The sequence below is a fragment of the Corynebacterium sp. c25Ua_89 genome, from assembly GCF_047459735.1.
In the GTDB taxonomy this organism is placed as follows: Bacteria; Actinomycetota; Actinomycetes; order Mycobacteriales; family Mycobacteriaceae; genus Corynebacterium; species Corynebacterium simulans.
The window spans coordinates 171491-229161 of sequence record NZ_JASBOD010000001.1 but is presented as its reverse complement, the minus strand read 5'-3'; the positions used below and the strand labels follow the sequence as shown (position 1 = coordinate 229161).

54 protein-coding genes and 1 tRNA gene (2 of these 55 running past the window's edge) are annotated in these 57671 nt (G+C 59.4%); 26 read left to right on the top strand and 29 right to left on the bottom strand.

From position 1 onward, the window contains the following. The 8 genes from QKB66_RS01085 to typA all read right to left on the bottom strand — a co-directional run. A protein-coding gene (locus tag QKB66_RS01085) for a GtrA family protein (RefSeq protein ID WP_248091284.1) crosses the window boundary here: on the bottom strand, positions 1-219 show its 5' end (the start). The gene continues 309 nt to the left of window position 1, outside the view; 219 of the gene's 528 nt are visible here — the first part of the coding sequence; the start codon lies at positions 217-219; its stop codon lies off the left edge, out of view. 66 nt (positions 220-285) lie between these two features. Beyond that, positions 286-1113 carry a pseudouridine synthase gene (locus QKB66_RS01080; RefSeq protein WP_061921748.1) on the bottom strand — a complete coding sequence of 276 codons (828 nt, stop codon included), beginning with the start codon at positions 1111-1113 and terminating at the stop codon, positions 286-288. 3 nt (positions 1114-1116) lie between these two features. Beyond that, positions 1117-2220 (bottom strand): succinyldiaminopimelate transaminase, encoded by a 1104-nt coding sequence (dapC, locus tag QKB66_RS01075; protein WP_061921745.1) that lies wholly within the window; start codon positions 2218-2220, stop codon positions 1117-1119. An 86-nt stretch (positions 2221-2306) separates the two neighbouring features. Next, positions 2307-2630 carry a ferredoxin gene (gene fdxA / locus QKB66_RS01070; protein WP_061921740.1) on the bottom strand — a complete coding sequence of 108 codons (324 nt, stop codon included), beginning with the start codon at positions 2628-2630 and terminating at the stop codon, positions 2307-2309. A gap of 50 nt (positions 2631-2680) precedes the next feature. Beyond that, positions 2681-3061, bottom strand: a complete 381-nt coding sequence (locus QKB66_RS01065; protein WP_062041289.1) for a hypothetical protein — start codon at positions 3059-3061, stop codon at positions 2681-2683. Next, the gene (locus QKB66_RS01060; RefSeq protein ID WP_414252497.1) at positions 3058-3927 is read right to left on the bottom strand and encodes a PIG-L family deacetylase; all 870 of its coding nucleotides are present in this window, start codon (positions 3925-3927) and stop codon (positions 3058-3060) included. The genes QKB66_RS01065 and QKB66_RS01060 overlap by 4 nt, the downstream gene beginning before the upstream one ends. Further along, complete coding sequence (locus tag QKB66_RS01055) at positions 3917-5443, bottom strand: ABC transporter family substrate-binding protein (RefSeq protein WP_414252496.1); 1527 nt, start codon at positions 5441-5443, stop codon at positions 3917-3919. Before QKB66_RS01055 ends, QKB66_RS01060 begins: the two co-directional genes overlap by 11 nt. A 222-nt stretch (positions 5444-5665) precedes the next feature. Then, positions 5666-7576, bottom strand: a complete 1911-nt coding sequence (gene typA / locus QKB66_RS01050; protein ID WP_414252495.1) for a translational GTPase TypA — start codon at positions 7574-7576, stop codon at positions 5666-5668. A 411-nt stretch (positions 7577-7987) separates the two neighbouring features. On the opposite strand from typA, the gene QKB66_RS01045 reads away from it, so the two are divergent. From QKB66_RS01045 to QKB66_RS01035, 3 genes are read left to right on the top strand one after another with little or no spacing between them, the layout of a single operon-like run. Next, positions 7988-8668, top strand: coding sequence for a hypothetical protein (locus tag QKB66_RS01045; RefSeq protein ID WP_414252637.1), 681 nt, complete (start codon positions 7988-7990; stop codon positions 8666-8668). Next, a complete protein-coding gene (locus QKB66_RS01040; protein ID WP_248090796.1) occupies positions 8668-9204 on the top strand; it encodes a DUF402 domain-containing protein in 537 nt (178 codons plus the stop codon). The genes QKB66_RS01045 and QKB66_RS01040 overlap by 1 nt, the downstream gene beginning before the upstream one ends. A 55-nt stretch (positions 9205-9259) precedes the next feature. After that, positions 9260-10180: a DUF808 domain-containing protein gene (locus tag QKB66_RS01035; RefSeq protein WP_414252494.1), complete on the top strand. Its 921-nt coding sequence runs from the start codon at positions 9260-9262 to the stop codon at positions 10178-10180. A 34-nt stretch (positions 10181-10214) separates the two neighbouring features. Here the strand turns inward: QKB66_RS01035 and zupT are convergent, their stop codons facing one another. Continuing rightward, positions 10215-11015, bottom strand: coding sequence for a zinc transporter ZupT (zupT, locus tag QKB66_RS01030; protein WP_070732856.1), 801 nt, complete (start codon positions 11013-11015; stop codon positions 10215-10217). Positions 11016-11136: 121 nt separating this feature from the next. Between zupT and QKB66_RS01025 the strand changes: the two genes are divergently transcribed. Together QKB66_RS01025 and QKB66_RS01020 are read left to right on the top strand one after the other, a co-directional pair. Then, positions 11137-12216: a hypothetical protein gene (locus QKB66_RS01025; RefSeq protein WP_248091287.1), complete on the top strand. Its 1080-nt coding sequence runs from the start codon at positions 11137-11139 to the stop codon at positions 12214-12216. Between the two features lie 32 nt (positions 12217-12248). Next, on the top strand, positions 12249-13667 hold the full coding sequence (locus QKB66_RS01020) for a hypothetical protein (RefSeq protein WP_414252493.1): 1419 nt from the start codon (positions 12249-12251) through the stop codon (positions 13665-13667). On the opposite strand, the gene selB is transcribed toward QKB66_RS01020, so the two are convergent. The 3 genes from selB to QKB66_RS01005 form a co-directional block, all read right to left on the bottom strand. Continuing rightward, positions 13664-15448 (bottom strand): selenocysteine-specific translation elongation factor, encoded by a 1785-nt coding sequence (gene selB, locus QKB66_RS01015; protein ID WP_311518113.1) that lies wholly within the window; start codon positions 15446-15448, stop codon positions 13664-13666. The genes QKB66_RS01020 and selB overlap by 4 nt on opposite strands. 3 nt (positions 15449-15451) lie before the next feature. Beyond that, positions 15452-16813: an L-seryl-tRNA(Sec) selenium transferase gene (gene selA, locus QKB66_RS01010; protein WP_070518683.1), complete on the bottom strand. Its 1362-nt coding sequence runs from the start codon at positions 16811-16813 to the stop codon at positions 15452-15454. 46 nt (positions 16814-16859) lie between these two features. Beyond that, a tRNA-Sec gene (locus QKB66_RS01005) sits at positions 16860-16954 on the bottom strand. A gap of 118 nt (positions 16955-17072) precedes the next feature. Between QKB66_RS01005 and selD the strand changes: the two genes are divergently transcribed. Further along, positions 17073-18071, top strand: coding sequence for a selenide, water dikinase SelD (gene selD, locus QKB66_RS01000; RefSeq protein WP_414252492.1), 999 nt, complete (start codon positions 17073-17075; stop codon positions 18069-18071). A gap of 33 nt (positions 18072-18104) precedes the next feature. Here selD and yedF read toward each other — a convergent pair whose 3' ends face one another. From yedF to fdnG, 5 genes are all read right to left on the bottom strand, one after another. Next, a complete protein-coding gene (gene yedF / locus QKB66_RS00995) occupies positions 18105-18410 on the bottom strand; it encodes a sulfurtransferase-like selenium metabolism protein YedF (protein WP_096336685.1) in 306 nt (101 codons plus the stop codon). Positions 18411-18459: 49 nt separating this feature from the next. After that, complete coding sequence (yedE, locus tag QKB66_RS00990; RefSeq protein WP_311518112.1) at positions 18460-19716, bottom strand: selenium metabolism membrane protein YedE/FdhT; 1257 nt, start codon at positions 19714-19716, stop codon at positions 18460-18462. Between the two features lie 183 nt (positions 19717-19899). After that, entirely contained in the window at positions 19900-21018 is a 1119-nt protein-coding gene (nrfD, locus tag QKB66_RS00985; protein ID WP_414252491.1) for an NrfD/PsrC family molybdoenzyme membrane anchor subunit, read from the bottom strand. Next, the gene (locus QKB66_RS00980; RefSeq protein ID WP_062041334.1) at positions 21015-22073 is read right to left on the bottom strand and encodes a 4Fe-4S dicluster domain-containing protein; all 1059 of its coding nucleotides are present in this window, start codon (positions 22071-22073) and stop codon (positions 21015-21017) included. The genes nrfD and QKB66_RS00980 overlap by 4 nt, the downstream gene beginning before the upstream one ends. 13 nt (positions 22074-22086) lie before the next feature. Next, positions 22087-25374, bottom strand: a complete 3288-nt coding sequence (gene fdnG / locus QKB66_RS00975) for a formate dehydrogenase-N subunit alpha (RefSeq protein ID WP_414252490.1) — start codon at positions 25372-25374, stop codon at positions 22087-22089. Between the two features lie 104 nt (positions 25375-25478). Here fdnG and QKB66_RS00970 point away from each other — a divergent pair, with 104 nt between their 5' ends. Further along, the gene (locus QKB66_RS00970) at positions 25479-26552 is read left to right on the top strand and encodes a biotin/lipoate A/B protein ligase family protein (RefSeq protein WP_248090826.1); all 1074 of its coding nucleotides are present in this window, start codon (positions 25479-25481) and stop codon (positions 26550-26552) included. Positions 26553-26693: 141 nt separating this feature from the next. Then, positions 26694-28109, top strand: coding sequence for a dicarboxylate/amino acid:cation symporter (locus QKB66_RS00965; RefSeq protein ID WP_414252489.1), 1416 nt, complete (start codon positions 26694-26696; stop codon positions 28107-28109). A gap of 119 nt (positions 28110-28228) precedes the next feature. Here QKB66_RS00965 and QKB66_RS00960 read toward each other — a convergent pair whose 3' ends face one another. The 6 genes from QKB66_RS00960 to QKB66_RS00935 all read right to left on the bottom strand — a co-directional run bounded on the left by QKB66_RS00960 (position 28229) and on the right by QKB66_RS00935 (position 33022). Further along, a complete protein-coding gene (locus QKB66_RS00960; protein ID WP_414252488.1) occupies positions 28229-28870 on the bottom strand; it encodes a pentapeptide repeat-containing protein in 642 nt (213 codons plus the stop codon). 174 nt (positions 28871-29044) lie between these two features. Next, complete coding sequence (locus QKB66_RS00955; protein ID WP_061921672.1) at positions 29045-29512, bottom strand: hypothetical protein; 468 nt, start codon at positions 29510-29512, stop codon at positions 29045-29047. Further along, positions 29512-30186, bottom strand: a complete 675-nt coding sequence (locus QKB66_RS00950; protein ID WP_414252487.1) for a hypothetical protein — start codon at positions 30184-30186, stop codon at positions 29512-29514. Before QKB66_RS00950 ends, QKB66_RS00955 begins: the two co-directional genes overlap by 1 nt. A 158-nt stretch (positions 30187-30344) precedes the next feature. Then, positions 30345-31541, bottom strand: coding sequence for an MFS transporter (locus tag QKB66_RS00945; protein ID WP_005531827.1), 1197 nt, complete (start codon positions 31539-31541; stop codon positions 30345-30347). Positions 31542-31608: 67 nt separating this feature from the next. Continuing rightward, a complete protein-coding gene (locus QKB66_RS00940) occupies positions 31609-32682 on the bottom strand; it encodes a GTP-binding protein (RefSeq protein ID WP_414252486.1) in 1074 nt (357 codons plus the stop codon). After that, a complete protein-coding gene (locus QKB66_RS00935; RefSeq protein ID WP_414252636.1) occupies positions 32600-33022 on the bottom strand; it encodes a D-arabinono-1,4-lactone oxidase in 423 nt (140 codons plus the stop codon). The genes QKB66_RS00940 and QKB66_RS00935 overlap by 83 nt, the downstream gene beginning before the upstream one ends. Before the next feature lie 366 nt (positions 33023-33388). On the opposite strand from QKB66_RS00935, the gene QKB66_RS00930 reads away from it, so the two are divergent. Both QKB66_RS00930 and QKB66_RS00925 read left to right on the top strand, forming a co-directional pair. Then, entirely contained in the window at positions 33389-34936 is a 1548-nt protein-coding gene (locus QKB66_RS00930; RefSeq protein ID WP_414252485.1) for a succinic semialdehyde dehydrogenase, read from the top strand. A 10-nt stretch (positions 34937-34946) separates the two neighbouring features. Continuing rightward, complete coding sequence (locus tag QKB66_RS00925; RefSeq protein WP_414252484.1) at positions 34947-35903, top strand: DNA glycosylase AlkZ-like family protein; 957 nt, start codon at positions 34947-34949, stop codon at positions 35901-35903. Positions 35904-35912: 9 nt separating this feature from the next. Here the strand turns inward: QKB66_RS00925 and QKB66_RS00920 are convergent, their stop codons facing one another. Further along, positions 35913-36821 (bottom strand): cation diffusion facilitator family transporter, encoded by a 909-nt coding sequence (locus QKB66_RS00920; protein WP_414252483.1) that lies wholly within the window; start codon positions 36819-36821, stop codon positions 35913-35915. A 129-nt stretch (positions 36822-36950) separates the two neighbouring features. On the opposite strand from QKB66_RS00920, the gene QKB66_RS00915 reads away from it, so the two are divergent. The 6 genes from QKB66_RS00915 to QKB66_RS00890 are packed head-to-tail and all read left to right on the top strand — an operon-like array spanning position 36951 to position 41938. Continuing rightward, positions 36951-37607, top strand: a complete 657-nt coding sequence (locus QKB66_RS00915; protein ID WP_414252482.1) for an HAD family hydrolase — start codon at positions 36951-36953, stop codon at positions 37605-37607. A 26-nt stretch (positions 37608-37633) separates the two neighbouring features. Then, positions 37634-38626 (top strand): phosphate/phosphite/phosphonate ABC transporter substrate-binding protein, encoded by a 993-nt coding sequence (locus QKB66_RS00910; protein WP_414252481.1) that lies wholly within the window; start codon positions 37634-37636, stop codon positions 38624-38626. 45 nt (positions 38627-38671) lie between these two features. After that, entirely contained in the window at positions 38672-39472 is an 801-nt protein-coding gene (phnC, locus tag QKB66_RS00905; protein ID WP_070433432.1) for a phosphonate ABC transporter ATP-binding protein, read from the top strand. Further along, a complete protein-coding gene (gene phnE / locus QKB66_RS00900; protein WP_070433431.1) occupies positions 39469-40263 on the top strand; it encodes a phosphonate ABC transporter, permease protein PhnE in 795 nt (264 codons plus the stop codon). Before phnC ends, phnE (QKB66_RS00900) begins: the two co-directional genes overlap by 4 nt. Continuing rightward, a complete protein-coding gene (gene phnE, locus QKB66_RS00895; protein WP_414252480.1) occupies positions 40260-41078 on the top strand; it encodes a phosphonate ABC transporter, permease protein PhnE in 819 nt (272 codons plus the stop codon). Before phnE (QKB66_RS00900) ends, phnE (QKB66_RS00895) begins: the two co-directional genes overlap by 4 nt. A gap of 17 nt (positions 41079-41095) precedes the next feature. Further along, on the top strand, positions 41096-41938 hold the full coding sequence (locus QKB66_RS00890; protein ID WP_070433429.1) for a MurR/RpiR family transcriptional regulator: 843 nt from the start codon (positions 41096-41098) through the stop codon (positions 41936-41938). Here QKB66_RS00890 and ychF read toward each other — a convergent pair whose 3' ends face one another. Then, positions 41939-43024 carry a redox-regulated ATPase YchF gene (gene ychF / locus QKB66_RS00885; RefSeq protein ID WP_414252479.1) on the bottom strand — a complete coding sequence of 362 codons (1086 nt, stop codon included), beginning with the start codon at positions 43022-43024 and terminating at the stop codon, positions 41939-41941. A 47-nt stretch (positions 43025-43071) separates the two neighbouring features. Here ychF and QKB66_RS00880 point away from each other — a divergent pair, with 47 nt between their 5' ends. The 3 genes from QKB66_RS00880 to QKB66_RS00870 all read left to right on the top strand — a co-directional run bounded on the left by QKB66_RS00880 (position 43072) and on the right by QKB66_RS00870 (position 46727). Beyond that, complete coding sequence (locus QKB66_RS00880) at positions 43072-44601, top strand: AI-2E family transporter (protein ID WP_248090878.1); 1530 nt, start codon at positions 43072-43074, stop codon at positions 44599-44601. A 46-nt stretch (positions 44602-44647) separates the two neighbouring features. Beyond that, positions 44648-45721 (top strand): DNA recombination protein RmuC, encoded by a 1074-nt coding sequence (locus QKB66_RS00875; RefSeq protein WP_414252478.1) that lies wholly within the window; start codon positions 44648-44650, stop codon positions 45719-45721. 91 nt (positions 45722-45812) lie between these two features. Beyond that, complete coding sequence (locus tag QKB66_RS00870; RefSeq protein WP_414252477.1) at positions 45813-46727, top strand: DUF6542 domain-containing protein; 915 nt, start codon at positions 45813-45815, stop codon at positions 46725-46727. 102 nt (positions 46728-46829) lie between these two features. Here the strand turns inward: QKB66_RS00870 and QKB66_RS00865 are convergent, their stop codons facing one another. Beyond that, positions 46830-47801 (bottom strand): 4-hydroxy-3-methylbut-2-enyl diphosphate reductase, encoded by a 972-nt coding sequence (locus QKB66_RS00865; RefSeq protein WP_062035508.1) that lies wholly within the window; start codon positions 47799-47801, stop codon positions 46830-46832. Between the two features lie 222 nt (positions 47802-48023). Here QKB66_RS00865 and xseA point away from each other — a divergent pair, with 222 nt between their 5' ends. The 3 genes from xseA (at position 48024) to QKB66_RS00850 (ending at position 50002) form a co-directional block, all read left to right on the top strand. Then, on the top strand, positions 48024-49265 hold the full coding sequence (xseA, locus tag QKB66_RS00860; RefSeq protein ID WP_414252476.1) for an exodeoxyribonuclease VII large subunit: 1242 nt from the start codon (positions 48024-48026) through the stop codon (positions 49263-49265). Between the two features lie 78 nt (positions 49266-49343). Further along, entirely contained in the window at positions 49344-49640 is a 297-nt protein-coding gene (locus tag QKB66_RS00855; RefSeq protein ID WP_248090890.1) for an exodeoxyribonuclease VII small subunit, read from the top strand. Further along, positions 49640-50002, top strand: coding sequence for a hypothetical protein (locus QKB66_RS00850; protein WP_414252475.1), 363 nt, complete (start codon positions 49640-49642; stop codon positions 50000-50002). The genes QKB66_RS00855 and QKB66_RS00850 overlap by 1 nt, the downstream gene beginning before the upstream one ends. Here the strand turns inward: QKB66_RS00850 and QKB66_RS00845 are convergent. Continuing rightward, on the bottom strand, positions 49999-50634 hold the full coding sequence (locus QKB66_RS00845; protein ID WP_414252474.1) for a DUF4245 domain-containing protein: 636 nt from the start codon (positions 50632-50634) through the stop codon (positions 49999-50001). The genes QKB66_RS00850 and QKB66_RS00845 overlap by 4 nt on opposite strands. 222 nt (positions 50635-50856) lie before the next feature. On the opposite strand from QKB66_RS00845, the gene glpX reads away from it, so the two are divergent. The 4 genes from glpX (at position 50857) to QKB66_RS00825 (ending at position 55945) form a co-directional block, all read left to right on the top strand. Then, a complete protein-coding gene (gene glpX, locus QKB66_RS00840) occupies positions 50857-51870 on the top strand; it encodes a class II fructose-bisphosphatase (protein WP_248090899.1) in 1014 nt (337 codons plus the stop codon). Positions 51871-52118: 248 nt separating this feature from the next. Beyond that, positions 52119-53519: a class II fumarate hydratase gene (locus tag QKB66_RS00835; RefSeq protein WP_248090901.1), complete on the top strand. Its 1401-nt coding sequence runs from the start codon at positions 52119-52121 to the stop codon at positions 53517-53519. Between the two features lie 207 nt (positions 53520-53726). Continuing rightward, the gene (locus QKB66_RS00830; RefSeq protein ID WP_414252473.1) at positions 53727-54350 is read left to right on the top strand and encodes a TetR family transcriptional regulator; all 624 of its coding nucleotides are present in this window, start codon (positions 53727-53729) and stop codon (positions 54348-54350) included. Next, a complete protein-coding gene (locus tag QKB66_RS00825; protein WP_282439966.1) occupies positions 54344-55945 on the top strand; it encodes an MDR family MFS transporter in 1602 nt (533 codons plus the stop codon). The genes QKB66_RS00830 and QKB66_RS00825 overlap by 7 nt, the downstream gene beginning before the upstream one ends. A gap of 296 nt (positions 55946-56241) precedes the next feature. Here the strand turns inward: QKB66_RS00825 and QKB66_RS00820 are convergent, their stop codons facing one another. Beyond that, a complete protein-coding gene (locus QKB66_RS00820; protein ID WP_311518097.1) occupies positions 56242-57402 on the bottom strand; it encodes a hypothetical protein in 1161 nt (386 codons plus the stop codon). A gap of 125 nt (positions 57403-57527) precedes the next feature. Continuing rightward, positions 57528-57671, bottom strand: partial view of an N-acetyltransferase family protein gene (locus QKB66_RS00815; protein ID WP_311518096.1) — the final stretch only. Its footprint extends 417 nt past the window's final position; only the last 144 of its 561 coding nucleotides appear in the window; its start codon lies off the right edge, out of view — the gene reads right to left on this strand; its stop codon occupies positions 57528-57530.

Genomic DNA, 57671 nt, shown 5'->3' with positions numbered 1-57671 from the left:
ATTGAGCTGGTAGTTCCAGGTATTCGCTACGAGGAAAGCGATGGTCTGAAACACGTGGTACCAACGAACATGGAACGCGGAACCGAAAAGATTCACAAAGGGGTCATCGGGCGTAATGCCACCGGTGGCTAGTGCAATTTTGACTGCGATGTATGACACCGCCAGGTTGACCACCGTGCCCGATCCGCCGACCATGCCAAACTTGATAAACTGGCCCATATTGGACGCAAAACGCCCAGCGGCAACTGATGAGCTCACGCGTTCCTCTTTCCGGTTAATCGATAACTAATTCAGGTTACCGCCCAATTGCCGCAAAGTGGAAAACTCGCGGCGTGTGCCGGATAACGGATCTGCAAACTCTAGGCGGTGCGCCACGAGTTGGAGAGGCGAGGAAAAGTCGTAGAGGTCGAGCCCGCGGTCTATCGGGTAGGTGTCGTCGCCTTGGATGGGAGCGCCTAAGTAGTTACAGACCACCCGCAGCTGGTGGGTATGTCCCGTGTGCGGGATGAGCGAGGCCGCGTAGCCGTGTGCCTCCACATGGGTCAACGTGGGCGTACCGCCGAGCGAGACTTGACGGCTACCTTTGACCTTGTGCATGGAAAGCTCAACCGTTCCGGAGTATTCCAGGCAGGCAGAAAGGCGCGCATAGTAGGTCTTGGTTACTTTGCGCTCAGCAAAAAGCCTCTGATACGTCCCACGCGTGCGAAGGTTGCGTGAGCACACCACTACCCCGGCAGTCAGGCGATCGAGGCGGTGCAGCGGCACAATGTCATCTTCACCGAAATCCATGCGCAGGCGTGTCTGTAGGGTCTCGCGCACCAATCGCCCATTGCTGGTCGTGGGTAAAAAGTGTGGCTTGTCCACGACGATGAGGTCGTGGTCTTCATAAAGCATCGTGTAATCGAAGGGAATCGGCCTCTCTTCGGGCACATCAGGGTGATACCAGGCAGGAACCGGACGTGAAAGCGCCATTCCCGCAGGCAGAAGCTGCCCCGGTGAAAACGGCGAATCGCCCGCCGCGGCCGCGAAGTACTCGGTGTCAGCGGGCACAACTGCCTGCAGGACTACTTTGCGCGGAGAAATCCCCTCGCGGGCTGGCGGGCGATAGGTCACGGGCTAGTTGTCAGCAGCAAGGCGGGCCACAGCCGCGTCGATACGCTCATCAGTGCCGTTCAAACCAATGCGCACAAACTTATCACCCGATGGGCCGTAAAAGTCACCCGGGGCAACCAAGATTCCGCGCTCGGCCAGCCAATCCACGGTAATGCGGCACTGCTCATCGCGGGTCGCCCACAGGTACATGCTGGCCTCAGAGTGTTCGATGCGGAAGCCGGCGCGAGTTAGTGCGCGCAGGAGCTTAGCGCGGCGGGCGGCATAGCGGCGCACCTGCAGCGTCTCAGAATCGTCGTCGTTTAGCGCTTCAACCATCGCAGCCTGAATCGGCCCTGGAACGATAAGGCCTGCGTGCTTGCGCAGCTCGAGAAGCTCCGCGATAAGCGCCTCATCGCCCGCGAAAAAGCCCGTGCGATAAGAGGCCAGGTTATGAGACTTCGACAACGAGTGCATCGCGATAAGACCCGTGTTATCGCCGTCAGTCACGCGCGGATCCAAGATGGAAACCGGCTTCTTCTCGTCGTCCCATGCCAACGCCAAGTAGCACTCGTCAGAGGCCACAATGGCGTTGTTCTCACGTGCCCATGCCACCACAGCACGCATCTCTTCCACGGTCTTTACTCGGCCGGTCGGGTTCGACGGCGAGTTGATAAAGGCCAGTTCTGCATCGCCAAAGTCGCGAGGATCGTCCGCGCGCTCTGGGTGTGCGCCAGCAATCAGCGCGCCCACCTCGTAAGTCGGATAAGCCACGGAAGGGATGATGACGCGCTGGCCGCGCATGCCCAGCAGCGTCGGCAGCCAAGCGATAGACTCCTTCAAACCGATTACCGGTAGTACGCCGAAGGAGGAAGGTTGAGCGCCCGTACGGCGCGCAACATTACCGCGGATGGCTTCCTGTAGCTGCGCAGTGCCCGCCGTGGTGGGATAGCCGGAAGCCTCCGCGTTCGAAGCCATCGCCAGCTGCACGCCCGGAGCTACCGGATCGACCGGGTTGCCCACGGAAAGATCCACGATGCCATCTGGGTGCGACTGAGCCTTCTTCTTCGCCTCAGCAAGCGAGTTCCATGGAAAGTCCGGCAGGCTATTTCCAAGCGGTTGGCGAGCCATTCTTAGTTCAAGCTCCTTATTTACAAGGTAGGCAGTGGGAAAAGTTAAAGCCCGGACCCAAATGCGTGAGGTCCGGGCAGCAGGAATTAATCCTGGTTCTGCGGAGGAAGGGCCGCAATCAGCGGAGCGTCGAAGTCCTGTGGACCAAGCGCTGCAGCTCCACCTGGGGAGCCAAGATCATCAAAGAACGCAGCGTTAGCGTCGTTGTAATCAATCCACTCATCCGGAACGTCATCCTCATAGAAGATTGCCTCAACCGGGCAAGCAGGCTCACAAGCGCCGCAGTCTACGCACTCGTCAGGATGGATGTACAGGGAGCGCTTGCCTTCGTAGATGCAATCGACGGGGCACTCTTCAACGCAAGCGCGGTCCATCACATCGACGCAAGGCTGCGCGATAGTGTAAGTCATGAGGTGCTAAAACTCCTGTTTTCACGGGTTTTGGGATGTCTAACAGTATGTCACTTTTGGGCAAAAAATGGGAAAATTCCGCCCCCGATTCCGGCGATTAACAGCAGGAGCGAAAGAATATTATTGGCCAGCCACATATCGCCAGTCACGACCGCACCCAGCACGAATGCGAAGTATCCCAGCAGCCAAGCCGCCAAAGGAACAAGCCCGATGTAGGCATTATCACTCCAGAGCCTTGCTGTGCGCGTGAGCACTGTATTAAACCACCAGGCTAGAACGATCGTGATAGGAAAAGCCACGCTTGTCCCACCCGGCAGCGGCAACCTGGCGGTGAGGTAGACAACTTCTAGGACCAGGGAGGTCAGCGCACCTAGGCACAGCCAGGCCAGGCCGGTTATCTGCTCGCCGCGTGAGTATTCATTCAAAATCACAGGCCCTCCAGAAGCGCTTCTGCAGGCTCGCCCTGCCCCAGCTGGTAGTGCTCGGCACGCAGCAACGGCATAACAAGGAGATTGGACAGGCCATATGCGCTTGGCGACGCCGCTGGGTCCCCAATGGCCGCCGCAGCCGCTACCGGGTTCGTCTGAGTCACTGTGGAGTCAGCCACCCAAATTTGCGTGGCATAGGCGACCATGGCGTGACGCTTGGCGGCTAGCGCGGCATCGTCAAGCCGGTATTCCACGTCAGCGCCCTCGTTGGTGAAATTGTCGAGGTAACCCCGGTCCGGCTTTCGCCAGCCCTCCGGTGCGCCGATGGTCTCAAGCGCGCTGTAGTGCGCGCCGCGTTCGAAGATTGCCCACCAGATGCGCTGGTCTGGTGCTGCGGCCGCGTGGACTGCCTGGTGCACGGCGATGTGGTCTGGGTGGCCATAGCCGCCGTCCGGCCCGTATGTCAGCACGATATGCGGGCGAAGCTGCGCAAAGTGCTCGCGCAACAAATCTGCTGCCTCGTCAATGCGGCGCACCAAGGCACGCGGATTCTCGTGAGCCGGTGAGCCCTCCATGCCGGAATCGCGGAAGAAGCCAAAGCCGCCGAGTTGAATACCGTGGACGCCCAAGATATCGAGGGCGTCGGAAAGCTCACGTGCCCTAAAACCGCCTAGCTGGTCTGCATTGCACAAGCCTTGATAAGGCGTGCCAATGACCTCGCCTTCCTCGCCGAGCGTGGCCGTGATGACCGTGACCTCAGCGCCTCTTGCAGCCATGTCAGCTAGTGTTCCGCCGGTAAAAAGCACCTCGTCATCTGGGTGAGCATGTACGGCCACCACGCGGTAGCCGCGCAAATCATTACTTTTCATCTTTCCTCCACATCGGTGCCGTAATAAGCCCTGCATCCCAATCTTCGATGCGTTGACCGGGCCCAAGGATACCCCTGCCCAAAGCATGGATACGCACCTCGTCCATCAAAGGTACGTAGAGCACCTCATCGGAATTGAGTTTGCGGACCTTTTCCAAGGCCGCATCCGGAGTGATGCGTCCAGACAAGATGTCGCCGCGCATGTCCTCTGCCTCCGCAGGGCAAAAGCCGGAGATATCGCTGGCGCGTACGTCGTCGTTTTCACACATATAGAGGCTGGCCAGACTCTCCGGAGACACGTTTGCATTCTCCCAGGCCACCACGGCGTCCACCTCTGCCTCCGGCAGCATCTCGCCGGCAATGGTTTGAGTGCGCTCAGAGACTACCTCTGCACTAATTGCTTGTGCTTCGAGGACGTCGACGATGGTGCTGGCAGCCGCCATAGCTTCCGGATGCGTAGGATCAGCTGCAATGCGCAGCGGCTTGCGGCCCGCGCGCTCGCGAAGTGGCGTCAGGTCTACTTCTTCGTTGACCGGGTTTTGGCCCGGACGCAACTCCGAGGCACGGCCCGCCGCCAGGCGAGCGACCTGGTCGGTCTCAATGAGCGAGGCCAAAGCGCGACGCTGGCGTTGCTCTGGCAACGCGCCTTCGCGGGCGGAAAAGTGCAGGCGCAGCTGGCGATTACGGGTCACGGTCCCGGCGTTGACGTTGCTCAGCAAACTGAGGCTCTCCAGCGAGGTTTGTTCCGGAGTAAAGTCCACAAATCCCACCTGGCCCGAGCGCAACATGTTGACCGCCTGACTGGTATCACGGACGGCACGCAGCTGGACGACGTCGACAAGCGCGGGCCCCGCCCCCCAGAAGCGGTCGTTGCGATTCAGCGTAATAACTCCCCTGCCGCGATCGACGGCCTCGACGGCATAGCGCCCAGCGGATGCAGGGATGCCGTCGGCAAGAGCTGTCGTGAACTCGGTGTCCTGCAGCAGGTGCGAAGGAAGAAGGTGCGCGAAAAGGCGGTGCCAATCGGATACGCGCTGCTTGAAATCCACCACCACAACGCGCCCTGCCGAGGACGTGCTGATGTCCTCGATGGCGAAGTAGCCCGCTGGGTCCACCACTCCGGGGTTAGAGGTCATTTGGGTCCACAGGTAGTGAAAGTCACTGCCGCTAATCGGAGTGCCATCGGACCATTGCGCCGGCGAGGCAATCTTGTACACCACGCGCTGGGCAACACCTTTCGGCGGCTCTACCTCCTCCGCGCTGGCCAGCACATCGGAATCCATGTGTTCGCCGTGGAAAGCAGAAGGAAGGACGAGCTCTGCAATCTGGCTGACCAGCTCGCTGTTGTTGGCTACCAGATGCGGATTGAGTCCGCCGCGGAGCGGATCGACGCCGATGGCGACGGTCTCGCGCTCGACGCCGTCCTCTTTTTCCTTCTTCTCGGGCGTCGACGTTTCGGTCTGGGTGCTCTCAGCAGCCGGCTTGTCCTCGATGGGCGGCGGTCCTGGATTGGCCATGCACGAGGTGAGCAGGCAAAGTGATGAGGCAACCACTACCGCGCCAAGCTTTCGCACTTTGATACCGCCCTTCTACCTAGATCTGGAACCACTTTAGTCGGAGGGCAGGCATTGCTTGGAATTTGACGCTGTGTTTACGGCGCTCTTCGATGGTTCGAATGCAGGTTTTCTGGCAAAAGAAAAGCGCGACCCCAAAACGGCCGCGCTTTAATCTCCTAAGCGTTACTTGTTGAGCTGCTTCGCACGGGAAGCTGCACGCTTACGGTCAGTAGCGGAAAGCTCGACCTTGCGCACTCGCATGACGTTCGGAGCAACCTCAACGCACTCGTCGTTGCCACAGAACTCAAGCGCCTCATCTAGGGAAAGGGTACGCGCCTTTGCCAGGGTGACGGTTGCGTCTGCGGTGGCAGAACGCATGTTGGTCAGCTTCTTTTCCTTGGTGATGTTGATGTCCATATCCTCATCACGGTTGTTAGCGCCAACGACCATGCCCTCGTAAGCCTCCATGCCTGGCTCGACGAAGAACTCGCCACGGTCAGCCAGCTGCTGCAGTGCGTATGCGGTGATCTGGCCGGAGCGGTCAGCAACCAGGGAGCCGGTCGGACGGGACTTGATCTCGCCTGCCCAGCTATCCAGGCCATCGGCGATGGAGTTAGCGATACCTGCACCGCGGGTCTCGGTCAGGAACTGGGTGCGGAAGCCGATGAGGCCACGCGCCGGAACGCGGAAGATCATGCGTACCCAGTCACCCTCGCGGACGTCCATGGACTGCATCTGGCCCTTGCGGGTAGCCAGCAGCTGGGTAACGGCGCCCTGGTACTCGGAAGGAGTATCGATGGTGAGCATCTCGTATGGCTCCATGGTCTTGCCATCGACAACCTGGGTAACAACCTGTGGCTTACCCACGGTCATCTCGAAGCCCTCACGGCGCATGTTCTCAATCAGAACGGACAGCGCCATCTCGCCGCGGCCCTGTACCTCCCAAGCGTCAGGACGCTCGGTCGGCAGAACCTTCAGGGACACGTTACCGATAAGCTCTTGGTCCAAACGAGCCTTGACCATACGTGCGGTCAGCTTGTCGCCACCGCCCTGGCCAGCCATTGGAGAGGTGTTAACGCCGATGGTCATGGAGATTGCCGGCTCATCAACGTGAATCTGCGGCAGAGCAACCGGGTTTTCAACATCAGCGATGGTATCGCCAATCATGATCTCTGGGATGCCGGAGATGGCGACGATGTCGCCGGCAATAGCCTCGGTCTCTGGCTGGCGCTCGAAGCCGACGGTACGCAGCAGCTCGGCAACCTTAACGTTCTTGACGACCTCGTTGCCGTCCTCATCCCAGGAGATCCAGGCAACCTGCTGACCCTTCTTGATCTTGCCGGAGTAGATACGCAGCAAAGCGATACGGCCCAGGAAGTCAGAGGAGTCAAGGTTGGCCACGTGCGCCTGCAACGGGCCGTCGACGGAAGCGGATGGCTCCGGCAGAACCTCGTAGATGACGTCGAAGAGCGCTTGCAGGTCCTCAGCCGCGGGAACGTTGCCGTCGCCTGGGTTCTCGGTGGAAGCCTTGCCCTCACGGCCGGAAGCGTAGAGTACCGGCAGATCCAACAGTGTTTCTGCAGCAACAGCTGCTTCCTCATCCTCTAGGCCGGAGGCGATTTCCAGCAGGAGGTCGTGGGACTCGTTGACGACTTCGTCGATACGAGCGTCTGGGCGGTCGGTCTTGTTAACGCAGATGATGACCGGCAGCTTGGCTTCCAGGGCCTTGGTCAGAACGAAGCGGGTCTGTGGCAGCGGGCCTTCGGAGGCGTCGACTAGCAGCACGACGCCGTCAACCATAGAGATACCGCGCTCGACCTCGCCACCGAAGTCGGCGTGGCCCGGGGTATCGATAACGTTGATGATGAGGTCGCCGCCGTCCTTGCCCAGGCCCTTGCGGTGAATAGCGGTGTTCTTCGCCAGAATGGTAATGCCGCGCTCGCGCTCCTGATCATTGGAGTCCATGACGCGGTCCGTGTGCTCGCCGTGGTCACCGAAAGCGCCGGACTGCTCCAGCATGCCGTTGACGAGGGTGGTCTTACCGTGGTCAACGTGGGCGACGATGGCGACGTTACGGAACTCGGTATTAGTCACTGGTGGGGTGCTCCTTAAAGCAAAGTTGGAACGCTTAAGCGCAAGATTTTGAACGGGGTCTAAATATACTCTGCAAGTTTGCAATTTGCAGCATTGGAACACCCCACTGAAGCGGGAAATCGCAGGAGCCAGCGTTTTGTAACAAATCTATAACTCCGAACGAAAGACGGGTTGAGACACACTTTCGCTTTAGAAACTGGCTTGACCGTAAGAAACTTGACCGCAAGAAAAAAGTGAATATTGTTACCAGAGATACTACTGTGACCAATGTGCCGAATGTTATAGTCAAGCATCTCGCACCCATTTCCGTCTCCTGCACCCAATTCAAGGAATCTGATAATCGTGAGCACCTCGAGCACCGCACCTAGCTCCGAGCACAACAACGGACGCCGCCTCCGCGCGAGCTCCGGCATGATTGCTGCCGCTACCGCGGCGCTCATCGGTCTAGCTACTCCCCTTATCGCACCGGCCCAGGCAGACGCCCCGGACCTGGCCGCGCTGGAAGCACAGGCAATGTCGCACTCCCCGCTGGATTCGCTGGGACGTCCCAATGAGGCAACCCAGAATCGTATCCGCGAATTCGCCGCACAGCCATGGATTCCTAACGACATTCGCAGCGCCATCCTCTCCGGACTTGCTTTCAGCCTGGGCCAAGGAGGCGATCCAGGCGTGGAATTGCCTGAGGGCCAAAGCCCGGCATTCCGCCAGTTCTACTGGCCTACCGTCTCCGCAAAATGCATCGGGGGCCAGGGCGATTCCATGGGCTCTGCCATCGCCGTCCCGGGCCCTACTAAGATGCCAGCGCCGGGCGCAGGTCCAGGTGAGGCAGTCTTCCTCTTCACGGCACTGGGCACTTCCCCTGCGGCTAAGGAGCAGGGCAACATGAAGGTCCAGTGGTTCAACCTGGACACCTTCCAGTCCGGCGTTACCCCGCTTTTCAACAACGGCATCAACGCCGACGGCCCCACCACCGTCTCAGGCCGCGCCACCACGGGCAAGGGCACCGTCGTGGCCATCTTGTCCGGTTCCGTCAACACCCAAGATTCCGCGTGCGCATTTCCGCCAACTGCCGCCTTCCTTGAGGTTAATTAATGAGCGTCGATCTGCACCCTGTCAAGCAAGAAACCTTTAATACAGCGGAAAACATCAACATCGATCCAAAGGGCTTCTTGCGCGAGGTAGACACCTACAAAGAAACCGAATTTGGTCTTTACATGGCCCGCGGTGCTAATCATCCGCGCTTTGGTTACCTCGAATCTTGGTTGCTGCCTGAACTGGGCCTGCGCGCGAATATCTTCCACTTCCGAGAAGGGATTGAGGCACACCAGGACTTCTACTTCGATATCGCTGACATCGATAACAAGGATGGAGTCTGGACTACCCGTGACCTTTACGTCGATCTGGTCTCCAACACGGGCGAGCCAATCGACGTTCTCGACATCGACGAGCTGGCTGCAGCCACCTCCGCGGGTTTTATCTCGGCAGAAGAGGCAGAGCGCGCTATGGACCGTACCCTCGTCGCGGTCGAAGGCATTACCCGATACGGCGACGATTCCATGGCTTGGCTGCGCGCCCTCGGCATCGAGCTTTCTTGGGCAGACTCTATCAACCTGACGCCTGCGGAGTAGTTGCGTAAGATATTTAGGGTTACTTACCCCTTCATATTAAGGATGCTTATTCCCCATGGCCGGTGGACTTTTTGCACTGCTTGACGACGTCGCGGTAATCGCTCGCGCGGCAGCCTCCAGCGCCGACGACGTCGCTGCCCTAGCTGGCAAGACCTCGGTAAAGGCGGCGGGCGTCGTGGTTGACGATGCCGCCGTTACGCCACAGTACGTCTCCGGCGTTACCCCAGCCCGCGAGCTGCCTATCATTTGGCGCATCACCAAGGGCTCGCTCATCAACAAGATCGTCATCATCTTGCCGATCGCACTACTGTTGTCTTGGATTGCGCCGTGGGCGCTGACCCCCATTCTCATGTGCGGCGGTACTTATCTGTGCTTTGAAGGCGCAGAAAAGATCTTCCACTACTTCGCAGCGCATGGCGCAGAAGAAGAAAAAGAAGAACAGTCGGACACAAAGGATCCAGACGCCGAAGACAAGTTGGTCAAGTCTGCCGTTACCACGGACCTTATCTTGTCCGCTGAGATCATGGTGATCTCGCTCAACGAGGTCATTGACCAAAGCTTCTGGATGCGCCTAGGCGCGCTGCTCATCGTCGCCATCGTTATCACTTTGGCGGTCTATGGCGCTGTCGGCGTGCTGATCAAGATGGACGACCTTGGCATTAAGCTGCTGGAGCGCAACGAAGGCAAGTCCGCCGTCGGCAACGCCTTGGTCAAGGGCATGCCGGTAGTTCTGGACATCATCTCCGTCATCGGCACGGCGGCAATGCTGTGGGTAGGTGGCCACATCGTCATCAAGGGGCTGCACGAGTTCGGCATCAACCAGCCGCACGGTTTTATCCACCACCTGACCGAACCCATCTCCAACGGCGCGCTGTCCTGGACCGTAGATACCGTCTGTTCCATGGCCTTCGGCTTTGTCCTGGGCGCCATCGTCTTGGGCATCGTCACAGGCTTCAAGAAGGCTCTCGGTAAGTAGTCGCGAACCCCTCCAGGTTTTCTCGTCTACACGATTACAGGAACATAAGCAGCGACAGCGCCATCACTGCCATTCCGGCAATCAGCCCGTAGATGGCGTGGTGGTGTTCACCAGTTTCCTCTGCGGTGGGCAAAAGCTCATCAAGCGAGATGAAGACCATGATGCCGGCGATGGCTGCAAAGCTAAAGCCCATCGTGGCAGGCCCCATCAGCGGCAGCAGGAGAACGAAGCCCACCGCTGCCCCGACTGGCTCGGCGAGCCCCGAAACCGTAGCCCACCAGAAGGCTTTGGCTCTCGAGCCCGTGGCTTCCCGTAGTGGCACCGCGACTGCGATGCCTTCCGGAATATTGTGAATCGCAATCGCCACGGCTACCGGAATCGCGATACGTGGGTCTTCCAAGCCGGCGAGGAAGGTGGCAAAACCTTCCGGAAAATTATGAAAGGCCAAGGCGCAGGCCGTAAACACGCCCGTCTTCATCAGCCGCTTGCGGCGTGCTTCTTCTTCCGTGGTGGCAGGCTCGTGCGGATTAATCTCTTCCGGAACGATTCGGTCAATAACCGCAATTATCGCGATGCCGACGAAAAACGCGAGCACCACCGCCCAGGTTCCTGCCTTCTTTCCGCCAAAGGCATCCGTCAATTGCTCGAGGCCCGTCGGCAGGATCTCCATGAAAGAGACATAAAGCATGACGCCAGCCGAAAGACCTAACGCGGCAGCCATGAAAGCCGGACCAGCATGGCGTTTACTGACGGCGATGCCGGCGCCGATGGACGTCGATAAGCCGGCCAAGAGCGTAAGACCGAAAGCCACCGCCAAGGAAGACGCTGTATACATAACTTAAGACTCTAGAACATTAGCGCGCCCCAGCCCCCACTCCGTGGTGCGTAGGCTTTAAATGCGTAGGCTAGAAGCCTATAAACCTTTAAAGATTTGGAGGCCCTCGTTGGACGTGAGCATGTACCCACTAGCTAAAAGCTACTTCGGCGTCACTCACGTCGCAGTTCTCGAGCATGTAGTCCACTCGGTAGCGCTCAGCCTCCCGCTTTTGCACAAGGGGCCGCTTGCGCTGGCGGTCACGCTCGAGCCCGAGGCTTTCAGCGGCGGCTGGCGTGTGCGCAGCGAGTTTGGCATCTTAGGCTATCTCGACGCCGCGGAAACTGCGGAGTTTCCTGCCCTGCAGCGAGTGCGTGCTTCAGGGTTTAGAGTCGCAACTGACGCTACGGTTGAGCTCGTGTCTGAGGACGCGACTATCGACGTCGCGGTTAACCTCGGTCTTGCCCCGTGGATGGTGCCTGTCAATGAGCAACCCGCAGGCTCCGTACTGTTGCAGGGCGGCCTCGGCCTCCTCATCGATACCGCAACCGGGCAGCTTAATGAATCTCAACTTTCGCGCTTAATTACCCAGCAGATCTTCGTCTCGCTGCATCTGGTTGAAGGCGATATTGTCGCCGCTACCCCAGGCTTCGTCCTGGGCCGCGTGTGCACCACACAACAACAGCCACACCTCGGTGCGATCCTGGAACGTGGCAGTGCACAAGATGCCGCTATCGCTGCCCGTGCTTACTGCGCCGACGGCCGCATCGCTGTCGACGTGCCCGAGGTGGGCGCCACCGAGTTCTTCTCCCCCGCCGTCCCCGCCCTGCGCGTGCCGCCCGAAGCGCCCGCCATCCCTCCTGCCGTCGAGCCCGTGGCCACGCAGGCTTGGGAGACCGGCCTCGAGGCCGCAGACTTCCATGCCGGCCTGCCGCGCGGAGCCAAGAAAATCGCGCGCCTGGTGACTCTAGCGGCACAGCCTGCCCCGGAAGCAGTAGTAAAACCGGAACCAGCGGACAAACCTGAACCGCTGGCAGAGCCTGCACCGCGTAGCGAGCTCGCAAGCCTCGTCAACCACGTCCCAGGCCAACAAGCGTTAGCATGGCGGCAGCTTCCCGTCGCTGCGGCGCCGGGTCGCTTCTCCTCGGAGTCAGCGCGTGTGCGCGCACGACGCTCTGAACGTGCGGCCTCGCGGCAGCGGGGCGGGCACCACCGCAAGTAGACTTGCAGCTTTCCCACCGAAAGGACTTAACAATGCTTTCCCACAACCGGCGCTTGCTGCGCATCGGCGCGACCGTGCTGGCTGGCAGCCTCTTTTTGGCTGCCTGCGGCGAGGGCGAGTCCGCCAACCCGCGCATCATCCAAGGCTTGCACCAGAAAAAGCCGAAAGAGCCGATTGCCCGCCCGATGTCGGAGATGGTCCCAGGAGAGGTCGCCGCAGGACTCGGCAGCGAAAAGTACGGACTGCCCACCGCCCACGGCGCATCCATCGCATCGGGAGCGATGGAGCAATGCCGGGATTTCAAAGGCGATACCTTCCAAGCTGTTGCCGATGCCAAGACTTTGGAGGACCACGAAATCGAGGTGGACTACGGCCTCGACGATGCCGACATGAAGTCCTGGGATGGCATGTGCGCACCCATCAAATTCGAAGGCGCCAATGCCTTTGCCACCGTGGCGACAGTGCCGTTTAAACAGGACAAGAACGAAGTCACAGGCCCGATGCTCTACATCTTCAACGGCGGTAACGGCGCTCCCCTGGTCACCCAGCCTTTCGAGCTGCCGCAGGAATTTGCCGGGAAGAAGATGAGTGATTTCGCCATCACCCAGGTGGGCGAAAAGCTGGTCTTTTCCCTAAACGATGTGCCGGAGGACAAAGCCCCACAAATCTTCACGCTCTCGCTTGCTGATGCCACCTCAAAGACCGTCAATCAGCCAGAGCCGCCGGCGAATACCTCGCAGCGCCGCCTAGAGGAATTCCGCATTCAGGATTCCTATGTTTATATCGCCGAACGCAACAGCGAGGCCGGATATCAGCTCGTTGCTGTCGATGCCCTAAGCGGCGAGGAAACCGTCTTGGTGGATGCGGGTTCCCCGGGCTTCAACGACGGCGAGCTGCCGCCCGAGGCCAAGGGCTATACCTTGCTGCACAACAACGACTTCCTAGTGGGACTCTCCGACAACGCAGCGCGCCCAACCTTTGTCTACGACAAGCAGCAAGGCCCGCGCATGCTTGGCGATGCCTTCCCGCTCGACGACCCTGAGGATCCCGCCCACGTCTCCAGTCCTACGGGCACCATCGTGCGCAATCATCTGACGCTGCTGGATAAAGATGCCGGCATCAAGGTCATCGATCTGGCTAGCGGCGAGCAGGTGAGGGAAGTCTCCAACGAGAAGATGACCGAACCTTTCGAGACCGAGGACTACAAGGAGCAGGGCATCTCGGCTATTTCTAATGGCCAGTCTCTGTACCTTTCTACCGGCAAGACCGAGGAATCCACCGAGCGTTACAAGCTCAACCTGGAGACCTTGGAGGTCGAGGAAAAGAACCCGAAGGCCGTGCCGCTCTTCGATACCCAGAACCTCTTCTTTAAAGGCTCCACCCTATTCGCCAACTTCGGCGAGGCCGGCGAGACCATCCCGGCCACCGGCGTTTACGCCTACTACGACTAAGCAAGCTCGCGCAGGCTGCCATCGAGGCGCCGGGTAATCCCCTTCGCATCCAGTTGCTCTAGCAGCGGGATGGCAACCCGGCGCGTGGTGCAAAGCGCCTGACGCGCCTGCGAGGTGCTAAAGGGCTGCTCGATTTCTTGCAGGCGGGTTCTTGCCTCCGCGACTGCCGCGGGCAGCAACACCACGCCGTCTTTTAGGCGCAGCAGTCTCCCGGCGCGCTCAGCTGCGGCAAGCTCTTTATTTCCTAGACCAAGCTCGCGTAGGTCCGCGGCCTCCGGCGCGGCGAAGGGCTCTCTCTTTAGCCGGCGCTCCAGCTCGGCAACGCCCGCTTCTGCCTCGCCCAAGTTAACCGCAGCGCCGGGCAGCCGAATAACGCCTTCGGCGGACTCCAGCTTCGCCGCGGCAACAGCTAGGTTGAGCAGGCTATCTTCTTCGACACCCAATACATCACGGGCGGCACCGCGCGGCAGGCCGACAGACAGCGGCTTAGCCGCCATGTGTTCCTGTACGGCATCATTGAGCGCCTGCTTCCACTGTCCCACCTGGCGGGCGGTTATCCACCACTTGTTAAAGGCAATCACCCCGGCAGGCGGCGCGGAGGTCTCATAGCCATCCTGTTCTAACTCGCTGAGCAACACGTAACCGCGGTGACGCAGGCTCTGTGCCGGATTGCGGTAGTCTTCCAGCTGCGCGAGTTCTTCCGCGCGGCGGGCTGCGGCTCCCCGCCGGCGCAGCGCGGGCGGGACGAGGTCAACAATTTCCACGCCGGCCAACACGTGGCGAGCGCCGGGCCCGCGCAGCACAAAGCGATCCCCCAGCTGAAGAGCCAATGGGGCACTGAGTCGAATGCGCGCGAAGTCGCCGCTGAGAGGTCGCACGCGTGCTTCCACGCCCGCCGTGCCGGTATGGGCGATGAGCTCCTGGACCACGTCACTTAGGCTTTCGCCAGAGACCCGACGCACGTCGAATTCTTGTGTGACCCGCCACGTGCTTGGGCTGAGCAGGCTATCGCCGCGGCTAATCGCCTCTGCCTCCACCCCGCGCAGGTTTACCGCAACGCGGGTGACTGGCTGGGCTGAGACAACCGCCGTATTTTCACTGTGCAGGCCGCGTACCTCGACTGGGACCAGCTCCCCGCCGCTGAGCAGCTCAAGACGATCGCCCACGGCAATGCTGCCTGCCCCAAGTGTTCCGGTGACCACGGTGCCCGCGCCTTTCACGCTGAAGGAGCGATCTACCCACAGGCGAACGCGCCGCTCGGCATCTGGAGCAGGCGCTGCGGCCAGCACGGTGTCGAGCTCAGCGCGCAGCTTCTCGATGCCCTCCCCGGTCTTAGCGGAGACCTCGATGATGGCGGCGTCGGCAAGCGCGGTGCCCGCGAGCTGCCTGCCTACCTCCGCGCGCACATCCCGACGACGCTGATCATCCGCACGGTCGGCGCGGGTCAGCGCCACGACGCCGTGGCTAATTCCCAGCGCGGCGATGGCATCGCGGTGATCGGTGGACTGAGCCTGCCAGCCTTCATCGGCGGCGACAACGAAAAGCACCACCGGCGCAGGCCCCAGGCCAGCCAGCATATTGCCCAAGAATCGCTCATGGCCTGGGACATCAACAAAGGCAACATCGGCGCCCGAGGGCAGGTGCGTCCACACGAAGCCCAAGTCGATGGTGAGCCCGCGGCGCTTTTCCTCTTCCCAGCGATCCGGGTCCATGCCCGTAAGTGCCCGCGCGAGCGTGGACTTTCCATGGTCCACGTGGCCGGCGGTGGCGACGACGTACATCTTTTACTCCTCAGACTGTAGCTTTTGGGCTTTGCGGATGGCCGCGATGAGCGCGGCGTCTTGGGAGGCAGGGATGCAGCGGACATCGATAAGACACTGCCCCTGGTGTACGCGCGGCAGCACGGCCGACTGCCCAACGCGCAGAAGAGCGGCGAGCTTTTCCGGCAAGGCCACGGCAAATCCTTCGAGCGGGTACTCAGGTGCCCCACCACCGCCAACACGTCCGGCGTGTGCGACCACCTCGCCTCCTACCGCCTGCGCCACCTCTTCGGTGCGGCGGCGGTACTCGGCGGAATCAATATGCAGGGCCTCCTCAACTGCATTCGCCGGCGCATTTAGCGCTGCTTCCAGGGCGTTTAGCCGCAGCTTATCGATGCGCACCGCACGCGCGAGCGGGTGCTTCTTCAACAAAGCAATGGCCTTCTTGGTGCCCAAGATGATGCCGGCCTGCGGCCCGCCGAGCAGCTTGTCACCAGAGGCGATGACCACGTCCGCGCCGGCATCCAGCTGCTCCTTGAGGCTCGGCTCCTCGGGCAAGGTCGGGTCCGGCACCAGCAGCCCGGAGCCCAGATCGACGATGAGGCTGACCTGCCCCTCGCCCTCTCCGCGAGACTTATTGTGCTTCTTCAGTGCCCCACGCAGCTGCGGCACATCCACGGCGGTGGTAAAGCCCTCGATGCGAAAGTTGGAAGGATGTACCTTCAGCACCGCGCCGGTGTTGTTACCCAGCGCAGCCTCGTAGTCGGCGAGGTGGGTGCGGTTGGTGGCGCCAATCTCTTTGAGTACCGTGCCGGAGGATTCGATGAGTTCCGGCAGCCGGAATCCGGCGCCGATCTCGATGAGTTCGCCGCGGGAGATAATGACTTCCTGGCCGGGGGCAAGAGCGGCGGTGGCCAGCAACAACGCTGCAGCTCCGTTGTTGACCACGAGCGCATCTTCCGCGCCCGGGCAGGCTGCAAGCAGCGCATTGATGGCGCCGCGGCCGCGGTCCTTAGAACGCACGCCGGCCGGAAGATCGAGTTCGACGTCGGTGTAGGCGGCGGCATCGGCAAGCGCAGCGATGGCAACCTCCGGAAGCGGCGCGCGGCCCAAGTTCGTGTGCACGATAACCCCGGTGGCGTTGAGCACCGGGCGCAGGCTATACGGGCTTGCGTTGTTTAGAGCATCCCGGACCTTGGCGGTGACATCCGCTGGCGCGATGGCTCCCCTTTGCGCCTGCTTGACGACGCCCCGGATAACAGCCCGCACTGCATGTTCCGCGAGCTTCTCGCGCGCGGCTTGGGCCTCTGGCAGCGCCAAAAGTTGATCGGTACGGGGGATGTTGCGGCGCTCGTCCTGCCGCTGCGAATCGCTCTTGCTTGTCACAAACGTTCCTTGGGTTGCGGGGAGATGCCACGGGTGCCAGATACGCTGGCGGAGACGGACAGGAATCGAACCTGCCAGACCGAGCTACTCGGCCTCACCGGTTTTGAAGACCGGGGCGCCCACCAGGACACGTACGCCTCCATCGCACGAGTTTACACTTAGGCCAATTCAGCCAACACCCTGCCCAGCACCGCGCCCGCGCGAATCCACAAAAGCACCATTGCCCCAGCATGTTGCCAGCAGTTGTACACTCGGGATAATGAACGACATTTTGTTGACATCTTTTGCAGCAGGCGGCGGATGCGCCTGTAAAATCCCGCCGGGTGAGTTGGAATCGGCCGTCGAAGGCCTCGTAGGCAAGGCCGATCCGAACGTTTTGGTGGGCCTCGATGACGGCGACGATGCCGCGGCTGTCAAGATTCAAGATGGCCTGGCGGTAATTTCCACCGCGGACTTTTTCACCCCGATGCTCAACGACCCTTATGACTGGGGCCGAGTGGCAGCAGCGAACGCGCTTTCTGACGTCTACGCCATGGGTGGCACCCCAGTCACCGCCATCAACCTGGTGGGTTGGCCGCGTGAGGTACTCCCCCTCGACGTTCTGCGCGAGGTCTTGCGCGGCGGAATGGATGTCGCGACGCAAGCTGGCATCTCCGTGACCGGTGGCCACTCAATTACCTCGCCAGAGCCAATCTACGGCATGGCGGCCACGGGCATCGTGGCGCCGGAGAAGCTGATGCGCAACGACACTGCGGAAGCGGGCCTTCCCATCACGCTGACCAAACCCATCGGCGTGGGCATCTTGAACAACAAGCACAAGGCCACTGGTGAGGTTTCCAAAGCGGCCGTGGACTCAATGACCACGCTCAACCGCGAGGCCTCCCGCGCAGCAGTTGAGGCTGGCATTTCTGCAGCTACCGACGTCACCGGCTTTGGCTTGTTGGGCCACCTCTACAAGATGATGCGCGCCTCCGGCATCGCCGCTGAGCTCGACGCCAGCTCGGTTCCGGCCGTAGAAGGCGCCAAAGAAGCTCTTGCTGAGGGCTTTATTCCAGGCGGCTCCCGCCGCAACCTGGATTGGGTACGCCCGCACATCGACAATGCCGCGGAGCTTAGCGAAGAAGAGCTCGTCTTCCTCGCCGACGCCCAGACCTCCGGCGGCCTACTGCTCATCGGCGAGGTACCGGGCTACCCAGTCATCGGACGCACCGTGGCTCACGATGGTTCTGAGGACAGCGCCTTCATCACCATCAAGTAAGACTGCGGTTTCGGCCGTGGCCTGCTGGGCCGTCTAGGCCTCCTTCTTAAACAGGCGTGATACCCACCCGGACTTTTCCGCGGTGGGGTGCGTGCCGAGGATCTTCTCGCCCCGTCGGAACACGAACGTCATGCGCGCGCCCTCGCGGGTGGGCTCACCGATGAGCTCGTGGCCCGCTGCTGCGGCGTCATCCGGCACGTTGCGATAAGCCTGCGGGCAATCAGTGGTTACTTCCAGGATCTGCCCCGGCTTGAGGCCATGCAATGCCTCCAATGTGTGAATGACCGGGTACGGGCACGACTCGCCACACAAGTCGATTTCAAAATCAGGTGTGGTCACACTAGGTCCTTACTTTTGTTAACAGAGCTCAGTTTTTGCAGTGTTTTCCTTACGCGCTACGGCTGTACTGGGATTCTAGACGCGCACGACGGTCGCCACGACGCGGTGCTTGAAGTAGCCACCACCCCACGAGCAGAGCCGAGGTCAGTGCAAGTGCGGGCCATGGGCCAAAGGACTCATAGAAGTTGAGCTTCCAGGAGTTTGCCACCAAGGTGTCGTAAACGCCCCAATGATCCCAGCCATATGCCAGTACCGTTGCGCCGATGACGTTTCCGGCAAAGGCAACCCACGCAACCAGCTGGCCCTCCATTGCGCGGTACATCATGCCAGTCTCACAAGCGCCAGCCATGATGATGCCCAGCCCGAAGAGGAAGCCGCCGATCACGGTTCCCCATCCTGCCGGCTTCGTCAGCGGTTCCATTCCGGTGCCCAGCAAGACAAAGAAGGTCACGATGACGGCCGCGGCCAAGCCAATAATCAGCGAGTCCGCGAGCTTGGTCTTCTTGGTCACCCACAAATCGCGGAAGGCCGCAGTAAAGCAGATCTGACCGCGCTGGATGAGGATTCCAAAAGCCAAGCCAAAGACCACGGCTGCAGCCAACATGTTCTTGCCCGTCATGAAGTAGACGATGGTGACCACGACCATCACTGCGCACATCCCGATGGCAACAACGAGGTGGCGGATACGGCGGCGTCTTAAAGCATCAGCGTCACCGGTGTCCTTAGCCTGGGCCGGGCGCGGGCGCGTGGGACCACGCCACCAGTGTTGCTTGATCACCTGCACCCCGCCCCAGGTACCTACCGCAGTCATCACGGTGAAAATCCACGCGTGCAGCGAGAACTGCGGAATGCCCGTGAACATCGCCGCGAGGTTGCAACCGTAGGCCAAGCGCGCGCCAAATCCGGCGACGATGCCGCCCACCAAGGCTTGTGCCCATCGGCGCTTGAGCGGCGGAATGCGCCACCGGAAATCCCCTGCTGCCAGGGCCGCGATGAGTGAACCAATCAGCATCGCAATGACGATCCAGCCATCAGTGCGCTCAAGCGGATTGCCCTGTATTTTGGTTACTTCTGCATAGTATTTCCAGCCCTGAATATCAGCGCCGAAGGCCTCCACGACGTGGCCGCCAAGGCGCGTGAACTCGCCGGTGACTGCCCAAACAGTCCCGGTGATGAGGAAGTACAAACCAGACAGGATGCCCAACACGGCAAAGACTGGTCCTGGGGCGAGTCCCACGCGGGTGCGATAAAAAGCGTCATAAGACTTCTTGTCATACGAGCGCAGACTACGAGAAGGGGTGGACATCTTTTTCTTCTTTCACAATCCAAGTCGCGGCGTGTGCTTTACGTCTAGAAAGAGAATAGGCGAAGCCCACCGATTGAAAAGCATTAGGGTCCACGAGAAAAGCCCGCGCTTGCTAGAACTTCGTGTTCTGGCAAGACGCGGGCTTGAGGGTTTTCGCGCAAAAGCGCGAGAAGCAAGCGCGGCTTAGTGCTTGGAGGTGACCACCGAGTGGGCCAGGCCTTCTTGCGCACGCTTGCGCGCGGCGCGACGCTTTTGTGGCTCGATGGTAGTCGCAGGATCCTTGACCGCCTCGATCCCCGCGTTGAGCACGCCGAAACGGGTGCAGGCGGAACCCGCCATGAGCGAGAGACCCGAGAGCACGGAGAGGGTACGGGACTTAGTGGCCGCGGCCAGTGCGGTGCCTATGCCACCGGCGGCGATGAGGTACTCGCTGGCCTTCATCAACTTGCCTGGGGTGCCGTTGTGCAAAGGCGCGACAGTCTCAGGCTCCATGTTTTCCTCCATGACCTTGGTCATGACGAGGTCGCTGGCAGCGGCAGCCATACCCAGAGCGCGGGCCGGGCCGGCGCTTTCGACCGGAGTAAAGACCATGGCGCAGCCGGAGGCAGCGGCAGAGGCCGAGGAAACGAACACATAAGGCAGATGCTGCTTGGCGTCATTCCACGTCGGGTTCGAGGTATTGCCCAAAAGCACCGCGGTATATCCCGCCAGCGGCCCACCCAAGATACCTGCCGCCACGCCGGCCGGACCGGCAGCGGCACCAAGAGCCTTGCGCACGAACTTTGGCACAGGCAGCTTCTGCTTGGTCAGCTTGTCCGCCTCATGCAAAGCCGGCAAGGAGGAGGCCGTGGCAAAGGTGCCCAGAATCCACGAACCCACGCTCATCGGCGAGGTCACCTTGAACACACGAAACATGTTCAGCAGGCGCTCAGGGCGGCCGAGGTCCAAAACCAGGAACACAGAGCCGCCCGCGGCAGCGCTAAAGGCCGCCAGGCGGGTACTGCGCGCCAAGGCTTCATTCTGGGTGGCCTGCGCGCCAGCCGCCAGCAGTGCGGAGCCGCCAGAGACACCGCCCAAGAACAGGTAGACGCCAATGGGCCACTCCCACGGCGGAGCCTTAACTACAGACTTGCCGTAGTAGGAGGAAAACTCAAAGTCCTCCGCCATACGCTCTTCTTTAGAACCATCCTGCGCACCGGCGCCAACCCGCTTGCGCTTCTTCTTTGGCTTGGTGCCGTCGAACTTGCGGTAGCGGTTAGCGCGCGCTGGTTGCGGCGGGCGGTACTCGTCGAATTCACTCACTTGCGGCCTCCCATCACGAATGCGCCAGCGACGGCCAAGGCCATGCCACCGATAGCTTTAGCTGCGGTCTTATACATCTGCGGCAAATCCGCAGTAGGAACCCGCGGGTCAGGCGGAAGGCCATAGACCTCCGGGGAATCCAGCAACAGGAAGATGGACCCGGTTCCGCCGACGCCGTCGTCAGGATTAGCGCCATACAGGCGCGCCTCGGTAAGCCCCTGCTCGTGGAGGACCCGCACGCGCTCCTTCGCCGCGGCGAGCATCTCTTCATAGGGGCCGAACTGGATGGAGTCGGTCGGGCACGTCTTTGCGCACGCTGGCTGCTCGCCAATCTTGAGGCGGTCGTAGCACATGGTGCACTTCTGAGCGACGCCGAGATTCTTGATCGGCATCTTCTTCCCCGGTACGTGGTCCTCGCCCTGTGGTTTCAGCTGCGCCAGCTTCTTGAACACATTAATGCCAGCGTGGTCATCGGGCTGAAAATCGACGGTAGCCGTCTTATCAGTCTTCAGCGTCACACCGCCGTCATCGCGGCGCTCGATAACGCCGAAAGGACAGCCGGCAACGCAGGTGCCGCAGCCATTGCAGACGTCATCTTGGACAACCACGGTGCCAAACTCAGAGCGGAACAGCGCGCCCGTTGGGCACACGTCCAAACAACCGGCGTTGGTGCAGTGCTTGCACACGTCAGAGGACATGAGCCAACGGAAGTCACCGGTGTCCGGCGGCGTGGTATCGACCTTTTCTAGCTGCGACCCGAAACCGGGCATGCCGAGGGAGACCAACTGACGGCCTTCCTCACGTGCCTGCTCGATGCGCTCTTGACCTTGTTCGATGAAGGCCACGTGGCGCCAGGTATTGGCGCCCAATGAGCCGGTGTTGTCGTAAGAGTCACCGGTTACCGCATATCCCTCAACCGGGTTGCGGTTCCATTCCTTACAGGCCACCTCGCAGGCTTTGCAGCCAATACAGATCGAGGTGTCCGTAAAGAAGGCCATGCGGTTATAGGACTCGTAGCCGTGCTGATCGGCTTTTTCAGTAAGCAAATTAGCCATGAGCTCTACTCACCTACCCTTCTTTGCCTTCGTAGTCGGCTACGTTGCCGGCGGTGTCATCAGCGCCGGTGTTTTCGTCCTTGGAATTAGCACCCTTGTCTTCGGGATTCAGCGTGAAAGCATCGTCGACGTCGACAAGCTGGTTACCGGACTCCAGGTCAAGGTGAGCCTTGTCCTGGTACTCCTTGAGCAACTCGATGCGGGCATGTCCGCGTGGGCGACGGCCCGGGCGGATATCGCAGGCACCAATCTTGGAGTTCTGAATCCACACGTTCGGCTCAAGCGTGAGACCGAGCAGGTCATTCGCGCCGTCGCCAGCCACGTCCGTGGTTTCGGACTCGCCGTAGTGATACGGCAAACCGATCTGGTGGAAATCCTCGCCGTTAATCGTCAGCTTCTGCACGCGGCCGGTGACCAAGACCTGCGCTTCGATCACGCCACGCGGTGAAACGATGGTTGCCCATTCGCCGTTTTCCAGCCCGCGCAGTTCTGCAAGCTCCTTCGAGACCTCACAGAACAGGCCCGGCTGCAGCTCCGCCAGGTAAGGCAGGCGGCGCGACATCGCACCCGAGGTATACATCTCGGTCAGGCGGTAGGTGGAGAACACGAACGGGAAGACCTCGGCTCCTGGCTCGCCCGGTTCTGGGCGCGACAGGTTATCTGGACGCTTAATGGTAAGACGCGTCGGCGATTGCTGCTGCTTGTAGAGCAGGTTGTGCGCTGGGGACTCATGCGGCTCATAGTGCGTTGGCAGCGGGCCATCCGATAGTCCCTTCGGGGCGAAGAGCCAGCCGACTCCGTCCGCCTGCATGATGAATGGATCGTCACCGTCGAGCGCGGCAGGGCCGACGGCGTCGATAGGCGCACGGTAATCCGGCGCCTTGTTGACTGGGAAGTCTGGTACGTCGTCGCCAACCCATGCCTCCTTGGCAGCATCCCACCAGATGTACTTCTTGCGCTCAGACCATGGTTTTCCGTCTGGGCGTGCGGAAGCCCGGTTATAAAGAATGCGGCGGTTAGCAGGCCAGACCCAGCCCCACTCGAGGGCGACCTCATTTTGTTCAGATCCCGGTACCTTCTTGGCGGCATGGTTGATGCCGTCCTTGAACACGCCGGTGTAAATCCAGCAGCCGCCGGAGGTGGAGCCGTCGTTCTTCATCTCAACGAAGGTCGGCAGTAGCTCGCCCTTCTTAGGACCATCGAGGTAGTAGCCGTTGATCTCCTTGAGGATCTCCTCGGAGTCTGGCTCACCTTCCTCGTTTTCGGTGTAATCCCAGGTGATCTTCTGAACCGGAAGATCGCGCGGATCGGTGGAGTCGGCCAAGCGCTCCTTGATCTTCTTACCCAGCTGGTAGAAGAACCACAGGTCACTGGTGGCCTCACCCGGCGGGGTAACCGCCTGGAAACGCCACTGCAGCATGCGCTGGGTCTGGGTGAAGGTGCCGGCCTTTTCCACGTGGGTAGCTGCCGGCATGAGGAAGACCTCGGTACCGATTTCCTCGGTCTTCAACTCACCGTTTTTAATCTCCGGCGAGTCCTTCCAGAAGCTAGCAGTCTCGATTTCTTGGAAGTCACGAACGACCAGCCACTTCAACGCAGCCAGACCACGGCGCTGCATACCGCCGTTGGACTGTGCCACCGCTGGGTTTTGACCGAAGACGATGTAGCCCTCAACCTCATGCTCGAGCATGGCCATCAAGGTCTCATACGTCGAGTGCGCACCAGAAATGCGCGGCATGAGGTTATAACCCCACTCGTTTTCCGCCGTAGCGGCATCGCCCCAATAAGACTTCATGAGCGATACGGCATAGTTCTCGCCGATCTGCCAGAAGCCCTTCTGATCTTCCTTGCGGAAGGTATTGACGTAATCCTTCCAGCTCTGCAGGTTAACGTGCGGCATCGGCAGGTAGCCCGGCAGCGAGTTGAACAGCGTCGGGATATCCGTGGAACCTTGGATGGAAGCGTGGCCACGCAGCGCCATGATGCCGGAGCCTGGGCGGCCGACGTTGCCCATCAGCAGCTGCAAGATAGCAGCGGTACGGATGAACTGAGCGCCCAGCGTGTGCTGGGTAAAGCCCAAGGCATAGGCAAAGCAGGTGGTGCGATCCGGCTTGGAGTTATCCGCGATGGAGTTAGCCAAGTAGTAGAAGTCTTCCTGCGAAATGCCACAGGTCTCTTCCACCAGCTCCGGGGTGTAGCGGGAGTAGTGACGCTTTAGAATCTGGAACACCGAATTCGGGTGCTGCAGAGTCTCGTCCTTCTCCACGTTCCACGAGGAGCCTTCCGGCTTGCGCACGTACTGCCACGAGTCGGTAACGTACTTGCCTGTTTCTGGGTCATAGCCAGAGAAAAGACCATCCAGGTCCTCGGTGTCCTGGTAATCAGGCGAAATGATCGAGGAAGCGTTGGTGTACGAGACCACGTAGTCGTGGAAATAAAGCTCGTTGTCGAGCATGTACTTGATGATGGCGCCAAGCAGCACCACGTCAGTACCACCGCGAATGCCGATGTGGCGGTTCGCGAAAGCCGAAGTACGGGTATAGCGCGGATCCACGTGGATGATGCGCGCGCCGCGCTTCTTGGCCTCAACTACCCACTGGAAGCCCACTGGGTGGCATTCAGCCATGTTAGAACCCTCAATGACAATGCAGTCCGCATTTGCCATATCCTGCAGCGGTTGGGTTGCGCCGCCGCGGCCAAACGAAGTTCCCAAACTGGGAACGGTGGCAGAGTGTCAAATACGCGCCTGATTTTCCACCTGAATCGCGCCGGTGGCGGTAAACAGCTTCTTAATCAGGTAGTTCTCTTCGTTGTCCAGGGTTGCACCGCCCAGACCGGCGATACCCATGGTGCGGTTGAGAGTGCGGCCTTCATCGTCAACGTCTTGCCAATGGGCCTTGCGGGATGCGATATAGCGATCCGCAATCATATCCATGGCAGTTTCGGTATCCAGGTACTCCCACTCGGTGGAGTAAGGCGCACGGTACTTGATCTTGGTCAGACGCGAAGCAGAGTTAATAAGCTGCTCAGAGGCAGAGCCCTTCGGGCAAAGGCGACCGCGCGAGATCGGAGAATCTGGATCGCCTTCAACCTGAATGACTCTGTTGTCCTTGACATAAACGCGCTGCGCACAGCCCACCGCACAATAAGGACACACAGATTGCACGACGCGGTCCGCTTCAACGGTCCGTCCGTGGAGCTCTTTGCTCTTCTTCGACTGGGTGCTCAAGTCCCTGCCGAAGGCGTCCTTGGAACGCACCTGGCGCACAACGGGCCAGTTGAGAGGACTAAATTTCGACATACAGTCAAAAATAGTGTGACTCATTGCCTAAATCTAGAAAGGCGTGCCTAACTTAGGGCCTTCAGTTCTGGAACAATCGGCCGCCCTACAACGTTGACCAAAGTATGGCTAACCCAACACATTTCGAACTCAAAGTCCCAGGCGGCAAGCTCCTTGTCGTAGACATCGAGGTCACCGACGGTACTATCTCCTCCGCGCAGGTCTCGGGCGATTTCTTCCTTGAGCCGGAAGAGGCCTTCGAGGCTCTCGGCCCCACGCTGGAGGGCTCCAAGGTTTCTGATTCCACGCAAGAGATCACCGCGCGGCTCGATGCAGCACTCGCCAAGATTGAGGCGGAGCATCCTGTAGCCCTCCACGGCTTTTCCACGCACGACCTGGCCGTAGCTGTTAAGCGTGCGCTCTCAGGCGGCACCGACTTCACCGACCACGAGTGGGAGATCCTGCAGCCCGGCGTCTTGCCAACCCCAGTAAACGTTGCACTGGACGAGGTCATTTTGAACGAGGTCGCCGAAGGAAAGCGCGGCCCCACCCTGCGCTTCTGGGAGTGGGATGACCGCGCCGTTGTCTTTGGCAGCTACCAAAGCTATGCCAACGAGCTGGACCAAGAGGGCGTCGACAAGCACGGCATCACTCCGGTGCGTCGCATGTCGGGCGGCGGCGCAATGTTCATGGAAGGCGGCAACTGCATTACCTATTCCATCTATGCGCCTGAGTCCCTAGTTGCCGGGTACTCCTACGAGGCTTCCTATGCCTATTTGGACCAGTGGGTGTTGGCCGCGCTGGCTAAGCACGGCGTCAATGCCTGGTACGTTCCCATCAACGACATCACCTCCGACGGCGGAAAGATCGGCGGTGCCGCACAGAAGCGCCGCGCGGGCGCCGTCCTTCACCACACCACGATGAGCTACGACATCGATGCAGACAAGATGATGGAAGTCCTGCGCATCGGCAAGGTGAAGGTCTCCTCGAAGGGACTTTCCTCCGCCAAAAAGCGCGTGGACCCGCTGCGCCGCCAGACCGGCGTGGCGCGCGAGGAGATCATCGAAACGATGGCCCGTGAGTTCGCTACCCGCTATGGTGCGAAGCACGCAGCGCTCGACGAGGACACGCTCAACGCCGCGAAGCAGCTCGTTGAGGTTAAGTACTCCACCGAGGGATGGACCAAGCGCATCCCGTAACTAGGCCTATCTGAAGCTGCCTCAGGTTAGGAGTGTTTAGCTGCGCGAACGTGGTTGAGTGCGAACTCACATTATTTGCGCGGGAATTTAATGCACACGTATCCTGTTGACATCAATAGTGAACCGATCAGTTCAAAATTTATGAACTGGACAGTTCAAAAACATACAAAGCTGTCTGAAGGATTCCTCGTGTCTCAACCACAAACGCAATCACGGAAACTGCCTAGCTGGGTAACCGGCTTCGGCGCCCAGGTCATTGCGGGCCTCATCATCGGCCTGATCCTGGGATTTATCGCTTCCAAAATGGACGCTAGCCTGCCGGCCGACGATGAGAAGGGCTCCTGGCTCACCCAGACCCTCACCGGCGTGGGCAGCGCTTATGTCCAGCTACTCAAGGTGATGGTCCCGCCACTCATCTTCGCGGCAGTGGTGACCTCCGTGGCTAACCTCCGCAAGGTGGCCAACGCCGCCTCGCTGGCTATCTCTACCCTGGTGTGGTTTGCCATCACCGCTTTCTTCTCCGTCATCACGGGCATCCTCGTCGCACTCGTGATGAAGCCGGGCGTGGGCACCACCGTGGATGTCGCCAGCGCAGCGGAGCCGTCCCACGTCGGTTCGTGGACGGCTTTCCTGCAGCAGCTCATCCCCTCGAACTTCATCGGTATGAAGGCTTCCTTCGACGAAGGCGAGGTTTCCCTAGGCTTCGGCGCCCTTCAGCTGCTGGTTATCTCCCTGGCGCTGGGCATTGCCGCCGTGAAGGCCGGCAAGGCAGCCGACCCATTCCTGCGCTTTACCGAGTCCTTCCTGAAGGTCATCCAGGTTGTCTTGTGGTGGATCATCCGCCTGGCGCCGGTTGGCACCGCAGCCCTCATCGGTAAAGCAGTGGCCACCTACGGCTGGGACGCACTGGGTTCCCTGGGCAAGTTCGTGCTCGCGATGTACGTGGGCTTGGCAATCGTCATCGGCGTGGTTTACCCGGCAGTTCTTGCTTTCAACAAGATTCCGGTCGTGGGCTTTTACAAGCGCGTGTGGCCAGTGTTCTCCTTGGGTTTTGTCACTCGTTCCTCCATGGGCGTTATGCCGGTTACGGAGCGTTACACCGAGCAGGCAATGGGTGTGCCGAGCGAGTACGCTTCCTTCGCCATCCCGCTGGGTGCTACCACCAAGATGGACGGCTGCGCTTCGGTCTACCCTGCTATCGCCGCCATCTTCATCGCTCAGTTCTACAACATTGACTTGACGTTGACGCAGTACCTTCTCATTATCTTCGTCTCCGTCATCGGTTCTGCCGCAACCGCGGGCACCACGGGCGCAACCGTCATGTTGACCCTGACCCTGTCCACCCTGGGCTTGCCTTTGGCTGGTGTTGGTCTGCTGCTGGCTATCGAGCCGATCATCGATATGGGTCGTACCGCCGTGAACGTTACCGGCCAGGCGCTGTGTGCCACGATCGTCGCCAAGCGCGCCGGTATCCAGAACCAAGAGGTGTGGGACGCAGCCGAGCACGGCGTATCCGGCTTGATGGAGTCCGAAGAGCGCGAGTCCGTCAACGCCTAATAAACTTAGGCATTAACGCAGGGAGGCACCTCACTGAGTGGGGTGCCTTCTTCATTTTGCTTCGGTTACTCTCGATGCCGGTCAGACTCGGTCAGTGCCGGTCGGCGGTGGGTTGTGTGCTAGTCGACGATCGCCCCAAGAAAGGCCGCCATGGCAGGTGCCAGGTGGACGGCCTGTTCGTTAGTGAGTACCGCGCCTTTGAGGGAACCCACACCAGAGATAGCGTCGAAGTCGAGGCCGCGGAAGTCCACGTCTTTCATCCGCGCCGCATCCACCCGCAGGGTCCGAGCACGGCAGCCCCGGAAGGCCACGCGTTGGGCCTGCACCTGGGACAAATCGACTTCGTCGAATACGCAGTCTTCAAAGAGGACATCCCGCAATGTTCCACCAGAATGGTTAGTCCAGGCGAACTTGCACCCGCTGAACTTCACCGAAAAGAGGTTCGCTTCACCGAAGTCTGCAGCGCCAAAGCGGGAATCAGCCACCTCGACGTCGCGAAGCACGGTGCGCGCCATCCTCCATCCTGGCGCATCGAGGCCGGTCAGCTCGCACTCGGTGAAAGTAGATGAGGAAAGGTCGATTCCGTCGAGTGAGGAATCAGCAACCATGCACCCAGTCAGTGACATCCCTTGAAGGTTGCGCTCAAACTCGCCGGAGAACCACTCGTTTTCAAACACTCCCCTCGCGTCCAGTCCCAGGCCTTCCCGCACTTCCAGGTGCAATGAAGATAGTTGGGGCGCTTGGACGATCCGGCGAGTCACTGCTTACTTCCTTGTTGGTCGTGTTTTATTCATTTACGCGTTGCGTTCTATAGGTGCAAGCTTACGCAGCACCAACTCCGGCATCCACGAACGTGCCCCGATTGTGCGGGCAAGCATCCAGACAAGAACGAGAAGGGCTGCAACTGCCGCGAAGACAGCAGCGACGCTGCAGGCTCACAAAGTCGCGGGATCGACTGGAACGCTGATCGATTGTGCAGGAAGATAAGGGCGCAACAAGGCTAGGAGGCCAAAGTGGCGCTTGTTGAGCAGTGGATTGAACAGGCTCCGTGCGCTGATCTGAAGGTCCGGCTCAGCAGTCAGCAACGCTTGGTAAACCGGCCACTGCTCCTCATCCGACGCTAAAGAGTGAACCAAATGAACCCAGACGGTTTCGCCAAAGCGATTGACAGCGTTGGGATCGGCGCCTGCAGCGATGAGCTTTTCGATGACTGGGGCGTCCTGCGCGCAGAGCTCTGGGTTGTCCGCCAGCTCCGGCAACAGCTTGGTTGGCGGTGCCCAACCGAACTCAAGCATCGCCGTGAGAGCCTCAACTCTTTCGGCAGTATCACGGACACGCGATGCATCAAAGAATACGGCTTCCGGGTCATGGCTCGCCCAGTCGATAGTGTCAACGAAAGTCATTACTGTGCCTCCTGGAGTTGAATCACGAGCCAATCGGGAATCCATTCCGCGGTGCGCGGGAAAGTCTCTAAGTCGGCCGCCCACTGCTGCGGGCTAGGTTGTACAGACCACGCCGGGCGGTAAGCAAAGTTAGGTCTGAGGACAAAACCGTTAGGGCCCGGCTTACCGTGCAGCGAGAGCCACGCTCCACGGGGATCGTCTTTGCAATAGCGGGCATCCAAGAATTCGGCACGCTTGCCTGCTGGCAGTTCTCCGCTGACCTCGTAGATTTCGCCGCATGCACGCAGCACAAACTCTGGCAGGTCGGCGTCGATGGTGCCGTAGTAAGGCTCCTCCTGGCTGTTAACAGGCACGGCAGGAGCAACGCCGTATTTTTCTTCGGCCCACTGACGCGCGGATTCGAGTTGAGTGCGGGCCTGGGGACGCAGCTCATCCACCTCTTGCGCGGAAAGGCTCTTGCCATCGATGATGATGCCGTGTTCGGCAGGAGCGAAGTCGATGAGCTCTCTCATCGTCATCTGCAACTGTGCTCCCCTGAAAGGCGCGATGTCGAGGGTATGCGCCTCCAGATGCGGTAGCTTTTTGCGGCTGCGAATCTTGAGCCGGAGCGGACGCGGCTTTGCTAGCGCCACTCCGACCAACGGGGCGAAGTTGAAAGCATCGGGCTTTTCCATGGCAGTCTCCTGTCACGTATAACTACAAAGTCGTTGAGCATGTGCCGCCTAGTGTAAATAATTACTGTGACGTCCGCCCCAGGAGTTTCCGCACTGAAGTTTCACGCTGCGCAAAGCGCTAAGAAATGGCTGTGCTGCACCAGCCGCAGACCGAGGAGCTAAGCAGTGGCAGCCGTAACGTGCACTGTTTCGCCGTATGCGCGCCGACCATGCACGAAGTAGTACAGCACCGTCGCCACGGCCACGGTTGCGGCAAGCACCCAATACATAGCGGAGTAGCCCAGCGCAGAAATCAGCATGCCCAAGACCACGGGGCCAAAGCCGATTCCGATGTCGAGGAGTAAGAAGAGCGTCGAAATACCCGCGCCCATCTCGTGCGGAGCCACGAGGCGCACGGCCACCGCTTGCGCCGCCGGCATGATGGAGCCATAGCCCAAGCCAACCAAAGCACCCGCGATGACGACCTCCCAGTCAGCTACTGCGATAGCAAGCACCACGAGACCAATCATGAACGAAGCGAGTGCACCGTAGAAGATGACGTTATCGCCGTGGCGATCCTGGACACGGCCCAAGACAAAGCGCATCGCGAGGCTGACAATCGCATAGGCAATGAAGAAGAAGCTGGCGCCCGTCGCCAGGTCGGACGCGTCAGCATAAGCGTTGAGGTACGTGATGATGCCTGCATAAGCAACGCCGATGAGAAGCATGAAGAAGCCAAAGGGCGCGACCGCCGGGTGGACGATGTTGGCCAGGCTAAAGGTCACGCTGGGGCGCTCCTGCGTAGGAATCTTGAGTGCCAGTGTCAAAGCCAAGGCACATACCGTGAGGCTGAGCACCACAACGAAGATGGTGTTGTAGCCACTCGCACCGACGATAGCCAGTCCTGCCGCCGGGCCAAAAGCGGTGGCAAGGGTAGTTCCCAAGGCAAAGTAGCCCGTGCCCTCAGCACGGCGATGGTCAGGAATGACGGACTGTGCCACGGCCATGACGGCAGTCGACGCCACCGCATAACCCAGGCCATGAATGATGCGCACGACGATAAGCAGTGCCAACGAGTGCGCAACAAAATACGCGGCACATGCCACGGTCACGAGAACCAACGAGACCAAGAGGGACTTTTTACGTCCTGCCGCATCAACCAGATATCCCGAGAACAGTCGCGCAATGGTCGCACCGACCACGAAGGAGCTGGAGGCAAAGCCGCCTGCTGTGTCTGATGCACCAAACTGTTGCACCGCATACAAAGCCATGATCGTCACCAACAGGTAAAAGACCATGAATTGGGCAAAATTAACCAGCCATGCAAAGACGAATGTTGGGGTGATGAGTTTCTGCTCAGCGGACGTAGGAAACACCTTCTTGACGCATATGGAGTTAAAATCAACCCTAAAACGGTATCAGACCCTTAATCGGCGCATGGCACTAGCTGGGCAGCAGAGCGGCTACCTCGGCGTCGGAAAGCACTGCGTCCTCGAAGTTGCGCAGCGTCTCCTCCGCGTTGAACTCCACACCGATGAGCACGACCTCAGAGCCCGGCGTCACTCCGTTGGAGGCCCACAGTGAGGCCGGCTGAATCTGCAGGTTTGGCCCTGCCTGCTGCCAGGCGTGGGCAACGCGCAGATCCGTGTCGATCCAGCAATACCCCTTGGAGCGAACCAGCCCGGTACTCGCGCGCAGCGCCTTGAGCAGTCGCTCACGATTGAACGGCCTATCGGAGCGAAAGACGACGGAAGAAATCCCGTACTCCTCAGTCTCCGGTGTGTGTGGATTGGCCAGTTCCTCAGCATAGCCGTGATAGGTCGCGGCGGTAGCGGGGTTATAAAGGGCGGCATCGAGGATGAGCTCGGTGGCGATGACGCCGTTGGTCACCGGCACCACCTTGGCGCGGCGGTTCATAGCCTTGACGGTAGCGATGACCCGCTCGGTCTCCTCCGCGTCGACGAGATCGGTCTTGGTAATCAAGATAAGGTCGGCGAACTCAACCTGGTCCACTAAAAGGTCCGCGATGGTCCGGTCATCTTCCGGAGTCGCTTCGATTCCCTGTGAGACAAGGCTGCGGCCGCGACGTAGCTGGTCTAAGAAGGTCGAAGCGTCGACGAGCGAGACCATCGTGTCGATGTTCGCGTAGTCCTGCAGCTTGAATCCGTCTTCAAATTCCCACTCGAAAGTGGCGGCAACCGGCATCGGCTCGGAGATGCCGGTCGACTCAATGATGATCTGGTCATATCTGCCTGACCTTGCAAGGCGCGCAACCGAGTCGATGAGGTCCTCACGCAGGGTGCAACAGATGCAGCCGTTGGACAGCTCCACGAAACGGTCTTCGCCGCGTTCGAGGTGGCCCTCCCCTGCAACGAGCGCCGCGTCTATGTTGACCTCGGAGAAGTCGTTGACGATGACGGCTAGCTTGCGGCCTTCACGGTTGGCCAAAAGGTGATTGAGCACAGTGGTTTTGCCGCTGCCTAAGAATCCAGAAAGAACAGTCACGGGTGTAGTCATTCCGCAAATGATAATCATTTTCAATTATGGAGACAACTACGCTCCAACCGAAAACCCTCCGCATGTAATCAGAACCAAAGCGCCACTGCGGGTCCAGTTCCTCACGCAGGGCACAGAACTCGTCGAAGCGCGGATACAGCGCGGAGAAGTCTGCCCGCATCAAGGTGTTCATCTTGCCCCAGTGTGGGCGGCCGCCGGCGGCCTTCAGAATGGACTCCACCTTTGGCAAGTATTCGTATGGGTTTTTGAAACGCGGGACGTGGAACGCGATGTACATCGACTCGCGGCCGTTGGCGGTAGACAGCGCGACGTCGTCAGGTGCCGTGGTGCGTAGCTCCAGCGGGAAAGCAATCTGTCAGCCCTGTGCATCAATTAAACGTCGGATTTCTCGCACCACTTCAGGTCCATCCGCCAGTGGTCGACTTCGCGGGAGTGCGGATGAGTGAGCGCCGCGGTCCGACTTTGACGCCACGCAGATGGGAAGCCCACCCGCACGCGTCACCATTTGTTCCGCGTTGAAGTCGAAAGCGGCAATGTCAATGACACCAAGAGGGGCAGCCGCCTCGCCGGCCCTGACGAGTGGCGCGATAGTTTCCCGGAGCTGCGGGCTCGGAATTTTTGAAAGCGTTGCCATGAAGTCATGCCGCTCACACCAGCACTATTATTGCGATACATATCACAATCAGTTTCTGGCACTATAGACTCCATGAAAACCTTCACTAGTGCTCATCTCCCGCCGCGCGTCTCTGATTTCCTGGCCACCAACCCGGTAGGCGACGTGCGCGGTTCCGGCGCTCAACACACAGCACTCATGCCGTTTACTGGTGAAGAGCTTTTCTCCTTCCCCACGGCCACGCCTGAGGACGTCGCCGCTGCCGTCACCACCGCACGGGCCGGGGTGGGCCACGGCAATCGCGGGCGCATACTGCTCAAGCTTCACGACCTAATCCGGAAACATGAAGAGCTCATCCTCGACCTCATTCAGGCTGAGAACGGCAAGTCCCGCTCGCACGCCTACGACGAGGTGATGGACCTCTATAACTGCGCGCGCTTTTATGGCGTGAACATACGCAAGGCCTTTGGTCCGGAGCGTCATCCCGGCGCGTTGCCGGTGCTCACCAAGACGCGCACCCAGCACTACCCACTGGGCGTCGTGGGGCTCATCTCCCCGTGGAACTATCCGCTTTCCTTGGGCGTGGGCGACGTGCTGGCGGCGCTTTCTGCTGGCAACTCTGTGGTTCACAAGCCTGATTCCCAAACCACGCTGACGGCAATCTTGGTCCGCCGGCTGGCGATTGAGGCCGGCCTTCCGGAGGCCGCCTGGCAGCTGGTTCCCGGCCGGGGTGCGGAGGTGGGCGACGCCTTGATCCCCCTCGTCGACGGTCTTTCCTTTACCGGTTCCACCAAGGTGGGCAAGTCCATTGCTGCCCAGGCGGCCGGACGTCTCATCCCCACAATGTTGGAGCTCGGCGGTAAGAATCCAATGCTGGTGCTTGACGACGCTCCCCTTGAGCCCACCGCTCGCGGCGCCGTACGCACGGCCTTCTCGTCTTCGGGCCAACTGTGCATGTCCGCCGAACGGGCCTATGTACACGAGAGCATCTTCGAGGAGTTCCTCGCCGAACTCAAGAACGCGCTGGAGGAGCACGTTCTGGGCGCGGCCTTCTCCGATGCCGCAACTATCGGCTCACTCACCTCGCAGCGCCAGCTTGATACAGTCGTCGCCCACGTGGAGGACGCCGTGTCTAAAGGGGCCACCGTACTTTATGGCGGACAAGCCCGCCCAGATCTTGGGCCCCTCTTCTATGAACCTACCGTGCTCACCGGTGTGAACCCAGAGATGGACCTCTATGCCACCGAGACTTTCGGCCCCGTGCTCGCTGTCTATCCGATCAGCTCTGATGCCGAAGCCATCCAGCTCGCCAACGACACCACCTACGGCCTATCGGCATCGGTGTGGTCCGGAAACTCCCGTCGCGCATGGAAGGTCGCTTCCCAGCTGGAAGCCGGCATGGTCAATATCAACGAGGGCTTCGCCGCCGCTTACGGCTCCATCGCGGCCCCTGGCGGCGGCGTCAAGGAGTCCGGACTGAACCACCGACACGGCATTACCGGCATGCGCCTATGGGCCAACGAGCGCACCGTGGCTGAACAGCGACTGCATCCCTTGGCACCGTCGGAGTACATCTCACCGGAGCGCTTCCGTGCCCTCGTTTCCACGGGCATGCAGCTGATGAAGACCTTCCGGCTTTAAAGGAGAAACCATGCACGAGCTATCCCGTGATGAACTCCTAGCGCGCCGGCTCATTGCCCAAGGGCTAGCGCCATCGGCCGCGCGGCCATCGCTCGCCTCGGCGCTGGACGTCGCTGAGCATCTCCTTGCTCTACAGGGACAGACCTACGACGCTGGTGTTCGTGCACTTTCCCTGCGCGCCGGGTGTGACGATGACAAGGTTCTGAAAGAGATAGAAAGCTACTGCGTGGTGCGCTGCTGGCCCCAGCGAGGGACGTTGCACTTCATGCCGGCTGCCGACGTCCGCTGGATGTCCTGTCTCCTCTATCCACGCATCGCCGCAAGCCAGAAGTCTCGGCGCCCCAGTCTAGGGCTCAGCGAAGAGATGTTTGAAGCGTGCTCAGAGGCCCTCCATAGCGCAGCCACCACACCATTAACCCGCGCGCAGGTCTATGAGCTTTTCGCCGAGACGGGCGTGGATCCCACAGAAGGTCGCGGCTCCCACTTACTGCGTGCCTTCGGCGGTGCAGGTGACCTCGTCCAAGGCCCCAAGGACGGCAACCAGGAAACCTTTCTTCACGTTGATGCACTTCCCGTTGCCCAACACGAGCCCGCGCATCCCCTTCACGAACTTGGTCAACGGTATATCTCAGGTCATGGTCCGGTCTCGGTAGAAGACCTCCAAGCGTGGTCAAAGCTCAGCAAGACTCAAGCCACCACAGCTTTGAAGTCGGCAGACGCTCGACGCACTCGCCACGATGGCCAAGACTTTTGGATGGCCAATTGGCAGGAAGATGTTTCTGCGGAGGACATCCGTACTGCCCTAGAACTACGACTCGAGCTGCCTGCGTTCGACGAATACTTGCTGGGCTACACCAACAAGGACTGGATTGTCCCCGATGAGATCCGCGTCAATGTCCTCACCAAGAACGGTCTGAGTTGGCCGTGGGTAATGGAAGGCGGACGCGGCGTGGCCAGCCTGCGCTAGCTGCAAACATTACGGCATGCGCAGAATCCGGCGATGAACCGTTCCTGCAGGCTCGACGTGGATAAAGACCTCAGCACCGGGGAAAAGCTCGTCGATGGCGTCTTCGATGTGGTCGGCAATAGTGTGCGAGTGCAGTACCGTCCACTGGCCGGGGACATCCATCGTGAGATACACCAAGCGGTTGCGGCCCGAAGCAACGGTGCGCCGCGAAGTAAACTCCACGTCATGGTGCTCCTCCAGCTCGTTGAGGAGGGCGTCGAGCTGCGCGTATTCTTTCTTGGGCAAGGACTCCGACAACAGGGAGCTCAACGATTCTTTGAGCAACTTGTAGCCAGTCCACAAAATATTGAGGCCTACGGCAAACGCGATGATCGGATCCAGCCACAGCCAGCCTGTCAACGCCACTGCTCCAATACCGACGATAACGCCGACGGACGTCCAGACGTCGGTAAGCAAGTGCTTTCCATCTGCTTGCAAGGTGGCCGAACGGTGTTGTTTTCCCGCGCGCACAAGTAGAAGGCCCACGCCCAGGTTCAGTAGGGAGGCCACGAGCGATAGTAAAAGTCCGAGCCCAGGCTGCTCCAGCGGCTGCGGCTCTAGAAGTCGGCGAATCGCCGTGTAAATAATCATCGCCGCAGCGACGAAGATCATTGCACCCTCCACCAGCGCGGAAACATATTCGGCTTTGCCGTGGCCGAACTGGTGGTTTGCGTCTGCCGGCTTTGCCGCAATCCTAATAGCCACAAAACCTACAACGGCGGCGACGAGGTTCACACCAGATTCGAGGGCGTCGGAAAGAAAGCCCACCGATCCCGTCACCGCAGCAGCGACAATCTTGAGCGCGATCGTGGCCACTGCTGTAGCGATGGAGAGCTTCATAAAGCGTTCAAGCAGCAACTGCTCGTTGGGAAGAGACATAGTGTCGACCTTCAAAGAGAGATTTTCTACAGCCCCTTAGAGTACCAAAGCCGGATGTGCACGCACTGTTCACTAAATGTTTACCGCGTGCGGTCGCGAAGTACATAAACCGCTATTAGTTTGTACTTTATGTCCACAGACATAACTCGCCCAGTCCTTCTCTTCGATTTTGACGGAACCGTCAGCCTTGGCCACGGCCCCGTTCTGGCCTATGCGCACCTCATTGCGGAGAAAGCCGGGCACCCATCCATTGCTCAAGACGCCGAAGCGCTGCTGAACTCCCTTAACGTCGGCTCAGCACGCGACGGTTACCACCTCGTCCGCACTCTCGCCGCCGAACTCGACGTGCCGGAAGAGACCTGCCAGGAGGCATATCTGGCTTCCCGGGAGAACCTCGCCGACACCGGTATCACCGCCCCTGAGGGGCTTGCCGAATTCCTTGCCTCCTACCCCGGCCGCGCCATTCTGGCGACTAACTCTCCAGAGATTGGCCTCAGCGCTGCCCTTCACGCACTGGGCCTCGACAGGTCCTTCGACACCGTCTACACCAGGGTGGGCAAACCTGAAGGCCTTACCCACATCCTGGACACCGATCTCGCCGACACGGATCCGACTCGCCTCATCTCCTTCGGCGATATTTGGGAGTTCGACCTCGCACCCGTGGCCGCCGTAGGCGGACACACCGTGCTCGTTGACTCCCCCTTCGCAACCTCCCCTGCGGCTGACCCGACTTGGCGCGTCACCCGCGTCACCGACATCTTTCCCGAACTGACCTCCGCTCTTTAACCCACACGCACAGAAAGACATTCATTATGCGCCGTTTCACCGCTCTTGCCGCCACCGCCCTTACCTTGTCCCTCTCCCTCACCGCCTGCTCTTCCGACTCCGATAACGGTTCCGATTCTGCCAAGGGCTCCGATGAGAAGCTCACCCTCGCGCTCATACCGAACGAGAAGGTCAATGACCTGGTAACCACTGCGAAGCCGCTGACCGATTACCTCTCCGAGGAACTCGGCGTGGAGGTTGAGGGTGTCGTGACCAAGGATTACCAGGCCGCCGTCGAGGCCATCGGCTCGGGCCAGGCGGACATCGCCATCGCCTCCGCGGCACAGCTGGCCTCCGCTGAAGACATGTACGACGCCCACGCTGTGCTGCAGGACGAGCGCTTCGGTGCAGATTCCTACGCCGGCCAGTTCGTCACCAACAACCCGGACAAGTACTGCGAGGATGAGCCAGTCAAGTCCACCTATGCTGCCAGCGGCGCCGAGTACCTCTACTGCAACGACACCGCCACCGCAGACAAGAACAAGGGCCAGGGGCCGAAGGGCCTCGAGGCGCTCAAGAAGATCGATGGTGAGACCACTGTCGCTTTGCTCGGCGCTACCTCCCCGGCCGGCTACCAGCTGCCGGTCATGGCCATGGAATCCCAGGGTATTGACGTTGACAGCCTCAAGAAGGTCCCGGTGACCTCCAACGATGCTTCCATAATGGCCGTCTACAACGGCGACGCTGAGGTGGGCTTTAGCTTCTGGGACGCCCGCTCCACTATCGACCCTTCCGAGGCCCCTGATTTGGCTGAGAAGCTCGTCGTCTTCGGATACACCGACATGTACCCCAACGGCGGCGTCGTCATTTCGGACGATGTCCCAGAAGAGCGCCGCAAGGAAATCACCGAACTCATGGATGGTTTCTCTGAGGTCGACCCAGACACGATGTCCGCCATCTTCGATATCACCGACTGGGTTCCGGCTAAGAAGGAATCCATTGACATGGCGCGCAAGGTCAACGAGCGCTTCGCGCAGTAGGTTCGCGCTCCTCCACTGCCCATTTCCCACTCAGAAAGGTTCCCCATGACGGAGGAGAAGGCGTGGGGCATTCGGTTCGAGAATGTCTCGGTGCGCTACCCCAACGGAACGCTGGCGCTTGACGACGTCTCCGTGGACATCGCCCCCGGTGAATTCGTCGCCATCGTCGGTCTCTCTGGTTCCGGTAAGTCCACGTTCATCCGCAGCATTAATGGGCTCGTTAAGCCGACGTCGGGAAAAATCTTCGTTGGCCCCCACGAGATATCCGCCGCGAAAGGCTCCCAGCTGCGTAAGCTCCGTGGCCGCATCGGCATGATTTTCCAGGAGTTCAACCTGGCGGATCGCGCGAGTGTGTTCGCCAACGTGCTCGTTGGCCGCTTCTCCCACAACCCTGGTTGGCGCACGTTGCTGGGCATCTCCACGTCGGAGGACAAAGCGGTTATCGCCGAGGCGTTGGAATCCGTGGGCATCCTCGACAAAGCGTGGAACAAGGCCGGCGCCTTGTCTGGTGGCCAAAAGCAGCGCGTGGCCATTGCCCGCGCCCTCTCCCAGAAGCCGGCCATCATGCTAGCCGATGAACCGGTAGCCTCCCTCGACCCACCCACCGCGCATTCCGTTATGAAGGACTTGCGCCGCATCAACGCCGAGCGCGACCTCACCACTCTTGTGAACTTGCACCTCGTCGATTTGGCGCAAGACTATGCCACCCGCATCATCGGCATTCGCCACGGCAAGATCGTCTTCGATGGCCCCGCCCAGGGGTCCACCGTGGAGGATTTCGAGGCCATTTATGGCCGCCGGATCCGCGAGGAGGACCAGCTTGGGGGCCAAGGGAGCGCAGTATGACAGCCGTACTTCCTCCTCGTCAGCGCAACTGGCCCGGCATTCTCGGTGGGCTCGCCGCGTTCATCGCGCTGACCATCGCCACGTGCATCCCCGCCTGGGGCGGAATCGACATCAACCTGGGTCACATCGCACGCAACTGGCGCAACGGTGCCGACAGGCTCGCGCAGATGTTCACCCCGGATTGGTCGATCCTTCCGCGCACGTGGGAGCCTCTGCTCGAGACCCTAGCCATGGCCGTGGTGGGTGCCGCCATTTCCGCAGTGATTGCCCTTCCGCTGTCGTTGTGGGCCGCGCGCCCGACAAATCCGTCGACGCCGTGGCGCACACTCGTGCGCGGTATCGTCAACGTTATCCGCGCGGTGCCCGATCTCGTGTACGCCACCATTCTCGTCGCCATGCTCGGTGTGGGTGCCCTCCCGGGCATCACTACGCTGGTGCTTTTCGACGTCGGCATCGTAGTCAAGCTCGTCTCCGAAGCGATCGACTCCGCTGATGACTCCTACATGGAAGCCGGCCGCGCCGCTGGTGGTGCGCAGAATCAGATCAATCGCGTGACTGCTCTCCCACAAACCTGGCCTGCCTTTGCCAGCCAGGTCATTTACTCTCTCGAACTCAACGTCCGTATCTCCGCGGTATTGGGACTCGTGGGCGCGGGTGGCATTGGCTTGCTCATCGATGAGGTCCGCGGCTTCTACCGCTACGATGCGCTTTCCGCCATCGTGCTAGAGCTGCTCGTCGTCGTCATCGCCCTTGAAGTCGTATCCGTCAACCTGCGAAAGAGGTTGCGATGAACACTGCACTTCCAGCAACTGCACCATCCGCGCTACCTTCACATTCCCGCAGCTGGGGTGTTTGGGCTGCGTGGGCCGGAATTTTGGTCATCCTTGCGCTGTCATTCGGCTACATCGATGTCAATTTGTCCGCGCTCAAAGAGCTCCCCGCCAACATCTGGCACTACCTCGTACTCATGTTTTCGAACCCGGACTGGTCCAAGCTTGGTGAAGCGCTCCTCCAGACGTGGCGCTCCGTGGCCATGGCGTGGATCGGCGCGCTGCTTGGCGTCGTGCTTTCTACAATCCTCGGCGTCCTCGCCGCGAACACTGTCTTCCCTGGCTGGGTATGCCTGCCGCTGCGCGCGCTCTTCGCCATCATCCGCGCGGTCCCGGAGATCATCATCGCCATCATTATTCTGACAGTCACTGGACTCACTCCTTTTACAGGTGCGCTCGCCTTGGCGATCGGCGGTATCGGTACACATGCCAAGTGGACCTATGAGGCCATCGAAACCGCGCCGACCGGCCCGGCTGAGGCCGTCAAAGCCTCTGGCGGCACCCTCGCAGAAATGGTGCGTTGGGGAACGTGGCCAATCGTCCAGCCTGAATTAGCATCCCTGGCGCTCTATCGCTTTGAGATCAACGTGCGTACGTCCGCCGTCCTCGGCCTCATTGGAGTGGGTGGTATCGGCGACATGCTCACCGGCTATACGCAGTACCGACAGTGGGACGTCGTAGGCGTACTGCTTATAGTCGTCATTGTCATCACCATGTCCATCGACGCCATCTCCGGTGCCATTCGCCGCCGGATCGTGGCAGCCAAATACACCTAAACAAACCCCCAGACCCTATGACTGATACTGCCCCACCTTCCGCACACATCACTACGCGCATGCCTAGCTTGCAGCCCATCGAGCAGCGCGTGGCCCAAGCCATCTTGGAGGACATGGACTTTGTCCTCCACGCCACGGCGGATCAGCTCGCGGCTAAGGTCGGCACCTCCCGCACTTCAGTCATCCGCACAGCGAAAGCACTGGGCTACGACGGCTATCAGCACCTGCGTGTGGCTCTCACCCAGGAGATCGCTCAGCGGCCACAGCCGCTTCCCGACGCCGACTCCACCCACGTCGGCCGCATGTCCGCCGAAATTGCCTCCTTCAGCAATTATCTTCATGGGCTCACTGCGCTCCTCGATGAACAAGAGCTTTCGTCCACGGTGGCAGCACTATCGAGCGCCAAGCGCGTCCTCGTCGTGGGTAACGGACTGTCGGCGACTCTCGCGCAGACCACAGCGCTGCGGCTCACCAGCATTGGACGTCCAGCCGAGTTTGTGGGCGAAGCCATGGGCCAGCACATCGCAGCTACACAGCTCGATTCCGAGTGCGTGTGCCTCGTTGTCTCTGGCTCTGGGGCCACCACACTCACGCTCAACGCCGCCACCGCGGCTGAAAAGACGGGAGCGACCATCATCGCGCTAACCTCGTTTACCTCTTCGCCGCTGGCGGAGCTTTCTGCCTACACGCTGGTTATTCCCTCCCCCGACGGCACCTTTCGTGCCGAACTCGCGGATGCCTCACGTGTCGCCTTTCTTCTTATCCTCGAGGCGCTCGTCACGCTCGTGGATTCACACCTCGAGAATGTCGAAGCTCGGCGCACCGTTCTCTCGGTACTGCAATCCGCGATGGAAGGTTAGCTAACCACCAACCTTGAAGTCGCAGACGTCGCCGTCCTGCATGATGTATTCTTTGCCCTCTTGGCGGACCTTGCCGGCATTGCGGGCTTCGGCCATGGAACCGGCGGCATCCAGATCATCGAAGGAGACGATCTCAGCCTTAATGAACTTCTTTTCGAAGTCGGTGTGGATGACGCCTGCTGCGGCAGGAGCCGCCGCGCCCTGCTTGATGGTCCAAGCACGCGCTTCCTTCGGGCCTGCGGTCAGGTAGGTCTGCAAGCCGAGGGTGGCAAAACCTGCTTTAGCCAGAGTTGCCAGGCCAGGCTCGGTCTGGCCGACGGACTCGAGCAGTTCCATTGCCTCTTCCTCGTCGAGCTCAAGCAGCTCGGTCTCAGTCTGTGCATCGAGGAAGACGCACTCTGCTGGGGCGACGAGCTCGGCGAGCTCGGCCTTCTTCGCGTCGTCGGTAAGCACTGCTTCGTCGGAGTTGAACACGTACAGGAACGGCTTCGCCGTCATCAAGTGAAGCTCACGAACCAGTGCGAGGTCGATCTCGCCATTCTTGGAAGCGGCGAAGAGCGTGCGGTCATCCTCCAGGATTTCCTGTGCCTTCTTGGTAGCCTCGACGGTCTCGGCCAGCTCCTTGTTCTTGCGCGCTTCCTTCTCCAGGCGCGGCAGGGCTTTTTCAATGGTCTGCAGATCCGCCAGGATGAGCTCGGTGTTAATCACGGAAATATCGTGGGCAGGATCGACCTTGCCATCGACGTGAATGACATTGTCATCGGCAAAGGCGCGCACGACCTGGCAGATAGCATCTGCCTCACGGATGTTGGCAAGGAAGGCGTTACCCATGCCTTCACCCTTGGATGCGCCTTCGACGATTCCGGCGATGTCCACGAAGGACACGGTCGCCGGCAGGATGCGCTCGGAGCTAAAGATCTCCGCCAAGCGGTTAAGGCGGTGATCCGGTAACTCGACGAGGCCGACGTTCGGCTCGATGGTGGCGAACGGGTAGTTCGCTGCCAGAATGTCAGAACGGGTCAGGGCATTAAACAGTGTGGACTTGCCAACGTTAGGCAGGCCGACGATTCCAAGTGTAAGACTCACAGGGGCAATCCTAACGCACCCAAGGTTTTTTAAGGCAAGATGGTGGGGTGAGTTCTCATTCGCCTTCCTCATCATCCACGCCGCCATCCGGTCACCACTCGGATCCGGACCACGCTGGGCTCGGCGATCGTTTTGACGAGTCTGTTGATGCCGCAGCGCTTGACGACGTCTCCCCTCACCCACCCGGAGACCAAGTCGACCGTTCCGTTGTAGTCGGCGAGGTAATTAAGTCTGCTTCCCTATGGGCACTGCGTCTTTTCGTCATGTGCCTTTTCCTTTATGCACTATTCCGCATCGCAGGCAACCTCTGGCGCGGCATCCTGCCTATCCTGTTGGCTCTCATCATCTGCACAGTTTTGGCTCCGATCACCCGGTGGCTGCGCCGCCACCATGTGCCAAGTTCGCTAGCAGCGGCGTTGACGATCTTGGTTTCCTTCAGCGCACTGGGCGCGCTGTTTCTTTTCATCGCGCCGAATTTTGTGCGGCAATCCCAAACGCTTTATTTGCAAACAGCCAACGGCATTCAGGCACTGCGCCTATGGGTCCAGCAGCCGCCGCTGAATCTCAATGAGGATCAGATCGGCACCTACATCGATGAAATCGCCGCCTGGGCACAAAAGCAGGCCGGCACCATTGCAGGATCCGTGTTCAACGGTATTGGGCAGGCAACCAACATCATCGTGACCTTGATGGTGGTTTTAGTCTTGACCTTCTTCTTCTTGAAGGATGGTCACCGCTTCCTGCCATGGCTGCGCGAAGCCACGGGCCGGCGCACCGGTTGGCATTTGACGGAACTGCTCACCCGAGGCTGGAACACACTGGGCGGTTTCGTGCGTGCCCAGGCGCTCGTATCGCTAGTCGACGCCATCTTCATCGGCATCGGCCTGGCCATCATCGGGGTCCCGCTGGCACTAACGCTGGCCATCATCACCTTCGTTGCGGGCTTTATTCCCTTTGTTGGCGCGATCGTCGCCGGCGCGCTTTCGGTGACCATCGCCTTGGTCTCCTTGGGAATCACCAAAGCACTGTTGGTCTTGGCGCTCGTGCTCTTGGTCCAGCAGCTTGAGGGCAACGTGCTCTCCCCCTGGCTGCAATCCAAGGCGATGAACCTGCACCCCGTCGTTGTGCTGACTTCCGTCACTGTGGGCTCTGCCCTCTTTAACCTCGTGGGTGCGTTCTTGGCAGTGCCAGCGGCCGCAATGTTCGCTGTGGCGTATCGCTACTTCCAGGACATGATGATGCTGCAGTCTGGCGAGAAAACCGCAGAGGATATGCATTTTGCCACGGTGGCAGGCTTCCTCATTGGCCGCTATACCCAAGAGCAGGGCGATCATAAGCGGGAGGCCTGGTTGGAGATGCCGGACCACGCCGCCCCGGAGGCCGCGCCTGCCGATGTTGCTAATCACGGCAATAATCCGCACCTCGACGCTGCGGTCGATATGGATGCCCGCCCTACTGGTACGGGTGAGGGAGAAGCGCCTGCTTCCCGCGGCACGCAGATGCGCGTTGTACGAGGTGGCGTACAAAAAGCTATGTCGCGCGTCGAACATCTGTTGCATCCACGCCGCGAAGATTAGTCCAAGACAGACGGCAATGTCCGGAGCACGTGCTTAGGTGGTGGCTATGTCTACCACCTTGCCCGTGCTTTTGTTATTTCTAGGTCTTTTCATCGGCGCCATTTTGGGCTGGCTGCTGCGCGAATACCGCAGCAATTCCGCGCGCCCCAGCGATGAGTATCGCGCGCTACAGGAATCGCAACGCCGGCAAGCGGAGCTTGCGCCTTTAGAGAAAGCTATGGACCGCTTGGGATTCAAACTGCAGGAATTAGAGGAAGACCGCGCCACTGCCCTAGCAGCATTATCGAGCCAAGTCCAGGCTGTTACCCGGACTTCAACCAGGCTTACAGATCGCACTGACAAGCTCGTGGGCGCTCTGCGTTCCCCCAACGTCCGCGGCCGCTGGGGCGAGATACAACTAGAACGCGTCGTGGAAATCGGCGGCATGACCAAACACGTGGATTTCGATTCCCAGGTAACAGCAACACTCAACGGAAAGTCCGTACGCCCCGACCTAGTAGTGCATCTAGCAGGTGGGCGCAACATCGCTGTCGATGCCAAGGTGCCGTTTTCTTCTTATTTGGACGCAATGGACACCGAAGATCCAGAGGAGCACGCAGGTTACCTCCGCCGGCACGCACACCTGTTACGCAACCATGTTCAAGCGCTCTCCCATCGCGATTACATTGAGGCCTTCTCTCCCACCCCTGAGTTCGTAGTGCTCTTCGTCCCGGCGGATCCGTTCCTTGAAGCCGCATTGAGTATCGATCCTGAGCTGCTCGAGTTCGCCTTCGGGCGCAACATCGTCATCGCCACGCCAAGCACACTCTTCGCGCTCCTGCGCACCGTGGCGCTGGGATGGCGGCACGAAGACATTTCCGAGAAAGCACGTGAGGTGCAACGTCTTGGCCGCGAGCTCTATGCGCGGCTAGGTACTCTCAACGAGCACTATGAGAAAGTCGGCCGCAGCCTTGAAAAAGCAGTCGAAGCATTCAACTCCAGTCTCGGCTCCTTGGATTTACGCGTGGGGGTTACTGCACGCAGGCTCTACGAGCTGGAGATTCCGGCACGCACCGATAAAAAGCCGATCTCCCCGCGCCCCATCGAGGCAGAACCGCGGCACCTACGCTTTGGGGAATAGCTGCATTTACCTCCTTCATGGAAAATAAATTTCGCCACATTCGGGCGAAGATATAACGATAAGCCCAGCCAACGCTGTAGAATCTTCCGGCGTGTCACTTGCCAAAAATCGAAACCACCGAGCCGCGCGTGAAACTTCCGCCGCTGCGCACGAGCTGCCGCTAGCCAAGGGTCTCCTTGGCCTAGTAGCCACGTTCGTCGTAGCCGCACTGATCACGATTGCCGTGGGTTCGATTGGTTGGCCATTCTTCATCATCTTCGGCGCCGGTGCGCTGGCAGTCACCTACTTCGCCCGCCTGCGCAGCTTGTACCTCCTGGTTGTCAGCATTCCAGTTGTGTTTACGGTCGCTATTGTGTTGACCTCCTGGGTGCTGACTATTCAAGCCGCGCCAAAAGGCGCATCGCCGTTTTCGACCACGTCCCTGCTATCCGCAGCGTTCCCTTTCATCGAGCGTTTCCCCTGGTTGCTCATCGTATTTTTATTGTGCGCTACCCTTGCCGTGGTCCGTCTATGGCGACACAAGAACTTGGCTCGAACCCGCGACGCCAAGGCACAGGTTGCCCGTCGCGCAGAGCAAGAAACCAATGAGCGCACTACCAACGAGCGTCTTTCCGTTGCCGAGCTTATGGCTCGTGACCGCCGTTATCGTGATGCAGAAGGCTCGGGTGAAGCACTTCCCCAGAGTTCGCAGCGCCGCCGTACCCGTGCCCGCGAGTTGGACCGCGAGGTTCGTCGCCGCCGCCAGGCAGAAGAACGCGAGCAGCAAGCCCGAGAGCGCGTGGCTCAAGCACGCTCCTACCGCGAGGCGCGTGAGGCCCGCGAGCGGGGTACCACAGCTAGCTCCGCGGAGTACGACGATTCCGACTTCGCACCGCGCCGCCCCGACCCCGCACGCCGTGCTGGCGATATAGATGAATCCCGCGACGCCGAAACCACCGAGCCTAAGGCGTCCAAGGCAAAGCCAAAGTCCTCGTTCTTGGAAGACAATCTCTACGACGAAGACTAGTTCACCGCGCAAACCAGCTCGAATACTAGCTATCAATAAAGCACCCAGGGCAGCCATTTGCTGCTCTGAGTGCTTTTCTTTTTGTGGCTTAGGAGGGCATCCTTAAGCCTTCGGGGCCTGCGACGTGCGCGCCGGACGCAGCTCACGTGGCAGGGAGAACTGGATAGTCTCGGTGGAAGTAGTAACTTGCTCAACGTTGCTGTAACCACGCTCGTCGAGGAACTCGAGCACCTCGCGCACGAGCAGCTCAGGTACAGAAGCACCACAGGTAACACCGACGGTCTCGACGCCTTCGAGCCACGCCTCATCGATCTCGCGGGCGAAGTCGACGAGGTGGGAAGCCTTGGCTCCTGCCTCTAGCGCCACCTCAACTAGGCGCACGGAGTTCGAGGAATTCTTCGAGCCCACCACAATCATCAAATCGCACTTCGGAGCAATATTCTTCACCGACTCCTGGCGGTTCTGGGTGGCGTAGCAGATGTCGTCTGAAGGCGGATTCTCGAGGTGCGGAAAGCGCTCGCGCAGCTTATTCACAATAGTGATGGTCTCATCCACCGAGAGGGTGGTCTGGGATAGCCAGATGAGCTTTTCATCTTGCAGGGACTCAGGCAGCTTGTCGACGCCCTCGATGCCATCGACCAAGTGGGTGACCTCAGGAGCCTCGCCGGCGGTGCCTTCGACCTCTTCGTGGCCTTCGTGGCCCACCAACAAGATGTGGTAGCCATCTCGCTGGAAACGGCGCGCCTCGTTATGCACCTTGGTCACCAGCGGGCAAGTTGCGTCAAGGGTCAACTGCTTGCGGCCTTCAGCCTCCTCACGCACCGCCGGGGCGATACCGTGTGCGGAAAAGACGAGGTGCGCACCCTCGGGCGCTTCGGATGCTTCCTCGACGAAGATGACGCCTCGCTCAGCTAGCGATTCCACGACGTAGCGGTTGTGAACAATCTGCTTACGCACATAAATCGGTGCGCCGTACTTCTCAAGTGCCTTTTCCACCGTCTCAACTGCGCGATCGACACCGGCACAATAACCGCGCGGTGCTGCCAGGAGAACGTTCTTGCCAGTCTCAGTCATGCTTTCCAGCGTATCTAAAACTGCTTTGAAACAGTAGATTGGGTCGCTTGGCAAAGGCAATAGGTGGCCTAATTCTGACGTGGACAGCAATGTGACTTCGCTCGGACGTTCTCTAGCACGCTGACCTTTAAATTTGCCCAAGCTGGCTGCCCCCGAAGACCACATGTCCGGGCTGGGCAATAGACTAAGTGGCAATCCACTGCTGCATAGAAAGGCTGCTTTGTGAATCAACCTGCAAACTCTGCGGAAACGCCCTGGCCCGTAGGCCAGGTCAATGACCAGGTCAAGGGCTGGATCGAGCGTCTCGGGTTCTTGTGGGTCGAAGGCCAATTAACCCAGATCAACGTCAAGCGCTCTTGGAAACTTTCCTACCTCACTTTGCGCGACGTCGAGCAGGAAAAGTCCGTGCAGCTAACGTGTCCTACTGACATGGTCTTGAAAATGCCCACGCCGTTAAAGGACGGTGACCGCGTGGTGGTCTACGGCAAGCCGGCCTTTTATGCCGGCCGCGGTTCCTTTTCTTTGTGGACCACTGAGATTCGCCACGTCGGCGTGGGTGATTTACTAGCACGCATTGAGATGCTGCGCCAACAGCTTGCTGCTGAAGGGCTCTTCGATCCTTCGCGCAAGTTGGCGCTGCCCTACCTACCTAACAAGGTAGGACTTATCACCGGCCGCGGCTCCGCTGCTGAACGTGACGTGCTAGCCGTGGCAAAGGACCGTTGGCCGGCAGTGCAATTCCGCGTCATTAATACCGCGGTGCAGGGAGCGAACACCGTTCCAGAGGTTATCAACGCGTTGGAAACCCTCGATGAGGATCCAGAAGTAGACGTCATCATCATCGCCCGTGGCGGCGGTTCTGTCGAAGACCTTCTTCCTTTCTCCGAAGAGGCTCTACAGCGCGCAGTTGCCAGCGCACGCACTCCGGTGGTCTCTGCTATTGGCCATGAGCCAGACAATCCAGTGCTCGACAATATTGCAGACCTCCGCGCCGCCACTCCTACTGACGCCGCAAAACGAGTAGTGCCATCAGTTGCTGAGGAATACGCATTGGTGGATGAAGCGCGTTCCCGCATGGCAGCAGCACTGCGTGGTTGGGTCGAAAGGGAAAGGCGCGGGTTGGAAAATATTCGTTCACGCCCCGTGCTTGCGGATCCAATGACGCCGATCAACGCACGCCGTGATGAACTTGAGCGCTCCCGCGCGTTGATGAAGCGCGAGGTCACCTACTTGCTCGAGCGAGAAAGAAACAAGGTCACTGCCCTGCGCGCACAGGTCTCAGCTCTCGGCCCGTCGGCCACCTTGGAACGTGGCTATGCCATCGTCCAAGTCGTACCGCGTGATGGCTCGGACCCAGAGGTTGTGACTTCCTACGAGCAATCACCACCCGGCTCGCAGTTGCGTATCCGCGTCGGTGATGGCTCGATTACCGCTGCGGCGATGGCTGCCAAACCGGCTGACTAACAAACTTCAGTAATCATTCAGCGCTAAAGCGCTTAAAAATATAGACCCGAAGCCAAAGACTTAACTAAAGGAGCAGACATGAACGAGACAATCGGTACCGGTACTCCCGGCCAGGACGCATTCCCGCCAGTAGAGGAACTTACTTACGAGCAGGCTCGCGATGAGCTCATTGAAACCGTCAAAATTCTTGAGCTCGGCCAGATGGGCCTCGACGAGTCGCTGAAGTACTGGGAGCGCGGTGAAGCGCTGGCAAAGGCCTGTGAGGCCCACCTTGACGGCGCTGCGCGTCGTGTCGAGAAGGCACTAGATAGTGCCGATAACTCTGAAGATGCCACAGACGAAGAAAACGCATCATCCAACAAAGGAGAGTATTAATGCAGATTTACGGCTACCCAGGTGAGCGCGTGGACTTCGTATCAAAGTCCGGCTCTGCCGGTTCCCTGCTCTTTGGCGATCCACGCCATCTTGCCGAGGAGTTTTTCGGCGCGCCGCATACGGCAAGCACGGATGAGATCTCCTATTACTCTGGCTCCATTGTGCTGTGCTTTAAAGAAGGCCGTCTCCGCGAGGTAAAAATCTACCCGCAGAACTCCAAGCGCGAACGAGTCGACGTCTACGTTGCTAAGCAGCGTCTGAGCGGCCTAGACGAAGAAACCCTCGCCCAAACGGTAGAAACCGCGGGCGAGGGTTTAAAGGTCGAGTTTGCAGACGGCCTTTGCTCAGCCACCTTCAGCTAAGGCTGCTGCGAGGTCGGTGCTGAAGCACCGTCCTTCTGCGCACCAGCCTCGGCTGCCCCGTCCTCATTCACGTGCAGAACCTGTGCCTTGGCGAATGCCTCGATGGTGGTCTCGTAATCCGCTTCAGAGGCGGAGCCGGACAATACCAGGCGGGAGTCGCCTAAATCTGTGATCCATAGTGGACGAACATTAGCGTCGTCGCTTTCTAGGATCTTGACCTTCTTGCCGGCAACCTCACGCTCGGATTCGTTGGCACGGTAGTTGGAGTCATAGCCCTTCTCCGCCTCTTCAATAGAAGCTTGGGTCTGCGTAGACTCCACATAGCCTTCATCAGCAGTCAGCCAGCTCACCACGGAGGCGTTCTCCCCCGCCACAGCCGAGCGACGCGCAGCAGTAGGCGCCCAGCCTTCGGGCATCTGTGGGTTACGGATTACTGCCCCCGTAGCGCGTGCTTCCATCTCCAGGAACGTCGTGGCATCGACATCCTGGACAGGCCCCTTCTTTGTCTCCGGGTTCACGCTACACAAGCCGGTAGCTCCCACGACGAGGAGCATGGCGATGACGGTCACGCCGAGAGACAAAATAATGTCCCGGGCGCCCTCAAAAATCTTGGGTTTCTCTTCTGCTGCCACGCGACCAGTATTCCACGTACCCAAGCGCACAACGAAAAGCCGGGGCGAACTCAAATTCTTGTGCTGCGAATTTTCTACTTCACTGCCCCCGGGATCGGGCAAAGCCCTCAATCGGGGGCACCAACCTGCCTAAAAATCCATTCAAAAGTGCAAGAATAGGAAACAGTGCCCTGGAAGGTTCCAGCGGCGAGACAGAAAATGAATGGAAGGCAGCCTAAACACATGTCCGAAAACACTTCTTACATGCCAGATCGCAACCTCGCTATGGAGCTGGTTCGCGTCACTGAGGCCGCAGCTTTGGCCTCCGGCCGCTGGGTAGGCCGTGGCAAGAAGAATGAGGGCGATGGCGCAGCTGTGGATGCAATGCGCAAGCTCATCAACTCCGTCGCAATGAACGGCGTTGTGGTCATCGGCGAGGGCGAAAAGGACGAAGCCCCGATGCTGTTCAACGGCGAAGAAGTGGGCACCGGCGAGGGCGCAGCAATGGACATCGCAGTTGACCCGGTCGACGGCACCCGCCTGATGGCGGAGGGCCGTCCGAACGCTATTTCCGTCATCGCTGCCGCAGAGCGTGGCACCATGTATGACCCGTCCGCCGTCTTCTACATGAACAAGATTGCTGTCGGCCCAGCTGGCGTCGGCGCAATCGACATCAACCAGTCCGTTGAGTGGAACATCAACTCCGTCGCTAAGAAGCTCGGCATCAAGGCTGCCGACCTCACCGTCGTTGTGCTGGACCGCCCGCGCCACCAAGACCTTATCGATCAGATCCGCGCTGCCGGCGCAAAGGTTCGTCTCATCATGGACGGCGACGTCGCAGGCGCAATCGCTACCTGCCAAGATTCCAACTCCATCGACATGATGATGGGCATCGGCGGCACCCCTGAGGGCATCATCACCGCTTGCGCTATGAAGTGCATGGGCGGCGAAATCCAGGGCAAGCTATGGCCGAAGGACGAGGAAGAAGCCGAAAAGGCTCGCCAGGCTGGCCACGACTTGGACCGCGTTCTGAGCACCGACGAACTGGTTTCCTCCGATAACTGCTACTTCGCTGCTACCGGCGTTACCAACGGTGACATGCTGCGCGGTGTTTCCTACCGTGCAAACGGCGCCACTACCCGTTCCCTGGTTATGCGCTCCAAGTCCGGCACCATCCGCTACATCGATTCCGTACACAAGCTGGCCAAGCTTCAGGAGTACTCCGTTATTGATTACTCCAACGCAGCGGATGCCTAAAGGTTTTTAAAGCCCCCTTTTGCATTTGGTGCACGCCCTTTTCAGCATGGACGTGCACCTTGCACATTCACACGCTTTTTAGTCCATACTGGTTTTACGAGGCGTGACTTCCAGCACCATTATGGTGCCGGTTGATACAAATCTTATTACTGCGTTTACTGCCGGAAGGGACACGTTAGTCCGACTCCCTCCCGACACAATCGCTAAATGAACATCTTTATTCAACACATAATTTTGAGGTGGATTTCATGACTGAGTACCGCATTGAACACGACACCATGGGTGAAGTGAAGGTTCCTGTTGATGCTCTGTGGCGCGCACAGACCCAGCGTGCTGTAGAAAACTTTCCGATTTCCGGCCGCGGGCTTGAGGCCGCTCAGATTCGCGCTTTGGGCCTGCTGAAGGCAGCTTGCGCACAGGTCAACAAGGATTCCGGCACGCTCGATGCGGACAAGGCTGACGCAATCATCGCTGCAGCGAAGGAAATCGCTGAGGGCAAGCACAACGATGCTTTCCCAATCGACGTCTTCCAGACCGGCTCTGGCACCTCCTCCAACATGAACACCAACGAGGTCATCGCCTCGATCGCCCACAACAACGGCGTAGAGATTCACCCCAATGACCACGTGAACATGGGCCAGTCCTCCAACGACACCTTCCCTACCGCAACCCACGTTGCGGCCACCGAGGCAGCTGTCAACGACCTCATCCCAGGCCTGAAGGTACTGCACGAGTCCCTGAGCGCCAAGGCCAAGGAATTCGCGGACGTCGTTAAGTCCGGCCGCACCCACCTGATGGACGCAACCCCGATCACCCTGGGCCAAGAGTTCGGTGGCTACGCACGCCAGATCGAGCTCGGTATCGAGCGCATCGAGGCCACCCTTCCACGCCTGGGCGAGCTGGCTATCGGCGGCACCGCAACCGGCACCGGCCTGAACACCTCCGCTGACTTCGGCGCAAAGGTCACCGAAGAGCTCAAGAAGCTCACCGGCGTTGAGCAGCTCAAGGAAGCAGAGAACCACTTCGAGGCTCAGGCGGCGCGCGACGGACTCGTTGAGTTCTCCGGCGCAATGCGCACCGTTGCGGTATCCCTGAACAAGATTGCCAACGATATCCGCATGATGGGCTCCGGCCCACTGACCGGCCTGGCAGAAATCCACCTGAAGGATCTGCAGCCGGGTTCCTCCATCATGCCGGGCAAGGTTAACCCAGTTCTGTGCGAGGCAGCCACCATGGTTTCCGCACAGGTCATCGGCAACGACGCTGCCGTTGCATTCGGCGGCGCCAACGGCCACTTCGAGCTGAACGTGTTCATCCCGGTCATGGCACGCAACGTCCTTGAGTCCGCTCGCTTGCTGGCTAACGTCTCCCGCGTCTTCGCTGAGAAGTGCGTCGACGGCATCGAGGCTAACGAGGAGCGCATGAAGAAGTTCGCTGAGTCCTCTACCTCCATCGTTACCCCGCTGAACTCCAAGATCGGCTACGAGAATGCAGCGAAGGCTGCTAAGCACGCACTGCACGAGAAGATCACCGTCCGCGAGGCCGTCATTGACCTGGGCTTCGTCGACGGCGAGAACCTCACCGAGGAAGAGCTGGATGAGCGCCTCAACGTCTTGTCCATGACCAACCGCGAGCGTGACAGCTTCTAAGCTTTCCACCTAACGGTACTTTCAAGCAGTACTTTTTAGCCTCCCACTGCCTTGCCGCTCGGGTACCCACCCGAGTGCATGACAGTGGGAGGCTTTTTGCTACCCCAAAAGCATTTGTGACCAAGCGCACTGAAGGTATGTCAGGGACTCAAAAATCACGAAGTTTGCACTTGGTGCAAACTTGCACCGGGTGTAATGTTACACAGCGTGCAAGAAGAAATGTCACTACGCGAGCAGAAGCGACTCAAGACGCGACTGCGTATCGAAGACGCCGCCACTTCCCTGGTGGATAAGCGAGGCTTCGCCGCAGTCACCATTGAGGAGATCTGCGAAAAAGCGGGGATTTCAAGGCGCACATTCTTTAACTACTTCGATTCCAAAGACTCCGCAGTCTTGGGCGCCCCTAGCGCACTATTTTCCCAAGACCAACGAGCATATTTCCTTGACACTCCAACTGAAAACCTCCTGCGTTTGACCGTGGAACTCGTCATTTCCCATTTGGACGGGCACCACGCCGAAAAGACAATTGCAGCAAGGCGGCGCCGCATAGCAAGCGACCCAGATGCTGCCGCGGCGTCGTTTAGCCGCAAACGCGCCAAGTCAACCGAGATTGCAGAACTCATCACGCTTCGCCTCAAGCAAGAACCGCAGCTACAGCTCATGCCAGAAGTTGCGCCAGAGACAGAAGCATTACTCATCGGAGCCACCGTTAGAGAAGCGCTTTGGATTGCCACCGCTTCCCCCGAAATCAGCTGCGAACAACCATTTGAGCAAAGGTTCAATGATGCACTCGCACTCGTTATCACTTTCACGAAAGGACTGAAATGGTAGATACCGCCAAGTCGCCGACTAACAACGTCGGCGAGGCGCAGCCAGCACAAGCTGGCGGAAACGAAAAGAAAGAAAACAACGTAGCTCTCGTTTTCTCCGCCCTCGTTCTCACCATGTTGATGAGCTCCTTGGGCCAAATGATTTTCTCTTCGGCCCTGCCTACTATCGTGGGCGAGCTCGGCGGCGTCGACCACATGAGCTGGGTTATCTCCGCTTTCTTGGTCACCATGACCATCGCTATGCCAATCTCTGGCAAACTGGGCGACATGATGGGCCGCAAGTGGCTCTACATCGGCGGCATCGCAGTCTTCGTCGTCGGCTCTGCCATCGGTGGCTTCGCAAATGACATGAACTGGCTCATTTTGGGCCGCGCTGTCCAAGGCTTCGGCGCTGGCTTCATGATGATTTCCTCCCAGTCCATCATCGCGGAGGTCACCACTGCTCGTGAGCGCGGCAAGTTCATGGGCATCATGGGCGGCGTCTTCGGCCTTTCTTCCGTTCTCGGCCCAGTCCTCGGCGGCTGGTTCACCGACGGCCCGGGCTGGCGCTGGGGTCTGTGGATTAATATTCCACTTGGTATGCTCGCCATTACCGTGTGCACCATCGTGCTGCACCTGCGCGTTGGCGATACTGACCTGCGTAAGTTCGACGCTCTTGGCGCTACTTTCATCGCTATCACCACCGCTTCCCTCATCCTCATGACTACTTGGGGCGGCACGCAGTACGAGTGGTCTGACCCAATCATCATTGGCTTGGGCATCACCGTTGTCGTCGGCGCTATTATCACCGTGATCGTCGAGTCGAAGGCCAAGGAGCCGCTGATTCCGGTTCACCTTTTTAAGAACCGCAACATGGTTCTGACCACCGCAGCCGGTACTGTCCTCGGTCTGGCAATGTTCGGTGTGCTTGGCTACATGCCAACCTACCTGCAGATGGTTCATACCTTGACCCCAACCAAGGCGGGCCTCATGATGATTCCGATGATGGTAGGCCTCATCGGCACCTCGACTGCCGTTGGCTTCATCATCGCCCGCACGGGCCACTACAAGATTTACCCAATCATCGGCCTTATCATCACCGCCGGTGCTTTGTTCTGGATGTCCAAGCTGACCGTGGATACGACCCTGGTTCAGCTCGGTGCTGAGTTCTTCCTCTTCGGCGTGGGCCTGGGTTTTGTGCAGCAGGTTCTGGTTCTCATCGTGCAAAACTCCTTCCCTATCGCGCTGGTCGGTACCGCAACGGCTGCCAACAACTTCTTCCGCCAGATTGGTTCCGCAGTGGGAGCTTCCCTCGTTGGTTCCCTGTTCATCCACAACATGAAGGATGAGATGGCAGCCAACATGCCAGCTGCAATCAAGGCCATGGGCCCTGAGGGCGCGCAGTACGCTGAGCAGTTCGCTTCCGCAACGGGCGGTTCTTCCCGCCTGACCCCGAACATGGTTGCGCACCTTCCGGATGCAATTCAGTCCGTCATCCTCAACGCCTACAACGATGGCCTGACTCCGGTCATCTTGCTCATGGTTCCTATGGCCATCGTTGCCCTTCTTTTGGTTCTTCCCGTCACGGAAGAGCACCTTAAGGAAGAGATCTCTTAAATATCACTCACCAGACAAGAATCGAAGGCTACTAGTGAGGAGCTCTGTGAGCTCCGGTTCCGCATTGCGCTAAACGACGCCACCATAGAGAACAACCTTGGCTATCCCTCAAGGCTCCATCATCAATGATACCGGCGGCAACTGTCTGCATAGAAAATTCCCGGTCTGAAATAGGAAGCGATTTCAGACCGGGAGTTCTCTTATATTTTCAGCAATTGCGCCAACCTCAACGCCGCGACATTGACGAGGTCATGATACTCAATCAAGCTACGCGAATAGGACGAACAGCGCTCTGCCTAGCCGATAATGCCCACCTGGCGCAGTACCTGAGCACCTACGCCGAACAGCGCCAAAATCGCGGCGATAATACCGACAATCATTCCGACCTGGGAACCCGTACTCGAAGATTGACCATCTGTGGAAGGGTTTTGGACTGGCGCCGAAACTTTCTTTACCAACACGTCTTTAGCCAAACTTTGTGCCGGCGTACCAAGTTTTTCGTTGTTCAGCGTGAGGCCGGCAAAGCGCACCTGTGCCTTACCCGGAGCAAGGGCCTCATAGGAGCCGTTGCTTTCCACATTCAACACCGTCGGATTGGAAGTTCCGTAGGAACCCGGCAACGCAATGACGCCCGAGTTATCGTTCAGGACTGCCTGAAACTGTCCAGTATCCCCCACGCTGGTTCCGCCGCGGCTAGACAACCGAGCTTGCGCCAAAGCGGACTCAGGGAAAGTAACAGGAATTGCGTGCCGACCATCATTAATTGGTGCTGGTTGTGCTGGGCTATCTTTTCGCGCTAGCAATTGGGCAGTAGATTCGCCTGCCTGTGCCTGCGAAAAAGCACGGTTTGCGGGATCCAACATGTTCTGAAGATGACCGAACTCGCCGGTGCGGGAACGCAGGTTTGGCCACTCTTTTTCAAAGCCCGCGATGGCTTCCGTCATCGCATTATGCGCCAAGTTCTCAGCACTGAACTTGTCCTGATCAACGGTCCAGCAATCTGTGCCATCGGGACGGACGTGCTCGAATTTGTAGTTTGCTTCCACGGCACGCTGAAGGGCGATGTGTTCCAAGGCCGGATCCCAGTCGATTGCGTTTTGATAAGCGCTACGGGTATTCAACCCCTCGAACCTTGCGGCATCTTGGAGTCGCATGATGTGTCTGGAGTAATCTTTTAGGCTGAAGAAATTGATCGTTGGATTTTCATCCCACGCCCTACCACGAAGGTCGCGAATCTGCGCAACAACGGTGTTGATTTCGGAGCGCATGGTGACGTCACCGTAGTAATACCCCAGCAGACCTGGGTTCAGGTTAACGTCCAGCGTGGTGATGTTCTGGGAGCCGGAAGCTTCCAGAGTGGTCTTGAGGGATGCGGCATCGCCGAAAGCTGCTGGCACTGGAGACAATGCCACGCTAGCCGCGGTCATGAGAGCAATGATGCAGGAACGGGTTTTCATAAAGATCTCCTACGAGAGAAAGTAGAACATCCTAATGTTAAACCCGTTCCCGCATTTTAGTGGCTTTTTTGCGGGTACATTCCCCGCCGCCGAGTTTGTCTAGCTCTATTGCCTAGCTAAAAGTCCTAGCTCTTGTTGCCTCGCGCCCGCTCATCGGGCTTCGGAAGCAGTAGCTCGTAGACGTCGGTGTCGCGCCACTGACCAGCCATCTCGCCGTAGGTCATCTTCGCCATGTGGGAGTAGGTACCGACCTTGACGAAGCCGCGAGA

Coding starts and splice junctions, on each gene's coding strand:
- dapC (WP_061921745.1), bottom strand. CDS start 2,220: ATGGCTCGCCAACCGCTTGGAAATAGCCTGCCGGACTTTCCATGGAAC.
- fdxA (WP_061921740.1), bottom strand. CDS start 2,630: ATGACTTACACTATCGCGCAGCCTTGCGTCGATGTGATGGACCGCGCT.
- QKB66_RS01060 (WP_414252497.1), bottom strand. CDS start 3,927: ATGAAAAGTAATGATTTGCGCGGCTACCGCGTGGTGGCCGTACATGCT.
- QKB66_RS01055 (WP_414252496.1), bottom strand. CDS start 5,443: ATGGCCAATCCAGGACCGCCGCCCATCGAGGACAAGCCGGCTGCTGAG.
- QKB66_RS01045 (WP_414252637.1), top strand. CDS start 7,988: ATGATTGCTGCCGCTACCGCGGCGCTCATCGGTCTAGCTACTCCCCTT.
- QKB66_RS01040 (WP_248090796.1), top strand. CDS start 8,668: ATGAGCGTCGATCTGCACCCTGTCAAGCAAGAAACCTTTAATACAGCG.
- QKB66_RS01035 (WP_414252494.1), top strand. CDS start 9,260: ATGGCCGGTGGACTTTTTGCACTGCTTGACGACGTCGCGGTAATCGCT.
- zupT (WP_070732856.1), bottom strand. CDS start 11,015: ATGTATACAGCGTCTTCCTTGGCGGTGGCTTTCGGTCTTACGCTCTTG.
- QKB66_RS01025 (WP_248091287.1), top strand. CDS start 11,137: ATGTACCCACTAGCTAAAAGCTACTTCGGCGTCACTCACGTCGCAGTT.
- QKB66_RS01020 (WP_414252493.1), top strand. CDS start 12,249: ATGCTTTCCCACAACCGGCGCTTGCTGCGCATCGGCGCGACCGTGCTG.
- selB (WP_311518113.1), bottom strand. CDS start 15,448: ATGTACGTCGTCGCCACCGCCGGCCACGTGGACCATGGAAAGTCCACG.
- selD (WP_414252492.1), top strand. CDS start 17,073: ATGAACGACATTTTGTTGACATCTTTTGCAGCAGGCGGCGGATGCGCC.
- yedE (WP_311518112.1), bottom strand. CDS start 19,716: ATGTCCACCCCTTCTCGTAGTCTGCGCTCGTATGACAAGAAGTCTTAT.
- QKB66_RS00980 (WP_062041334.1), bottom strand. CDS start 22,073: ATGGCTAATTTGCTTACTGAAAAAGCCGATCAGCACGGCTACGAGTCC.
- QKB66_RS00970 (WP_248090826.1), top strand. CDS start 25,479: ATGGCTAACCCAACACATTTCGAACTCAAAGTCCCAGGCGGCAAGCTC.
- QKB66_RS00965 (WP_414252489.1), top strand. CDS start 26,694: ATGAACTGGACAGTTCAAAAACATACAAAGCTGTCTGAAGGATTCCTC.
- QKB66_RS00955 (WP_061921672.1), bottom strand. CDS start 29,512: ATGACTTTCGTTGACACTATCGACTGGGCGAGCCATGACCCGGAAGCC.
- QKB66_RS00950 (WP_414252487.1), bottom strand. CDS start 30,186: ATGGAAAAGCCCGATGCTTTCAACTTCGCCCCGTTGGTCGGAGTGGCG.
- QKB66_RS00940 (WP_414252486.1), bottom strand. CDS start 32,682: ATGACTACACCCGTGACTGTTCTTTCTGGATTCTTAGGCAGCGGCAAA.
- QKB66_RS00930 (WP_414252485.1), top strand. CDS start 33,389: ATGAAAACCTTCACTAGTGCTCATCTCCCGCCGCGCGTCTCTGATTTC.
- QKB66_RS00925 (WP_414252484.1), top strand. CDS start 34,947: ATGCACGAGCTATCCCGTGATGAACTCCTAGCGCGCCGGCTCATTGCC.
- QKB66_RS00920 (WP_414252483.1), bottom strand. CDS start 36,821: ATGTCTCTTCCCAACGAGCAGTTGCTGCTTGAACGCTTTATGAAGCTC.
- QKB66_RS00915 (WP_414252482.1), top strand. CDS start 36,951: ATGTCCACAGACATAACTCGCCCAGTCCTTCTCTTCGATTTTGACGGA.
- QKB66_RS00910 (WP_414252481.1), top strand. CDS start 37,634: ATGCGCCGTTTCACCGCTCTTGCCGCCACCGCCCTTACCTTGTCCCTC.
- phnC (WP_070433432.1), top strand. CDS start 38,672: ATGACGGAGGAGAAGGCGTGGGGCATTCGGTTCGAGAATGTCTCGGTG.
- phnE (WP_070433431.1), top strand. CDS start 39,469: ATGACAGCCGTACTTCCTCCTCGTCAGCGCAACTGGCCCGGCATTCTC.
- phnE (WP_414252480.1), top strand. CDS start 40,260: ATGAACACTGCACTTCCAGCAACTGCACCATCCGCGCTACCTTCACAT.
- QKB66_RS00890 (WP_070433429.1), top strand. CDS start 41,096: ATGACTGATACTGCCCCACCTTCCGCACACATCACTACGCGCATGCCT.
- QKB66_RS00875 (WP_414252478.1), top strand. CDS start 44,648: ATGTCTACCACCTTGCCCGTGCTTTTGTTATTTCTAGGTCTTTTCATC.
- QKB66_RS00865 (WP_062035508.1), bottom strand. CDS start 47,801: ATGACTGAGACTGGCAAGAACGTTCTCCTGGCAGCACCGCGCGGTTAT.
- QKB66_RS00855 (WP_248090890.1), top strand. CDS start 49,344: ATGAACGAGACAATCGGTACCGGTACTCCCGGCCAGGACGCATTCCCG.
- QKB66_RS00850 (WP_414252475.1), top strand. CDS start 49,640: ATGCAGATTTACGGCTACCCAGGTGAGCGCGTGGACTTCGTATCAAAG.
- glpX (WP_248090899.1), top strand. CDS start 50,857: ATGTCCGAAAACACTTCTTACATGCCAGATCGCAACCTCGCTATGGAG.
- QKB66_RS00835 (WP_248090901.1), top strand. CDS start 52,119: ATGACTGAGTACCGCATTGAACACGACACCATGGGTGAAGTGAAGGTT.
- QKB66_RS00825 (WP_282439966.1), top strand. CDS start 54,344: ATGGTAGATACCGCCAAGTCGCCGACTAACAACGTCGGCGAGGCGCAG.
- QKB66_RS00820 (WP_311518097.1), bottom strand. CDS start 57,402: ATGAAAACCCGTTCCTGCATCATTGCTCTCATGACCGCGGCTAGCGTG.